Source organism: Burkholderia sp. Bp9015 (assembly GCF_003853505.1).
Classification (GTDB): domain Bacteria; phylum Pseudomonadota; class Gammaproteobacteria; order Burkholderiales; family Burkholderiaceae; genus Burkholderia.
The window spans coordinates 1-56,566 of record NZ_QTPZ01000012.1 but is presented as its reverse complement, the minus strand read 5'-3'; the positions used below and the strand labels follow the sequence as shown (position 1 = coordinate 56,566).

The 56,566-nt window shown below is 68.8% G+C and carries 53 protein-coding genes and 1 pseudogene (1 of these 54 cut by a window edge); 32 read left to right on the top strand and 22 right to left on the bottom strand.

What is annotated here, in order from left to right; translation table 11 throughout:
* The 4 genes in view from DIE12_RS14975 to DIE12_RS14960 are tightly spaced (at most 2 nt apart) and all read left to right on the top strand, a layout consistent with a single transcriptional unit that may run on beyond the window.
* Positions 1-768, top strand: partial view of an ABC transporter permease subunit gene (locus tag DIE12_RS14975; protein WP_044848856.1) — the 3' portion only. The gene continues 150 nt to the left of window position 1, outside the view; the window shows 768 of its 918 coding nt (coding positions 151-918); its start codon lies off the left edge, out of view; its stop codon occupies positions 766-768.
* A gap of 2 nt (positions 769-770) precedes the next feature.
* Positions 771-1,769 (top strand): ABC transporter ATP-binding protein, encoded by a 999-nt coding sequence (locus DIE12_RS14970; RefSeq protein ID WP_044848857.1) that lies wholly within the window; start codon positions 771-773, stop codon positions 1,767-1,769.
* Positions 1,766-2,782: a peptide ABC transporter ATP-binding protein gene (locus DIE12_RS14965; protein WP_044848858.1), complete on the top strand. Its 1,017-nt coding sequence runs from the start codon at positions 1,766-1,768 to the stop codon at positions 2,780-2,782. Before DIE12_RS14970 ends, DIE12_RS14965 begins: the two co-directional genes overlap by 4 nt.
* Positions 2,775-3,920: a TraB/GumN family protein gene (locus tag DIE12_RS14960; RefSeq protein ID WP_124486659.1), complete on the top strand. Its 1,146-nt coding sequence runs from the start codon at positions 2,775-2,777 to the stop codon at positions 3,918-3,920. Before DIE12_RS14965 ends, DIE12_RS14960 begins: the two co-directional genes overlap by 8 nt.
* Before the next feature lie 570 nt (positions 3,921-4,490).
* Here DIE12_RS14960 and pxpA read toward each other — a convergent pair.
* From pxpA to pxpB, 3 genes are read right to left on the bottom strand one after another with little or no spacing between them, the layout of a single operon-like run.
* On the bottom strand, positions 4,491-5,255 hold the full coding sequence (gene pxpA / locus DIE12_RS14955; RefSeq protein ID WP_124486658.1) for a 5-oxoprolinase subunit PxpA: 765 nt from the start codon (positions 5,253-5,255) through the stop codon (positions 4,491-4,493).
* A gap of 54 nt (positions 5,256-5,309) precedes the next feature.
* Complete coding sequence (locus DIE12_RS14950) at positions 5,310-6,377, bottom strand: biotin-dependent carboxyltransferase family protein (protein ID WP_124520540.1); 1,068 nt, start codon at positions 6,375-6,377, stop codon at positions 5,310-5,312.
* Positions 6,374-7,030, bottom strand: coding sequence for a 5-oxoprolinase subunit PxpB (gene pxpB / locus DIE12_RS14945; RefSeq protein WP_044847862.1), 657 nt, complete (start codon positions 7,028-7,030; stop codon positions 6,374-6,376). Before pxpB ends, DIE12_RS14950 begins: the two co-directional genes overlap by 4 nt.
* Before the next feature lie 148 nt (positions 7,031-7,178).
* On the opposite strand from pxpB, the gene DIE12_RS14940 reads away from it, so the two are divergent.
* Positions 7,179-7,691 (top strand): winged helix DNA-binding protein, encoded by a 513-nt coding sequence (locus DIE12_RS14940; protein ID WP_059448486.1) that lies wholly within the window; start codon positions 7,179-7,181, stop codon positions 7,689-7,691.
* 71 nt (positions 7,692-7,762) lie between these two features.
* Here DIE12_RS14940 and DIE12_RS14935 read toward each other — a convergent pair whose 3' ends face one another.
* A complete protein-coding gene (locus DIE12_RS14935) occupies positions 7,763-8,368 on the bottom strand; it encodes a 5-formyltetrahydrofolate cyclo-ligase (protein ID WP_124520539.1) in 606 nt (201 codons plus the stop codon).
* A gap of 8 nt (positions 8,369-8,376) precedes the next feature.
* On the opposite strand from DIE12_RS14935, the gene DIE12_RS14930 reads away from it, so the two are divergent.
* From DIE12_RS14930 to DIE12_RS14915, 4 genes are read left to right on the top strand one after another with little or no spacing between them, the layout of a single operon-like run.
* Positions 8,377-10,329, top strand: coding sequence for a lytic transglycosylase domain-containing protein (locus tag DIE12_RS14930; protein WP_124520989.1), 1,953 nt, complete (start codon positions 8,377-8,379; stop codon positions 10,327-10,329).
* A gap of 57 nt (positions 10,330-10,386) precedes the next feature.
* Complete coding sequence (locus DIE12_RS14925; protein ID WP_124520538.1) at positions 10,387-11,349, top strand: complex I NDUFA9 subunit family protein; 963 nt, start codon at positions 10,387-10,389, stop codon at positions 11,347-11,349.
* A gap of 54 nt (positions 11,350-11,403) precedes the next feature.
* Positions 11,404-12,051 carry a glutathione S-transferase family protein gene (locus DIE12_RS14920; protein WP_124486655.1) on the top strand — a complete coding sequence of 216 codons (648 nt, stop codon included), beginning with the start codon at positions 11,404-11,406 and terminating at the stop codon, positions 12,049-12,051.
* Positions 12,048-13,289 carry a multifunctional CCA addition/repair protein gene (locus DIE12_RS14915; RefSeq protein ID WP_124486654.1) on the top strand — a complete coding sequence of 414 codons (1,242 nt, stop codon included), beginning with the start codon at positions 12,048-12,050 and terminating at the stop codon, positions 13,287-13,289. Before DIE12_RS14920 ends, DIE12_RS14915 begins: the two co-directional genes overlap by 4 nt.
* Before the next feature lie 90 nt (positions 13,290-13,379).
* Here the strand turns inward: DIE12_RS14915 and DIE12_RS14910 are convergent, their stop codons facing one another.
* Positions 13,380-14,192, bottom strand: coding sequence for a helix-turn-helix domain-containing protein (locus DIE12_RS14910; RefSeq protein ID WP_124520986.1), 813 nt, complete (start codon positions 14,190-14,192; stop codon positions 13,380-13,382).
* A 432-nt stretch (positions 14,193-14,624) separates the two neighbouring features.
* Between DIE12_RS14910 and DIE12_RS14900 the strand changes: the two genes are divergently transcribed.
* Positions 14,625-16,475, top strand: coding sequence for a M24 family metallopeptidase (locus DIE12_RS14900; protein WP_124520535.1), 1,851 nt, complete (start codon positions 14,625-14,627; stop codon positions 16,473-16,475).
* A gap of 198 nt (positions 16,476-16,673) precedes the next feature.
* Here DIE12_RS14900 and DIE12_RS14895 read toward each other — a convergent pair whose 3' ends face one another.
* From DIE12_RS14895 to flgA, 3 genes are all read right to left on the bottom strand, one after another.
* Entirely contained in the window at positions 16,674-17,114 is a 441-nt protein-coding gene (locus DIE12_RS14895) for a flagella synthesis protein FlgN (RefSeq protein ID WP_039317824.1), read from the bottom strand.
* 85 nt (positions 17,115-17,199) lie between these two features.
* Positions 17,200-17,532: a flagellar biosynthesis anti-sigma factor FlgM gene (gene flgM, locus DIE12_RS14890; protein WP_124520534.1), complete on the bottom strand. Its 333-nt coding sequence runs from the start codon at positions 17,530-17,532 to the stop codon at positions 17,200-17,202.
* Between the two features lie 119 nt (positions 17,533-17,651).
* Positions 17,652-19,022: a flagellar basal body P-ring formation chaperone FlgA gene (gene flgA, locus DIE12_RS14885; RefSeq protein WP_124551296.1), complete on the bottom strand. Its 1,371-nt coding sequence runs from the start codon at positions 19,020-19,022 to the stop codon at positions 17,652-17,654.
* Between the two features lie 205 nt (positions 19,023-19,227).
* Here flgA and DIE12_RS14880 point away from each other — a divergent pair, with 205 nt between their 5' ends.
* The 13 genes from DIE12_RS14880 (at position 19,228) to DIE12_RS14820 (ending at position 32,740) form a co-directional block, all read left to right on the top strand.
* Positions 19,228-19,716 (top strand): flagellar basal body rod protein FlgB, encoded by a 489-nt coding sequence (locus DIE12_RS14880; protein ID WP_124520532.1) that lies wholly within the window; start codon positions 19,228-19,230, stop codon positions 19,714-19,716.
* A 37-nt stretch (positions 19,717-19,753) separates the two neighbouring features.
* Positions 19,754-20,179 (top strand): flagellar basal body rod protein FlgC, encoded by a 426-nt coding sequence (gene flgC / locus DIE12_RS14875; RefSeq protein WP_044847874.1) that lies wholly within the window; start codon positions 19,754-19,756, stop codon positions 20,177-20,179.
* A gap of 67 nt (positions 20,180-20,246) precedes the next feature.
* Complete coding sequence (locus tag DIE12_RS14870) at positions 20,247-20,993, top strand: flagellar hook assembly protein FlgD (RefSeq protein WP_044847875.1); 747 nt, start codon at positions 20,247-20,249, stop codon at positions 20,991-20,993.
* A gap of 28 nt (positions 20,994-21,021) precedes the next feature.
* Positions 21,022-22,263 carry a flagellar hook protein FlgE gene (gene flgE / locus DIE12_RS14865; protein WP_044847876.1) on the top strand — a complete coding sequence of 414 codons (1,242 nt, stop codon included), beginning with the start codon at positions 21,022-21,024 and terminating at the stop codon, positions 22,261-22,263.
* A gap of 20 nt (positions 22,264-22,283) precedes the next feature.
* Complete coding sequence (gene flgF / locus DIE12_RS14860; RefSeq protein WP_044847877.1) at positions 22,284-23,042, top strand: flagellar basal-body rod protein FlgF; 759 nt, start codon at positions 22,284-22,286, stop codon at positions 23,040-23,042.
* Between the two features lie 35 nt (positions 23,043-23,077).
* Entirely contained in the window at positions 23,078-23,866 is a 789-nt protein-coding gene (gene flgG, locus DIE12_RS14855) for a flagellar basal-body rod protein FlgG (protein ID WP_014895799.1), read from the top strand.
* A gap of 21 nt (positions 23,867-23,887) precedes the next feature.
* A complete protein-coding gene (gene flgH, locus DIE12_RS14850) occupies positions 23,888-24,577 on the top strand; it encodes a flagellar basal body L-ring protein FlgH (RefSeq protein WP_044847878.1) in 690 nt (229 codons plus the stop codon).
* Between the two features lie 5 nt (positions 24,578-24,582).
* The gene (locus DIE12_RS14845) at positions 24,583-25,761 is read left to right on the top strand and encodes a flagellar basal body P-ring protein FlgI (RefSeq protein WP_124520531.1); all 1,179 of its coding nucleotides are present in this window, start codon (positions 24,583-24,585) and stop codon (positions 25,759-25,761) included.
* Entirely contained in the window at positions 25,762-26,760 is a 999-nt protein-coding gene (gene flgJ, locus DIE12_RS14840; RefSeq protein WP_044847879.1) for a flagellar assembly peptidoglycan hydrolase FlgJ, read from the top strand. It abuts the gene before it with no gap.
* A gap of 233 nt (positions 26,761-26,993) precedes the next feature.
* A complete protein-coding gene (locus DIE12_RS14835; RefSeq protein WP_124520530.1) occupies positions 26,994-27,749 on the top strand; it encodes a flagellar brake protein in 756 nt (251 codons plus the stop codon).
* A 192-nt stretch (positions 27,750-27,941) separates the two neighbouring features.
* The gene (gene flgK, locus DIE12_RS14830) at positions 27,942-29,924 is read left to right on the top strand and encodes a flagellar hook-associated protein FlgK (RefSeq protein ID WP_124520529.1); all 1,983 of its coding nucleotides are present in this window, start codon (positions 27,942-27,944) and stop codon (positions 29,922-29,924) included.
* 23 nt (positions 29,925-29,947) lie between these two features.
* Complete coding sequence (flgL, locus tag DIE12_RS14825; protein WP_124520528.1) at positions 29,948-31,186, top strand: flagellar hook-associated protein FlgL; 1,239 nt, start codon at positions 29,948-29,950, stop codon at positions 31,184-31,186.
* Between the two features lie 246 nt (positions 31,187-31,432).
* Positions 31,433-32,740, top strand: coding sequence for a solute carrier family 23 protein (locus DIE12_RS14820; protein WP_124486643.1), 1,308 nt, complete (start codon positions 31,433-31,435; stop codon positions 32,738-32,740).
* Positions 32,741-32,782: 42 nt separating this feature from the next.
* Here DIE12_RS14820 and DIE12_RS14815 read toward each other — a convergent pair whose 3' ends face one another.
* The 6 genes from DIE12_RS14815 to DIE12_RS14790 form a co-directional block, all read right to left on the bottom strand.
* A complete protein-coding gene (locus tag DIE12_RS14815) occupies positions 32,783-33,370 on the bottom strand; it encodes a hypothetical protein (protein WP_124520527.1) in 588 nt (195 codons plus the stop codon).
* 73 nt (positions 33,371-33,443) lie between these two features.
* The gene (locus DIE12_RS14810; protein ID WP_124520526.1) at positions 33,444-33,950 is read right to left on the bottom strand and encodes a spore coat U domain-containing protein; all 507 of its coding nucleotides are present in this window, start codon (positions 33,948-33,950) and stop codon (positions 33,444-33,446) included.
* On the bottom strand, positions 33,947-36,250 hold the full coding sequence (locus DIE12_RS14805; RefSeq protein WP_260426207.1) for a fimbria/pilus outer membrane usher protein: 2,304 nt from the start codon (positions 36,248-36,250) through the stop codon (positions 33,947-33,949). Before DIE12_RS14805 ends, DIE12_RS14810 begins: the two co-directional genes overlap by 4 nt.
* A gap of 25 nt (positions 36,251-36,275) precedes the next feature.
* Positions 36,276-37,028 carry a molecular chaperone gene (locus DIE12_RS14800; RefSeq protein WP_124520525.1) on the bottom strand — a complete coding sequence of 251 codons (753 nt, stop codon included), beginning with the start codon at positions 37,026-37,028 and terminating at the stop codon, positions 36,276-36,278.
* A 97-nt stretch (positions 37,029-37,125) separates the two neighbouring features.
* The gene (locus DIE12_RS14795; protein ID WP_124520524.1) at positions 37,126-37,632 is read right to left on the bottom strand and encodes a spore coat U domain-containing protein; all 507 of its coding nucleotides are present in this window, start codon (positions 37,630-37,632) and stop codon (positions 37,126-37,128) included.
* A gap of 888 nt (positions 37,633-38,520) precedes the next feature.
* Entirely contained in the window at positions 38,521-39,405 is an 885-nt protein-coding gene (locus tag DIE12_RS14790) for a transcriptional regulator GcvA (protein ID WP_124520523.1), read from the bottom strand.
* 96 nt (positions 39,406-39,501) lie between these two features.
* Between DIE12_RS14790 and DIE12_RS14785 the strand changes: the two genes are divergently transcribed.
* The 9 genes from DIE12_RS14785 (at position 39,502) to DIE12_RS14745 (ending at position 47,485) form a co-directional block, all read left to right on the top strand.
* On the top strand, positions 39,502-40,113 hold the full coding sequence (locus DIE12_RS14785; protein WP_124520522.1) for a chromate transporter: 612 nt from the start codon (positions 39,502-39,504) through the stop codon (positions 40,111-40,113).
* Positions 40,113-40,640, top strand: a complete 528-nt coding sequence (locus DIE12_RS14780; RefSeq protein ID WP_124520521.1) for a chromate transporter — start codon at positions 40,113-40,115, stop codon at positions 40,638-40,640. Before DIE12_RS14785 ends, DIE12_RS14780 begins: the two co-directional genes overlap by 1 nt.
* 58 nt (positions 40,641-40,698) lie before the next feature.
* A complete protein-coding gene (locus DIE12_RS14775) occupies positions 40,699-41,499 on the top strand; it encodes a YoaK family protein (RefSeq protein ID WP_124520520.1) in 801 nt (266 codons plus the stop codon).
* 360 nt (positions 41,500-41,859) lie between these two features.
* Entirely contained in the window at positions 41,860-42,981 is a 1,122-nt protein-coding gene (locus DIE12_RS14770; protein WP_044847888.1) for a porin, read from the top strand.
* Between the two features lie 375 nt (positions 42,982-43,356).
* Positions 43,357-43,581 (top strand): hypothetical protein, encoded by a 225-nt coding sequence (locus tag DIE12_RS14765; protein ID WP_014895816.1) that lies wholly within the window; start codon positions 43,357-43,359, stop codon positions 43,579-43,581.
* 244 nt (positions 43,582-43,825) lie between these two features.
* A complete protein-coding gene (gene gor, locus DIE12_RS14760) occupies positions 43,826-45,181 on the top strand; it encodes a glutathione-disulfide reductase (RefSeq protein ID WP_124520519.1) in 1,356 nt (451 codons plus the stop codon).
* 451 nt (positions 45,182-45,632) lie between these two features.
* The gene (locus DIE12_RS14755) at positions 45,633-46,304 is read left to right on the top strand and encodes a CsgG/HfaB family protein (protein ID WP_185500359.1); all 672 of its coding nucleotides are present in this window, start codon (positions 45,633-45,635) and stop codon (positions 46,302-46,304) included.
* Positions 46,305-46,359: 55 nt separating this feature from the next.
* A complete protein-coding gene (locus tag DIE12_RS14750; protein ID WP_124520518.1) occupies positions 46,360-46,800 on the top strand; it encodes a DUF4810 domain-containing protein in 441 nt (146 codons plus the stop codon).
* A gap of 10 nt (positions 46,801-46,810) precedes the next feature.
* A complete protein-coding gene (locus DIE12_RS14745; RefSeq protein ID WP_044847891.1) occupies positions 46,811-47,485 on the top strand; it encodes a DUF799 domain-containing protein in 675 nt (224 codons plus the stop codon).
* 148 nt (positions 47,486-47,633) lie between these two features.
* Here the strand turns inward: DIE12_RS14745 and DIE12_RS14740 are convergent, their stop codons facing one another.
* From DIE12_RS14740 to DIE12_RS14705, 8 genes and pseudogenes are all read right to left on the bottom strand, one after another.
* Positions 47,634-48,935: an FAD-binding oxidoreductase gene (locus DIE12_RS14740; protein ID WP_124520517.1), complete on the bottom strand. Its 1,302-nt coding sequence runs from the start codon at positions 48,933-48,935 to the stop codon at positions 47,634-47,636.
* Between the two features lie 25 nt (positions 48,936-48,960).
* Complete coding sequence (locus DIE12_RS14735) at positions 48,961-50,265, bottom strand: FAD-binding oxidoreductase (RefSeq protein ID WP_124520516.1); 1,305 nt, start codon at positions 50,263-50,265, stop codon at positions 48,961-48,963.
* Positions 50,266-50,377: 112 nt separating this feature from the next.
* Positions 50,378-51,952, bottom strand: coding sequence for a DUF3138 family protein (locus tag DIE12_RS14730; RefSeq protein WP_124520515.1), 1,575 nt, complete (start codon positions 51,950-51,952; stop codon positions 50,378-50,380).
* A gap of 102 nt (positions 51,953-52,054) precedes the next feature.
* On the bottom strand, positions 52,055-52,894 hold the full coding sequence (locus DIE12_RS14725) for an ABC transporter permease subunit (protein WP_044847895.1): 840 nt from the start codon (positions 52,892-52,894) through the stop codon (positions 52,055-52,057).
* Positions 52,891-53,877, bottom strand: a complete 987-nt coding sequence (locus tag DIE12_RS14720; RefSeq protein ID WP_124520605.1) for an ABC transporter permease subunit — start codon at positions 53,875-53,877, stop codon at positions 52,891-52,893. The genes DIE12_RS14725 and DIE12_RS14720 overlap by 4 nt, the downstream gene beginning before the upstream one ends.
* A 10-nt stretch (positions 53,878-53,887) precedes the next feature.
* Complete coding sequence (locus tag DIE12_RS14715) at positions 53,888-55,042, bottom strand: ABC transporter ATP-binding protein (protein ID WP_124486635.1); 1,155 nt, start codon at positions 55,040-55,042, stop codon at positions 53,888-53,890.
* 188 nt (positions 55,043-55,230) lie between these two features.
* On the bottom strand, positions 55,231-56,346 hold the full coding sequence (locus tag DIE12_RS14710; protein WP_124486634.1) for a polyamine ABC transporter substrate-binding protein: 1,116 nt from the start codon (positions 56,344-56,346) through the stop codon (positions 55,231-55,233).
* 62 nt (positions 56,347-56,408) lie between these two features.
* A pseudogene (locus DIE12_RS14705) lies at positions 56,409-56,566 on the bottom strand (aspartate aminotransferase family protein); the annotation flags it as partial.

Here is a 56,566-nt window from a genome sequence, read left to right as displayed (position 1 = left end):
TTCGCGCCGCTGATCGCGCCGCACAGCCCGGTCGAGCAATACCGCGACTACGTGAAGATCCCGCCCGCATGGCTCGCGGGCGGCAACTGGCAGTTCATCCTCGGCACCGACGAAGCGGGCCGCGACATCCTTTCGCGCCTGATGTTCGGCGCGCGCATGTCGTTCTGGATCGGCTTCGTGTCGGTCGTGCTCGCGCTGATCCCCGGCATCGTGCTCGGGCTGATCGCCGCGTTCTTCCAGAAGTGGGCCGACACGCCCGTGATGCGCATCATGGACGTGCTGCTCGCGCTGCCGTCGCTGCTGCTCGCGGTCGCGGTCGTCGCGATCATCGGCCCGGGCCTCACCAACACGATGTTCGCGATCGCGATCGTCGCGCTGCCGGCCTACGTGCGCCTCACGCGCGCATCCGCGCTCGGCGAACTGCAGAAGGAGTACGTGACGGCATCGCGCGTGGCCGGTGCCGGCACGCTGCGCCTGATGTTCTCGCAGGTGCTGCCGAACTGCACGGCGCCGCTGATCGTGCAGGCGACGCTCGGCTTCTCGTCGGCCATCCTCGACGCGGCCGCGCTCGGCTTCCTCGGCCTCGGCGTGCAGCCGCCGACCGCCGAGTGGGGCGCGATGCTCGCGTCCGCGCGCGACTACATCGACAACGCGTGGTGGATCGTGACGATGCCCGGCCTGTCGATCCTGATTTCGGTGCTCGCGATCAACCTGCTCGGCGACGGGCTGCGCGACGCGCTCGATCCCAAACTGAAGCGGATGGCGTGACCATGAGCCAAGATCTACTGACTATCCGCAATCTCGCGGTGAACTTCAACGGCCTGCCCGCGGTCGACCGGATCAACCTGTCGATCGCGCCGGGCGAGGTGGTGGGCGTCGTCGGCGAATCGGGCTCTGGCAAGAGCGTGACGATGATGGCGCTGATGGGCCTGATCGATGCGCCGGGCAAGGTGACGGCCGACGAGGTCACGTTCAACGGTGTGGACCTGCTGAAGGCGTCGCCGAAGGCGCGCCGCAAGATCGTCGGCAAGGACATCGCGATGGTGTTCCAGGATGCGCTGACGAGCCTGAACCCGAGCTACACGGTCGGCTACCAGATCAAGGAGGTGCTGAAGCTGCACGAAGGCCTGCGCGGCGACGCGCTGCACCGGCGCGCGCTCGAGCTGCTCGACCAGGTCGGCATTCCGGATGCGAAGAACCGCATCACGGCGTTCCCGCACCAGATGTCGGGCGGCATGAACCAGCGCGTGATGATCGCGATGGCGGTCGCGTGCAACCCGAAGCTGCTGATCGCCGACGAGCCGACCACCGCGCTCGACGTGACGATCCAGGCGCAGATCATGGACCTGCTCGTGAAGCTGCAGAAGGAGCGCGGGATGGCGCTCGTGCTGATCTCGCACGACCTGGCCGTCGTGTCGGAGGTCGCGCAGCGCGTCGCCGTGATGTATGCGGGCGAGGTCATCGAGACCAATCGCGTGCCGGACATCTTCCGTGCGCCGCATCATCCGTATACCGAAGCGCTGCTCGCGGCGATTCCCGAGCACAATCAGGGGGCGCGTCGCCTTGCCGCATTGCCGGGCATGGTGCCGGGCCGCGATGATCGCCCGTCCGGGTGCCTGTTCGCGCCGCGCTGCAAGTACGTCGTCGACGATTGCCGCAAGGCGCGTCCGGCGCTCGATACGCTGGTGCCGGCCAACGATGCGATGCGCGCGCGCTGCATCAAGCCGCTCAATGTTTCCAACCTCGACCTGACGGGAGGCGCACGATGAATGCAGTCCACGAAACGCGTGCCACGCCGCACGACGAGGAAGCGGTGCTGGTCGCCGACCGGCTCGCGAAGCACTACACGGTCAAGCGCGGGATGTTCGGGCAGGGCACCGTGAAGGCGCTGAACGGCGTGTCGTTCACGCTCAAGCGCGGCAAGACGCTCGCCGTCGTCGGCGAGTCGGGCTGCGGGAAATCGACGCTCGCGCGCCAGCTCACGATGATCGAGACGCCCACCTCGGGCCACCTGACGATCGACGGCAAGGACGTGGCCGGCGCGAGCCGCGAGACGGTCGCCGACCTGCGCCGCCGCGTACAGATGGTGTTCCAGAACCCGTTCGCGTCGCTGAACCCGCGCAAGACCGTCGAGCAGACGCTCTCCGAGCCGCTCGAGATCAACGCGAACCTGACGGCCGCCGAACGCGCGCAGCGCGTCGCGCAGATCATGCGCACGGTCGGCCTGCGGCCCGAGCACGCGAAGCGTTATCCGCACATGTTCTCGGGCGGCCAGCGCCAGCGGGTCGCGATCGCGCGCGCGATGATCCTCGATCCGCGGATCGTGGTCGCCGACGAACCGGTGTCCGCGCTCGACGTGTCGATCCAGGCGCAGATCCTGAACCTGTTCATGGACCTGCAGGAGCAGTTCAAGACGAGCTACGTGTTCATCTCGCACAACCTGTCGGTGGTCGAGCACGTCGCCGACGACGTGATGGTGATGTACTTCGGCAGCGTCGCCGAGCTCGGCGACAAGGCGACGATCTACGCGCATCCGCGCCATCCGTACACGCGCGCGCTGATGTCGGCGACGCCGGCGATCTTCGAGGAAGACCGCCGCGTGCAGATCAAGCTGCAGGGCGAGCTGCCGTCGCCGCTCAATCCGCCGTCGGGCTGCGCGTTTCACCAGCGCTGCCCGTACGCGGTCGAGCGCTGCCGCGTCGAGGAACCGCAGCTGCGCGACGTCGACGGACGCCGCGTGGCCTGCCATCGCGCCGAGGAGGTAGGGGAGGTGAATGCCTGATGGTTTGGCGGCGCGCGCGCCTGGCGTGCGCCGTTCGGGGGGCGGCCGCGCGCGCGTGATGCGCGCGTGCCGCAACGCACGGCGCTGGAGCGTGCGCACGGTCACGGGCGCGGCGCTGGCCGGCGCGTGCGTGGCGGCCAGCGTGCTGGTCCCGGTCGACGCCGCGCGTGCCGAAAGGCGCGCGCCGGCGAGTTCGCCGATCCATCCGTCGCAGGTTCCGCCGCCCGGCATGAACCTGCCGGGCTTCCACGTGCCGTCCGTGTCGAACGGCACGGTCGCGCGCGGCACGGTGCGCGTGCAGCCCGCGCGCATGCCGTTCTATGTCGCGACCCGGGGCAGGGTCACGCTGTACGTGCTCGGCACGCTGCACACGGGCGACCCGTCCGACTATCCGCCCGCGCAGCCGTTCCGGCCGCGCATCCTCGCGGCGCTCGCCGCGTCGCCGACGCTCGCGCTCGAGCTGTCGCCGGACGATCTCCTCGAATCGCAGGACGACGTGTCGAAGTACGGCGTGTGCCGCTACCCGTGCCTGCAGCGCCTGCTGCCCGAGCCGCAGTGGCAGCGCCTCGCGGCGCGCCTGCGCGGCAACCCGGCCGCGCTCGCGGAGATCCGCCGGATGCGGCCGTGGCTCGCGGCGCTGGTCGTCGAAACCTACGACTCGCTGGCGGCCGGCCTGCAGACCGAGTACGGCACCGAGGCGCAGCTGCAGAACGTGTTCCTGAAGAAGAAGGGCGGCCGCGTGATCGGGCTCGAGACGCTCGCCGAGCAGATGCGCGCGTTCACCGGACTGACGCTCGCCGAGCAGCGCGAGATGCTCGCGCAGGACATGGTGCAGACCCCGGCGCAGAACGCCGACGACATCAAGGCGCTGCACCGGCTGTGGCGAATTGGCGACGCCGACGCGATCTCGGCGTGGGCGGTCGCGAAGAGCGAGCGGCTGGCCCGTTCGAAGGCGCTGTCGGCGTCGATCGACAACAAGATCCTGTACGAGCGCAACCGGCGCTTCGTTGCACGGATGACGGCAATCGCCGCGCCGAACCGGCCGGTATTCGTGGCCATCGGCGCGCTGCATCTGGGCGGCCCGCGCGGCGTGCTCGAATTGTTGCGCCAGCAAGGGTATCAGGTCGACGCGAACTGATCGCGCCGCGCACCGCGCGCCGATCCTCCCCTGTTTGATCGACGAGATGCACGCGCTGCGAGGCGCCCGCGCGGCCACGCGGCTCGATAAGGAAAACCCTCGAATCTTCAGGAAATAGCGTTTAAAACGATTGACATCCGGTTCTGCCAATCTCTATTCTTCATCCCACAAGTTGAAAAAATGAAAAGAATAGATAAGTTCTACGGGGTAGCAGAAAACAAAGCGCGGGGTTAGCGTAGCCGGCACGTATGTAACGTGCCGGCCGCGGAGTGTCTGCATGCACGGCGGGGCCAAACATCGTCGGCACAACAAATGCATGCGACAGACTTGCGGCATAAGCAACGTTCCGTCGTCCGACCGGGGGAAGCAGCAAGCGGGCGGCGGCGGACGTTTTTTGATCCGGAGCATGTTTCCGGTCACCGTCGACAGACGGTTTCGGGGGGCGAATCGACAGACGGCGAAGTCCGCGGCGATTGCGCCAACAGAAAAGCGCCACGAGGGCGCTTTTTTCTTTTGTGGCGGCGGTTTTCGACCTGCGACGGCTGAGCGCTTCGACGACGCGTCACGTCATCATGCGTCTTCGCCGGCCTGCAGCGCGCCGGGCGCGACGACATCGACACCCGCCGCTTCGAGCGCCGCGCGGATCCGCTTCGCGAACGCGAGCGCATGCGGGCCGTCGCCGTGCAGGCAGACCGTTTGCGCGTTGAGCGGCACCCACTCGCCGCTCACTGCCCGCACCTGCCGCTCGCGCACCATGTCGAGCGTGCGCGCGAGCACCGCTTCTTCATCGTCGATCAGCGCGCCGGGCTGGTTGCGCGGCACGAGCGAGCCGTCCGCGCGGTAGCCGCGGTCGGCGAATACTTCCTCCACCGCGGCGAGCCCCGCGTGGCGCGCGGCCGCGACGAACACGCTGTTCGCGAGCCCGAACACGGCCAGCGACGGATCGAAGTCGTGGATCGCGGACACCACCGCGTCGGCGATCAGCGGGTCGCGCGCGGCCTGGTTGTACAGCGCGCCGTGCGGCTTAACGTGCGCGATGCGGCCGCCCTCGGCCTGCGCGATCGCCGACAGCGCGCCGAGCTGGTACAGCACGCCCGCGTAGATGTCGCCGGCCGGCAGCTGCATTTCCTTGCGGCCGAAATTCTCCGGGTCGTGAAAGCTCGGGTGCGCGCCGATCGACACGCCTTTCTGCACGGCCCAGCGCACGCAGTCGCGCATCGCATTGGCGCCGCCTGCATGCCAGCCGCACGCGATGTTCGCCGACGTGACGAGGTCGAGCAGCGCCTCGTCCGATCCGCATCCTTCACCGAGATCGGCATTCAGATCGATTTCCATGATGTTCCTCGTCCACGGGTGCGTGGCGCGTCCTTCGTCCTGCTTCCGTCATTGTCACGCTGCGCGCGATTGCGCGCGGCGGCGCGTTTCCTCGCGCATCTCGATCGCGACGTCGATCTGGCGCAGATAGGCACGTTCTGCGACCAGGGCGGCGCGCGCGGCGTCGGGTGTCGTGCGCACGAAGCGGATCGGCAGGTTGAGCCGAGCCTGTGCGAGTTTCCAGAGATCCGCGCGGATCACCGTGCCGATCTTCGGATAGCCGCCGGTGGTCTGCGCATCGTGCATCAGCACGATCGGCTGGCCGTTCGGCGGCACCTGGATCGTGCCGGGCAGCACCGCGTGCGACAGCAGCTCGACCGGCCGCTCGCGCACCAGTTCGGCGCCGGCGAGACGATAGCCCATCCGGTTGCTGTTCGCGGTGACGAGCCATTCCTCGTCCCAGAACGCCTGCTGAGAATCGGCCGCGAACGACGCGTAGTCGGGGCCCGGCAGCACGCGCACGGGCATCGCCCACGGCGCATGCGCGGGCCGGTGGCGGCGCGGCGGTTCGTCGACGCGCACGAACGCGCACCACGCGGGCGCCTTCACGCCGAATTCGGGCGCGTCGGCCGCGAGGCAGCCGGCGCCGGCCGGCGGCACGCCGACCGGCAGCCGGTCGCCGTCGCGCAGCGCGCGGCCGCCGAGGCCGCCGAAGCGCGACGCGAGATCGGTGCTGCGCGAGCCGAGCATCGGCAGCACGTCGATGCCGCCCGCGATGCACAGGTAGCCGCGCATGCCGCGTTTCGCGGCCGGCAGCACGAGCGTCTGCCCGGCGTCGACCGGCAGGCTCCACCAGGAATACACGGGCCGGCCGTCGAGCGTTGCGCCGAATTCGGTGCCGGTGATCGCGATGCGCGTCGCGCGCGTGAAGCGGAACGCGGCCGGCCCGATCGTGATTTCGACGGCCGCCGCGTCGGGGCGGTTGCCGACCAGCCGGTTGCCGACCTCGAGCGCGAGGCCGTCGAGCGCGCCGCCCTGCGCGACGCCGAGATGGCGTGTGCCGCGGCGGCCGAGATCCTGCACGGTCGACAGCGGGCCGGCGCGGACGACCTCGATCGTGCCCGGTGCGGTGTTCTGGCTCATGTCGCGTCGACTCCGGCAATGGTGAAGCGCACGCGGTCGCCGGGCAGCAGCAGCGTCGGCTGCGGCCGCGCCGGGTCGAACAGCACGTGCGACGTGCGGCCGATCAGTTGCCAGCCGCCGGGCGACGTGGCCGGATAGATGCCCGTCTGCGCGCCGCCGATGCCGACCGAGCCGGCCGGCACCTCGAGGCGCGGGGCCGCGCGGCGCGGCGTGTGCAGCGACGCATCGAGGCCGCCGAGATACGCGAAGCCCGGCTGGAAGCCGACGAAGAACACGACGTAGGCGCCGGCCGCGTGGCGCGCGACGACTTCGTCGGCCGACAGCCCGGTGTGCGCGGCGACGGCCGCGAGGTCGGGACCGGCGGCACCGCCGTATTCGACCGGGATGTCGATTTCCCGGCCGTCCGCGTGCTCGACGTCGGCGGTTTCCCACGCGTCGCGCAGCGCCGGCGTGAGCGAGTCGGCCGTCGTGGCGAGCGCGTCGAACACGATCGTCAGGTTGTTCATGCCCGGCACGACGTCGATCACGTCGGGCCACGCGCGCGCGACCTCGGCGACGGCCCAGACGCGGCGCTGGCAATCGAGCGTGGCGGGCGGCGGCACCTCGCAGACGAGGGCGGCATCGCCGAGCGGATAAATGCGGGGTTGCGTCATCGGACTGGCACGGTTCGGACGGCAATGTTAGCGCACATTGTCAATAAAATATCGACAACTTCCCAATAAGCGTTTTCGCCTAGCCCGTATGTCCGGGCTTCTGGCGTACACTCGGCACACCCTGTCATCCGGCTTGCTCCGCCTTTCCATGAAGCGTCCTGCGACCAAGATCGTGTCATCCGAACACCTCGTTTCCGATTCGAGCGCGGAGCTGTCGGAACTCGAATACGGGCTCATCATGGCCGGCAACGCATTCAACCGCTGGATGGTGCGCTGCATGTCGGCCGCGGGCGCGAAGGACATGACGGCGGTCGAGGTGTCGCTGCTGCATCACGTGAGCCACCGCGAACGCAAGAAGAAGCTCGCCGACATCTGCTTCGTGCTCAATATCGAGGATACGCACGTCGCGACCTATGCGCTGAAAAAACTGATCGCGCGCGGCTATGTGAAGAGCGAGAAGAGCGGCAAGGAGGTGTTCTTCTTCGCGACCGAGGCGGGCCGCGAGCTGTGCCTGAAGTATCGGGAGGTGCGCGAGCACTGCCTGATCGAGACGCTCAAGGACAGCGGCCTCACCAACGAGCAGATCGGCGACGCGGCGCAGTTGCTGCGCCACGCATCGGGCCTCTACGACACGGCCGCGCGCGCGGCGGCGTCGCTGTAAACGATTGCGGACGGGAGGGTGAGCGCGGTGACGCGCGGCATGCCGCTCACGCAGCAGCGCGCGCCGCGTCATCAGGCGGCCGGGTACAGCGCGCCGTCGGTCACGATCCAGCGCATCGCGAGATCGTGCGCCTCGGCCGGCAACGCATCGACGCGGCACGCTTCATACGCGATGCCGACCGTCACCGGCAGCGTGTCGCCGGGCCACACCGCGAGCGTGCGGTCGTAGTAGCCGCCGCCGTAGCCGAGCCGGTAGCGCTGCAGATCGAATCCCACGCACGGAATCAGCAGCAGGTCGGGCACGACGACGACGCCCGACGCCGGTTCCGGAATCCGGTGATGGCCTTCGCGCATCGGCGTATCCGCATCCCACGCATGGAACGCGAGCGGCGTGTGACGCTCGCCGATCACCGGCAGCGCGGCGCGGCGGCCCGTGCCGGCCGCGGCCCACGCGAGCACCGCGTCGCGCGCGTCGAATTCGCCCGGCAGCGGCCAGTAGAAGCCGACCGTCGCGGGCGCGAGGCGCTCGAGCAACCGCCGCAGCCGCGTGTCGAGCGCGGCGTTCGCGGCGGGCTGCGACGCGGCGTCGCGACGCGCGCCGGACAGCGTTTTGCGCAGTGCAACCTTCGGGTTCGGCACAGGGTTGCATGCTATGCTTTCGCTCACTTCGTGCTCCATTCATAACGATGTCGAACAGCCTTTTCCGAGTATATCGCGCGGTCGCGCTCACGCTTTCGGCCGCCGCGCTCGTCGCGGGCACGGCCGCGTGCGCCGCACCGGGCGACGACACGCTCGCCGGGGACGACCAGATCTTCGTGCAGCTGCGCGAAGCCGCGCGCCGCAACGACGCCGCGAAGGCCGCGCAGCTCGCGTCGATGATCCCGAACTATCCGGTCCCGTCCTACGTCGAGTATTTCCAGATCAAGCCGCAGCTGTTCGATTCGACCGGCCGCGCACGCGTCGACGCACCGGACGCGCCGGTGCAGTCGTTCCTGCAGCGCTACGACGGCCAGGCGATCGCCGACCGCCTGCGCAACGACTACCTGCTCGTGCTCGGCGCGCGTCACGACTGGCGCAACTTCGACGACCAGTACAAGCGCTTCGTGCTCGACGACGACACGCAGGTCAAGTGCTACGCGCTCGAATCGCGCGCGGCGCGCGGCGAGAACGTCGCCGAGGCGGCGCGTGCGTTGCTCGTCGAGCCGAAATACTACGGCGACGCCTGTGTCGACCTGATTACGGCGCTCACCGTCAACCAGCAGTTCACCAGCGACGACGTGTGGCAGCAGGCGCGCCTCGCGTACGAGCAGAACTACACGACGCTCGGCGGCAAGATCGTCGACGCGCTCGGCGCGCGCCCGGTCGGTTTCGACCAGGCGACCAGCGCGCCGCCGCTGTACCTCGCGCGCGGCGTCGGCCCCGACGCGGCATCGCACCAGCTCGCGCTGATCGCGCTCGGCCGCATGGCGCGCAACGATCCGGACGCGGCGGCCGGGATGCTGACGTCGATCGCCGGCTCGCTGACGAAGCAGGAGCAGGCGATCGCGTGGGGCGCGATCGGCTACCAGGGCGCGATCAAGCGCTCGGCGCTCGCGTCGGTCTGGTATGCGAAATCCGCGAACGCGCCGCTGTCGAACCCGGGCTACGAATGGCGCACGCGCGCCGCGCTGCTCGCCGGCAACTGGCCGATGGTGCGCTGGTCGATCGAACAGATGCCGCCGTCGCTGCGCGACGATCCGGCATGGATCTACTGGCATGCGCGCGCGCTCAAGCAGAGCGGCGACACGCTGCAGGCGAACCAGGAATTCGAGCAGGTCGCGGGCCAGTACAACTTCTACAGGCAGCTCGCCGGCGAAGAGCTCGGCCAGCGCACGTCGATCCCGCCGCGCACGAAGGTGAGCGATGGCGACATCGACGCGATGAGCAAGATCCCGGGCTTCGCGCTCGCGCAACGCTTCTACGGGCTGAACCTGCGTCTCGAAGGCAACCGCGAATGGAACTGGCCGCTGCGCGGGATGACCGATCGCCAGCTGCTCGCGGCCGCCGAATACGGCAAGCGCATCGACCTGCTCGACCGCACCGTCAACACGGCCGACCGCACGAAGGCCGAGCACGACTTCACGCTGCGCTACCCGTCGCCGTACCGTGACATCGTCGAGCGCTACGCGCAGTCGTCGGGCCTCGACATCGAATGGGCATACGGGCTGATCCGCCAGGAGTCGCGCTTCATCACGAACGCGCGTTCGTCGGTCGGCGCGGGCGGCCTGATGCAGCTGATGCCGGCCACCGCGCAGCTCGTCGCGAAGAAGCTCGGGATGGGCACGATCACGCGTGCGCAGATGCACGACATCAATACCAACATCCAGCTCGGCACCTGGTATCTGGCGGACATCTACAACAACTTCGACAGCTCGCCGGTGCTGGCAACCGCCGGCTACAACGCGGGCCCGGGCCGGCCGCGCCAGTGGCGCCAGGTGTTGACGCAGCCGGTCGAAGGCGCGATCTTCGCGGAGACGATTCCGTTCAACGAGACGCGCGACTACGTGAAGAACGTGCTGTCGAACACCGTCTACTACGCGGCGCTCTTCGAGGGCAAACCGCAGTCGTTGAAGAAACGCCTAGGCATGATCTCGCCCTGATCCGCAATCTTCACACTGCCGCGCGAGACGCGGCAGTGTTCTTTTGAGGACCCGAACATGGATCGCCAGACCGTCGCGCTGCTGGGCGGCACCGGCTTCATCGGCAGCCGGCTCGTCAACGCGCTGATCGACGCCGGCAAGCAGGTGCGGATCGGCACGCGGCGGCGCGAGCACGCACGCCACCTGCAGATGCTGCCGGTCGAGATCGTCGAGCTCGACGCGCTCGATACGCGCACGCTCGCCCGGTTCGTCGCCGGCGCGCATGCGGCCGTCAATCTCGTCGGCGTGCTGCACGGCGGCCGTGGCACGCCGTACGGGCCCGGGTTCGAGCGCGCGCACGTCGCGCTGCCGGCCGCGCTGGCCGCCGCGTGCGTCGAAGTCGGCGTGCGGCGCGTGCTGCACATGAGCGCGCTCGGCGCCGATTCGCACGGCCCGAGCATGTACCAGCGCTCGAAGGGCGACGGCGAGGCCGCGCTGCATGCGGTCGCGGCGACCGATTCGCTCACGCTGACGATCTTCCGCCCGTCGGTCGTCTTCGGCCCCGGCGACGCATTCCTGAACACATTCGCGAACCTGCAGCGCACGCTGCCGGTGCTGCCGCTCGCGATGCCCGATGCGCGCTTCCAGCCGGTGTTCGTCGGCGACGTCGTGCGCGCGTTCGTCAACACGCTCGATCTCGCGGCCGCGCACGGCAAGACCTACGAACTCGGCGGCCCGACCGTCTATACGCTCGAGCAGCTGGTGCGCTATTGCGGCACGCTGGTCGGCCGGCAGGCACGCATCGTGCGGCTGCCCGACGCGCTCGCGCGGCTGCAGGCGAGCGTGTTCGAATGCCTGCCCGGCGAGCCGGTGATCACGCGCGACAATCTCGCGTCGATGTCGGTGCCGAACGTGCTGTCCGGGCCGCTCGCACCGGAACTCGGGATCTCGCCCGCGAGTCTCGAGAGTATCGCGCCCGCGTATCTCGGCCATGCCGCGCGGCGCTCCCGCTTCGACTGGTTCCGCTCGCGCCGCCGCTAGGCGCCGCGGACCGTCGCTTCCGTCATTCACTTTCGCGCTTTCCGGAACACCGCCATGAAACTCGTCATTGGAGACAAGAACTACTCGTCGTGGTCGATGCGGCCGTGGCTGCTGCTCGCGCATTTCGGCATCCCGTTCGACGAGATCGTGATCGAGCTGCGCCGCGACGACACGGCCGCGCGCATCCGCGAGTATTCGCCGACCGGCAAGGTGCCGTGCCTGATCGACGACCACGGCGTCGCGATCTGGGATTCGCTCGCGATCGCCGAGACGCTCGCCGAGCGCTATCCGCAGTTCCCGATGTGGCCCGCTGATCCGCTCGATCGCGCGCATGCGCGCTGCATCTCGGCCGAGATGCATTCGGGCTTCGCCGCGCTGCGCACGCAGATGGGAATGAGCGTGCGCGCGTCGATGCCGGGGCGCGGCGCGACGCCCGAGGCGCTCGCCGACGTCGCGCGCATCGACGCGCTGTGGAGCGCGTGCATCGAGGCCTCGGGCGGCCCGTTCCTGTTCGGCGAATTCGGCATCGCCGATGCGATGTATGCGCCCGTCGTGATGCGCTTCAACACGTATGCGCCGGCGCTGTCGCCGGAAGCGGCCGGGTATGCGGCGCGCGTGACGGCACTGCCGGCGGTGCAGCGCTGGATCGATGGCGCGCGCCGCGAAACCAACGTGATCGCCGAATACGAACCGACGCCATGAACATCTACGCAGTAGGCGGAGCGATCCGCGACGAATTGCTCGGCGTGCCGGTGCAGGACCGCGACTACGTGGTGGTGGGCGCGACGCCCGAGCAGATGGCCGCGCAGGGCTTCCGGCCGGTCGGCAAGGATTTCCCCGTGTTCCTGCATCCGGGCACGCAGGAGGAATACGCGCTCGCGCGCACCGAGCGCAAGACGGCGGCCGGCTATCACGGCTTCCAGTTCTACTATGCGCCGGACGTGACGCTCGAAGAGGACCTCGCGCGGCGTGACCTGACGATCAACGCGATGGCGCGCGAAGTGAGCCCGGAGGGCGCGCTGGTCGGCCCGGTGATCGATCCGTTCGACGGGCAGGCCGACCTGCGCGCACGCGTGTTCCGGCATGTCGGCGACGCGTTCGTCGAGGATCCGGTGCGGATCCTGCGGATCGCGCGCTTTGCCGCGCGCTTCGCCGATTTCACGGTCGCGGACGACACGCTCGCGCTGATGCGGCGGATGGTCGACGCGGGCGAAGCGGATGCGCTGGTGCCCGAGCGCGTGTGGCAGGAGATCGCGCGCGGGCTGATGGAGGCGAAACCGTCGCGGATGTTCGCGGTGCTGCGCGAGTGCGGCGCGCTCGCGCGCATCCTGCCCGAGGTCGACGCGCTGTGGGGCGTGCCGCAGCGCGCCGACTATCACCCGGAAGTCGACACCGGCGTGCACGTGATGATGGTCGTCGACTACGCGGCGAAGCAGGGCTATTCGCTGCCGGTGCGCTTCGCGGCGCTCACGCACGATCTCGGCAAGGCGACGACGCCCGCCGACGTGCTGCCGCGCCATGTCGGCCACGAAGGCCGCAGCGTCGACCTCATCAAGCCGCTGTGCGAGCGGCTGCGCGTGCCGAACGATTGCCGCGATCTCGCGCTGGTGGTCGCGCGCGAGCACGGCAACCTGCATCGCGTGATGGAAATGGGCGCGGCCGCGCTGGTGCGTTTCTTCGAGCGCAGCGACGCGCTGCGCAAGCCGGCGCGCTTCGCGGAGATGCTGCAGGCGTGCGAAGCGGATGCGCGCGGCCGGCTCGGGCTCGACACGCAGCCGTATCCGCAGGCCGAGCGGCTGCGCGTGGCGCTGGTGGCGGCGCGCAGCGTCGACGCGGGCGCGATCGCGCGCGGCGTCGGCAACGATGCGATGCAGATCAAGGACGCCGTGCATCGCGCGCGGGTCGAGGCCGTCAAGCAGGCGCTGGCGATCGCGGAATAGGCGGGGGAATCGGGTTGCGAATCAGGCCGTGAATCGATTCCGCAAATCGTGCGGACCGTGCCGAGCGGTGCGCCGCCCGGCCGCCAGCCGTCATTTCTTCATGCGCTTGGCGGTGCGGCGCGCCGGCGTGGCGGCAGCCGGACGTTTGCCGGTGGCCGCGCGGGACTTCCCGGCAGCCGTGTTGGCCGCGGCGCCGGCCGGCTTGTCGGCGGGCTGCGCGGCGTCCGCGTCGCGCTCCCGCTTCGGTGACGGTTCGCGGCGGCTCACGCGCGGCTCGCCCGGCGTCGCGCCGGCATCGCGCGCGAGCAGCCTGATTTTCATCGCGGCGGACCCCAACTCGGCGCAGTTGTCGTCGAAGAGGGGCAGCGTGCCGACCGCGATCAGCTCCGCGGGCCCGTCGCCGACGTTCGCGACGCGATGGCGCTTCCTCGCGTCGAAGTGCAGCGAATCACCGGGCGACAGCGGGTAATCCTTCTTGCCGATCGTGTAGCAGAGCCGGCCGGTCAGCACGTACACGAACTCGTCGCCGCCGTGCGCGACCCATTCCGACCGGTAGCCCTCCATCATCCGGACCTTGAGCGCGTTGATCTGGCTGCCGTCGAAGGTGGTGGACAGCCGTTCGTACCACTGCGACGCGGCGTCGACCGCGTACGGTTCGCGGCGGCCCGCGTGCGAGTCGGGCTGCGCCTGGCGCGGCTGGTCGATCAGCGTGCTGAGCGGTACGTCGAGCGCTTTCGCGACGTTGACCAGCGATGACAGCGAGATACCGGTCAGATGGCGCTCGACCTGCGACAGGAACCCGACCGACAGGTTCGCTTCGGTCGCGACTTCCAGCAGCGTTTTCTTCGCTTCCCGGCGCAGGCGGCGAATGCGCTGGCCGATACGCATGATGTCTGAATCCATGGATCTCTTTCGTGGCAACGAGTCGGGAGGCGAGCGAGAGGGCGGTGCAGTCGCCGGACGTTGCCGTTCCGCGAATCGCACGAAGCACGGCCGTCGGGACGACGATGCGGGCGCATTGTACCGTGCAGTCGCGCCGGTCCGCCGCCACGCCGCGCACGGCGGTGCCGCCGTCGCGCACCTCACGCATCGGCAATTTTAGCCCTACGAAAATTTTAGCTTGACCTCAATTTCACCGTGCTCTAGATTCTGTCGCACGCATCAAACAAAGTTAAGTGAGACAAAAATTTCCCCGAAAGCCTGCCGCTGGAACGGCGCCACGGCCCGGCTGCCCGCCGGGCCGCGCGTCGTCCGCGCGGGCAGCGTGCCGCGCGAGGCGTGCGCCATGCCGCGTGACGCCGCCGGCCGCCGACAACAATCCATAACGGGTATCCGATGATCGATCGACTGAAATACAGCTTCTCCGGCCTTCCCCCGTACGACGCGTCCGTCGCCGACACGCAGGCCGGCCTGTCGCGCCTGCTCGACGCCACCCGGCTCGACGCGGTCGTGGTCACGTCGCAGGACGAATACATCACCGAATACCTGCCGCGCCGCAACAACCCCCGCTACGCGCTGTCGGGTTTCGACGGCTCGGCCGGCTGCGGCATCTTCCTGAGCGCGGCGACCGCCGAGGCGCTCGGCGTGCCGCCGTTCGTGCTGTTCGTCGACGGCCGCTATCACCTGCAGGCCGAACAGCAGTGCGACCCGGCGCGCGTGCGCATCGAGAAGCTCGGCATGAACGTGACGATCTGGCAGGCGCTGGCCGACTGGCTGCTCGCGCACGCGAGCCGGCTCGCGCGGGTCGGCTACGACGCGCTGCGGATCAGCGTCGCGCAGCGCGACCGGCTGGTCGAGCAGACGCAGGCGGCATCGCTCGACTGGACGAGCCTCGTCGAGCGCGAGATCGACCGCGCGATCGCGCTGCCGGGCTGGGTGGTCGAGCGGCCGATCTTCGAGCTGCCGGACGCGATGACCGGCGCGAGCGTCGCGCAGAACCTCGACGCGCTGAACCGGCGGCTCGCCGCGCACACCGGCGCTGCGCCCGGCACGACCGCGTTCTTCACGTGCGCGTCGGACGACCTCGCGTACCTGCTGAACAGCCGCGGCTATCACATCCCGAATGCGTCGTCGCACCTGGGCTTCCTGTTCGCTATCGGCGAGCAGGTCGCGTTGTTCCTGCCGGAGGGCTGCGACCGCTGCCCGGTCGAACTGGCGTCGTATCCGGCGCTGCACGTGATCCGGCGCGACTTCGCCGAACTCGAGCGCTTCCTCGCGCGGTTCGCGGTCGAGCACGTGTGTTACGGCTTCGAGTCGGTCAACTGCGCGCTCGTCGAGTCGGTGCGCCGCGTGTGGCCGCACGCGCGGCACGCCGACTTCAACCCGGTCGAGGCGCTGCGCGCCGGCAAGACGCCGGCGGTGCTCGACCGGTTCCGCGACGCGTTCGCGCGCAGTTCGGCGGCGATCGCCGAAACGATGCGCTGGGCGAAGGCCGGCGAGCCGGGGCAGCGCCATACCGAGTACGACCTGGCCCGCACGATCAACGACGCGTACGGCGCCCGCTCGGCGGTCGCGCTGACCTTCCCGTCGATCGCGGCGAACGGCGCGAACAGCGCGTTCGCGCACTACACGGCGGCGAGCGCCGACGTCGAGCTGACCGAAGGCGAACTCGTGCTGCTCGACAGCGGCGCGTATTACGACGCCGGTTTCGCGACGGACTGCACGCGCGTCGTGCTGCGCCGCACGCGGCCGGAGACGGTCGCGCAGCCGTGGCAGCGCGAGATCTACACGGTCGCGCTGAAGGCCTGCATCAAGGGGCTCGTCACGCGTTTCCCGAAGACGGCGACGGGCGACGACGTCGACGCGGCGGTGCGCCAGGTGTGCCGCGACCACGGCTACGATTTCGGTCACGGCACCGGGCACGGCGTCGGGATCCACGTGCACGAGGGCGGCGTGCGGTTCGCGCCGGGCGCGCGGTACGGGCTGGTGCCGAACGCGGTGATTTCGGTCGAGCCGGGCATTTACGTGGCGGGCAAGGGCGGGGTGCGGATCGAGAACATCGTGATCGTGCGCGCGGACGACGACGCATCGGACACCGTCGCGTTCGAGAACATCGTCACGGTCGGCTACGACTGGGACCTGATCGACGTCGAACTGCTGAACGACGACGAGCGCGCGTACCTGCGCGACTACGAACGGCTTTGCGTGGAACGCGGCACGCAGGTCACTGCGTGTCCGCTGCTGTAAGGCGGGGAAGGGGCGCGCGGCCGCAGGCGGGCCGCGCGATGCACGCGCGGCGCGTCGATGCGCCGGCGTGATCGGCCCGTCGGGAATCCGTACGTCAGAGAATCGGTACGTCAGAGAATCGGTGCGTCAGGGAATCGGTGCGTCAGGGAATCGGTGCGTCAGGGAATCCGTACGTCAGAGAATCAGTACGTCGGAGAATCAGCGCATCAGCGCCGATACCCGCCCGTCGGGCCCGTAGACGCCGGCCGGCGCGGGCGCCGAGCGCAGCACCGCGAGCGCGCGCTCGTTGTAGTCCATCCGGATCCGGATCAGCATCCCGTTGGTCGCATTGGCCTGGCGCGCGCGTTCGGCGGCCTGCAGCAGCAACTGCCAGCGGCCCGCGAGGCGTGCGTCGCGTTCGGCGGCCTGGTCCATCCCTTTCTTGCCGGCCGGAAAGCCGAGCGCGGACAGCTGCGTGTCGCGCGTGCGCTCGAGCTGCGCGAGCCGGTCGATCAGCGCGCTCTTCTTCTCGACGATGCCGGGCAGCATTTCAAGCGGCTCCGGCGTCGTCAGCGCCTTTTCCTCGTAGGCGAGCAGGGACGCGAACGCTTCGACCGTCGCGTGTTCGTCGTTGACCGTGGCCAGCAGCTCTTCTCTCATCGCGTCATGCTCGTCGCGCCGGCACGCGGGGCCGCATGCCGGCAAACCAGGGGACCGGTCAGGGCGTGACGGGCCCCGGGCCGGCTCAGTTGCCCTGCGAGCGCTGCTGTTGCAGCAGGTCGCGGGCGGTATTCAATACGCCGTCGGCGATCTTGTTCACGTCGATCGTCAACGTGCCGTTGTTCAGCGCGTCCTTGATCGACTGGACGAGGGCCGTGTCGATGTCGGCGCTGCCGGAGGCCGACAGCGAACGCAGCTGGCCGGACAGACCCGACAGGTTCACGCTCGCGTCGCCGCCGGTCGATCCTGCGTCGGCCGCCTGCGCGGACGACGACGAAGCCGCGCCGGATTGCGCGCGGGCCGCGCCGTTGCCGGTCGACGCGAGTGGGCTCGGGTTCGGAGTGGAATCGATCTTCACGATGGGGTTTCCTGGACGGTATGACCCAGATAACGGCCGGGTCGGCCCGAACTTTAGCATCGTGAGCCCGAAATTCTCCGAATAAACAATTCTTTACAATCTTGCGGTGCGATCCGGCCCTACAGCGGAATTTCGACGGTTCCGGCATCCTTGACGATCGCCGTGACGATTTGCCCCGCGGCCATCCGGACCCGCACCGACTGCCCCGGCGCCGCATTCGCGAGCGCGCTGCCCTCGGCCGAGATCGTGAAGCCGGGCCCGGCCGCGACGACCCGTACCGTCTGCCCGGCCGACACCGACGCGGCGCTCTTCAGCATGTCCTGGCGCAGCGGCAGCCCGGCCGAGATCCGCGCCAGCGCGGTCGCGCCGACCGACTGCGCGGGATCGGTGATCACCGCGAGCGGCAGCACAGTCAGGTCGCCTTCGCGCGCGACGAGGTCGGCCGCGGTGAGCGGCTCGCCGGGCGCGATCTGGCGCGCGGCGACGTAATAGGTGGCCTGCACGGCAACCTTCGCCTGCAGGTAGACGGTCCACGGCCGCTCGCCCGCGCAGCGCACGCCGACCGTTGTGCGGCCCCACAGGCGCGCGCCGGTCGGCAGGAACGGCTCGAGCGTCGTGCACGCGGCGAGCCCGCGCGGAAACGCGGCCGCGACGGTCGCGGTCGTCTTGCCCGGCAGGCCCGCGACCTGCTGCTGCAGGAATGCGAGCGCCGTGCGCCGGATCGTGTCGGGGTCCTGCTGGCCGGGCGGTGTCGCCGGCTGGGGCGCGGCGGCTACCTGGGGCGGGTTGGCGGCAGCCGCCGGTGCGCGCGCGGCCGGCGCGGCTGAAGCGGCGCGGGCCGCGGCGAGGCGCGCGGCGATGGCCGGTCGCGCGGAATTCGATGCCGGGTCGGCCGCGCCGGCGACGACGGTCGCGACGGCGCCCGGATCGGCGGCGCGCAGGGCACCATAACCTGCGTTCGAGGCGTTCGAGGCGTTCGAGGCGTTCGAGGCGTTCGAGGCGTTCGAGGCGTTCGCGGTGGTCGTGGCGTTCGTGCGCGCGGCGGCGTAGGCGGGGCGCGGCGTCGGCACGGCAGCCGGCGGCGGGACATTCATCACGACCATCGAGCCAGCCGGCTGCGCCGCGTAGCGGGCCGCGGCCGCGCCGGTCACGCCGGCAGCACCACCCGCGCCACCTGCGCCACCCGCACCGACTGCACCGACTGCACCGACTGCACCGACTGCACCGACTGCACCGACTGCACCGACCGTCGTGGCCACACCTGTACCCGTACCCGAAGCCGTCCCCGAATTCCCGCCGAACTGACCGCCGCTCGCCGCGTTCGCCTGCGCGAGCGCGGTCTCGGCCGTTTCGCCGCGGCCGGGAATCACGATCATCCCGTCGTCCGCGTGCGCGGCCGGCACCGCGAGCCACAGCGCCGCGGCGAGCGCGAACGCACGCGGCCAGCGCGTGCCGCGTCCGTGGTTGCCGCGAAGTGCGCTGCCTGTCATCGCCGTGTCCTCGAAGCCGTTGATCCGATTCGCATTCTAGGGAGCCGGGCCGCCGCGCAAACGATGAATAGAGGGGGCCTTTGCCGCGTTATTCGTCCGATTGCCGGTTGCGCCCGCCGCCTACCATCGCTGTCATGGAAAAAAGCCCCTTGGGTCGCCATCCGGCGCAACGGGCGTGCAGCGCTTCATACGGAGAGACGCACACATGCTGGACAAACTCGATGCCGAATTCGCGTTCGGCCGACAGGCGCTCGACGTGCGCGCCTATCGGCAGGAATTGCTGTCGTCGAACATCGCGAACGCCGACACGCCCGGCTACCAGGCCCGCGACGCCGATTTCGCGTCGACCCTCGCGCGCTCGCTGAAGCAGGCCGGCGGCGGCCTCGCGCCGAGCAACGCCGCGCAGCTGCCGATGGCGCAGCCGGCCGGCGTGGCGAGCGGGATGACGATGGTGTCGACGGCACCCGGCCACATGGCCGGCACCGCGAAGCTGATGCCGGCCGGCGGCCCGGCCGACGACTACGGCCGCGCGCAGTACCGGATGCCGCTGCAGCCGTCGCTCGACGGCAACACGGTCGATCTCGACGTCGAGCGCGTGCAGTTCGCGAACAACGCGCTGCACTACGAAACCGGGATGACCGTGATGACCCAGCAGATCAAGGCGATGATCGCCGCGATCTCGACGAACTCGTAAGCGCAACCGAACCCGAGCACAAGCACCAGGAGCCTCCATGCCCTCGTTGATGAACATCTTCGGCGTCGCCGGTTCGGCGCTGTCCGCGCAATCGCAGCGCCTGAACGTCACCGCGTCGAACCTCGCGAACGCCGACAGCGCGACCGGCCCCGACGGCAAGCCGTACAAGGCCAAGCAGGTCGTGTTCGCGACCGACCCGATGGGCGGCGCGCGCACCGCGTCCGGCCAGGGCGTGGGCGGCGTGCGCGTGACGAAGGTCGTCGACGATCCGTCGCCGATGAAGTCGACCTACGACCCGGCGAACCCGGCCGCCGACGCGAACGGCTACGTGCAGATGCCGAACGTCGATCCGGTGCAGGAGATGGTGAACATGATCTCGGCGTCGCGCTCGTACCAGGCCAACGTCGAGACGCTGAACACCGCGAAGACGCTGATGCTCAAGACGCTGACGATCGGCACGTAAGCCGCGCGCCGAGCGACCTTCCACACCCGGGCCCAGACCCGACCGTTTCGACACAAGGCTATCCAGGATGACTTCCTCCAGCACGACGATCGGCAGCAGCGGCACCAACGTGTCGACCCTGCCGACCGACACGATGAACACCAACAACGTGTCGACGACCGGCACCTCGGCGAGCGACCTGCAGGCGACGTTCCTGAAGCTGCTCGTCACGCAGCTGCAGAACCAGGATCCGACGAGCCCGGTCGACAGCTCGCAGATGACGTCGCAGCTCGCGCAGATCAACACGGTGAGCGGCATCGCGCAGCTGAATACGTCGCTCACGTCGCTGTCGACGCAACTCGCGGCCGGCCAGCAGACGCAGGCCGCGCTGCTGATCGGCACGAACGTGCTCGCGCCGGGCAACAGCGTCGCGGTGAAGAGCGGCGCGGCATCGCCGTTCGGCGTGTCGCTCACGAGCGACGTGTCGAACCTGACGATCACCGTGAAGAACAGCGCGGGCGTCGTCGTGAACACGATCAACGCGGGCCAGCAGTCGGCCGGCACGGTGCCGTTCAACTGGACGCCGACGGATACGGCCGGCAACGCGCTGCCGGACGGCAAGTACACCGTGAGCGCGCAGTACACGGGCAGCGACGGCAAGACGTACGCGCCGACCGTGCTCGCGGCCGCGCAGGTACAGAGCGTGATCAAGCAGGCCGACGGCACGGCGGGGCTCGTGCTGTCGAACGGCACGACGGTGGGCTTGACCCAGGTCGCGTCGATTTTCCCGAACACCGCGTCGTCGTCGTCCGGCGGCACGACCACCAGCAACTGATCCAGCTTTCTCGAAAACGGAGACCGAAATGGGTTATCAACAGGGTCTGAGCGGCCTCGCCGGCGCATCGAACGCGCTCGACGTGATCGGCAACAACATCGCGAACGCGAACACGGTCGGCTTCAAGTCGAGCACCGCGCAGTTCTCCGACATGTACGCGAACTCGCTCGCGACGTCGGTCAACACGCAGATCGGGATCGGCACGACGCTCGCGTCGGTGCAGCAGCAGTTCGGCCAGGGCACGATCAACACGACGAACTCGTCGCTCGACGTCGCGATCAACGGCAACGGCTTCTTCCAGATGTCGAACAACGGCGTGACGACGTACTCGCGCGACGGCACGTTCCAGCGCGACAAGAACGGCTTCATCGTCAACTCGGCGGGCGCGAACCTGATGGGCTACGCGGCCGGCAAGAACGGCGTGCTGAACACCGCGCAGACCGTGGCGCTGCAGGCGCCGACGACCAACATCGCGCCGACCCCGACGACCAAGATCACCGGCCAGTTCAACCTGAACTCGCAGGACACGGTGCCGGCCAAGACGCCGTTCGACCCGACCGACACCACGACGTACAACTATTCGACGTCGATCCAGGTGTACGACTCGCTCGGCGGCTCGCAGGCGGTCAACATGTATTTCGTGAAGTCGGCGGCCGGCTCGTGGGAAGCCTACGCGGGCGTGCAGGGCGGCACCGCGACCGACCTCGGCACGGTCACGTTCGACACGTCGGGCGCGATCCAGAGCACGACGCTGCCGGGTTCCGCCACGCCGACCGCATCGCTCGGCCAGTTCCAGTTCACCGTACCGACCACCGACGGCTCGGCGACGCCGCAGAACCTCACGCTCGACCTGACCGGCACCACGCAGTACGGCGGCAAGGACGGCGTGAACAACCTCGCGCAGGACGGCTACGCGAGCGGCACGCTGACGACCTTCTCGATCGGCTCGGACGGCAAGCTGACCGGCAACTACTCGAACGGCCAGACGGCGGTGCTCGGCCAGATCGCGATCGCGAACTTCAACAACCCGAACGGGCTGACCAGCCTCGGCGGCAACCAGTACGCCGAGACGGCCGCGTCGGGCGTGCCGCAGATCTCCGCGCCGGGCAGCACGAACCACGGCACGCTGCAGGGCAGCGCGCTGGAGAACTCGAACGTCGACCTGACGTCGCAGCTCGTCAACCTGATCACCGCGCAGCGCAACTACCAGGCGAACGCGCAGACGATCAAGACGCAGCAGACCGTCGACCAGACGCTCATCAACCTGTAACGCGCGGATAACCGGCAGCCATGGACCGACTGATCTACACGGCGATGACGGGCGCGTCGCAGTCGCTCGACCAGCAGGCGATCGTCGCGAACAACCTCGCGAACGCGTCGACGACGGGTTTTCGCGCGCAGCTCGCGACCTACCGCGCGGTGCCGATGAATTTCGGCGACGGCAGCAACATCGACCCGACGACGACGCGCACCTACGTGCTCGCGTCGACGCCCGGCGCGGATTACGCGCCGGGTCCGATCACGCGCACCGGCAACCCGCTCGACGTCGCCGTGCAGGGCGCCGGCTGGCTGTCGGTGCAGACCGCCGACGGCAGCGAGGCGTACACGCGCGCCGGCAACCTGCACGTCGATGAAAACGGCCAGCTCGTCAACGCGAGCAACCTGCCGGTGCTCGGCAACGGCGGCCCGATCTCGGTGCCGCCGAACGCGGAAGTGACGATCGGCAAGGACGGCACGGTGTCCGCGCTGATGCCGGGCGACCCGCCGACGGCGGTCGCGATCGTCGACCAGATGAAGCTCGTGAACCCCGACCCGGCCACGCTCGCGCGCGGCAACGACGGGCTGTTCCGCACCGCCGACGGCAATCCGGCCGACGCCGACCCGACCGTGGTCGTCACGCCGAATTCGCTCGAAGGCAGCAACGTGAACCCGGTGACCGCGATGGTCGCGATGATCGACAACGCACGGGCGTTCCAGCTGCAGTCGAAGCTGATCCAGACGGCCGACCAGAACGAGCAGTCGGCGAACCAGCTGCTCAACTTCAGCTGAGCGGCCCGGCCCTCGCACCCAGGAGAAGATTCAACATGAACCGTTCGCTCTACATTGCCGCCACCGGCATGAATGCGCAGCAGGCGCAGATGGACGTGATCTCGAACAACCTCGCGAACACCAGCACGAACGGCTTCAAGGCGTCGCGCGCGGTGTTCGAGGATCTGCTGTACCAGACCATCCGCCAACCGGGCGCGAACTCGACGCAGCAGACCGAGCTGCCGTCGGGCCTGCAGCTCGGCACCGGCGTGCAGCAGGTCGCAACCGAGCGCCTGTACACGCAGGGCGGCCTCACGCAGACCGGCAACTCGAAGGACGTCGCGATCAACGGCGCGGGCTTCTTCCAGGTGCTGATGCCGGACGGCACGAACGCGTATACGCGCGACGGCTCGTTCCAGACCAACGCACAGGGCCAGCTCGTCACGTCGAGCGGCTACCAGATCCTGCCGGCGATCACGGTGCCGCAGAACGCGCAGTCGCTGACGATCGGCAAGGACGGCGTCGTGTCGGTCACGCAGCCGGGCTCGAGCAACGCGGTGCAGATCGGCTCGCTGCAGATCGCGACCTTCATCAACCCGGCCGGCCTCGAGGCGAAGGGCGAGAACCTGTTCGCCGAGACCACGTCGTCGGGCGCGCCGAACGTGTCGCAGCCGGGCCTGAACGGCGCGGGCGTGCTCAACCAGGGCTATGTCGAGGCGTCGAACGTGAACGTCGTGCAGGAGCTCGTCAACATGATCCAGACGCAGCGTGCCTACGAGATCAACAGCAAGGCCGTGACGACGTCCGACCAGATGCTGCAGACCGTCACGCAGATGAAGAGCTAACCGGAACGTCCCGTCGTCGCCATGAAGCAGGTTCGCCTCCTCCCGTCAGCCCCCGTCCGCGCCGCGTGCGCGGTCGCGGTGGCCGCGCTCGCCGGTTGCGCGCAGATTCCGCGCGACCCGATCATCCAGCAGCCGATGACGGCGCAGCCGCCGATGCCGATGTCGATGCAGGCGCCCGGCTCGATCTACAACCCCGGCTATGCGGGGCGGCCGCTGTTCGAGGATCAGCGGCCGCGCAACGTCGGCGACATCCTGACGATCATGATCGCGGAGAACATCAACGCGACCAAGTCGTCGGGCGCGAACACGAACCGCCAGGGCAACACCGACTTCAACGTGCCGACGGCCGGCTTCCTCGGCGGGCTGTTCGCGAAGGCGAACCTGTCGGCGGCCGGCACCAACAAGTTCGCGGCCACCGGCGGCGCGAGCGCGGCGAACACGTTCAACGGCACGATCACGGTGACCGTCACCAACGTGCTGCCGAACGGCAACCTCGTGGTCAGCGGCGAGAAGCAGATGCTGATCAACCAGGGCAACGAATTCGTGCGCTTCTCGGGGGTCGTCAACCCGAACACGATCTCGGGCGCGAACTCCGTCTATTCGACGCAGGTCGCCGACGCGAAGATCGAATACTCGTCGAAGGGCTACATCAACGAAGCCGAGACGATGGGCTGGCTGCAGCGCTTCTTCCTCAACATCGCACCGTGGTGATGACGATGCAGCAGCCTCTTTTCCACCGCCTGTCGTCCCGTGCGCGTGCCGTCGCGCGGATCGCCGCCGCGTTCGTGCTGGCGGTGTGCGCGCTCGGCGCGGCACCCGCGCACGCGGAGCGCCTGAAGGACCTCGCGCAGATCCAGGGCGTGCGCGACAACCCGCTGATCGGCTATGGCCTCGTCGTCGGCCTCGACGGCACCGGCGACCAGACGATGCAGACGCCGTTCACGACGCAGACGCTCGCGAACATGCTCGCGAACCTCGGCATCTCGATCAACAACGGCTCGGCCAACGGCGGGCCGTCGTCGCTGAACAACATGCAGCTGAAGAACGTCGCGGCCGTGATGGTGACCGCGACGCTGCCGCCGTTCGCGCGGCCGGGCGAGGCGCTCGACGTGACCGTGTCGTCGCTCGGCAACGCGAAGAGCCTGCGCGGCGGCACGCTGCTGCTCACGCCGCTGAAGGGCGCGGACGGGCAGGTGTACGCGCTCGCGCAGGGCAACATGGCGGTCGGCGGCGCGGGCGCGAGTGCGAACGGCAGCCGCGTGCAGGTGAACCAGCTCGCGGCCGGCCGGATCGTCGGCGGCGCGATCGTCGAGCGCGCGGTGCCGAACGCGATCGCGCAGATGAACGGCGTGCTGCAGCTGCAGCTGAACGACATGGACTACGGCACCGCGCAGCGGATCGTGTCCGCGGTCAATTCGAGCTTCGGCCCGGGCACCGCGACGGCGCTCGACGGCCGCACGATCCAGCTCGCCGCGCCGGCGGATTCCGCGCAGCAGGTCGCGTTCATGGCGCGCCTGCAGAACCTCGACGTGAGCCCGGACAAGGCCGCCGCGAAGGTGATCCTGAACGCGCGCACCGGCTCGATCGTGATGAACCAGATGGTCACGCTGCAAAGCTGCGCGGTCGCGCACGGCAACCTGTCGGTGGTCGTCAACACGCAGCCGGTGGTGTCGCAGCCGGGGCCGTTCTCGAACGGGCAGACGGTGGTCGCGCAGCAGTCGCAGATCCAGCTGAAGCAGGACAACGGCGCGCTCAAGATGGTGACGGCCGGCGCGAACCTGGCCGACGTCGTGAAGGCGCTGAACACGCTCGGCGCGACGCCGGCGGACCTGATGTCGATCCTGCAGGCGATGAAGGCGGCCGGCGCGCTGCGCGCAGACCTGGAGGTGATCTGAATGGCGGCGAATCTTCCGAACGCGAACGACCTGACGCAGCGCTTCGCCCTCGACGTGCAGGGCTTCGACGCGCTGCGCGCGCAGGCGAAGCAGTCGCCGCAGGCCGGTGCGAAGGCGGTCGCGGGCCAGTTCGACGCGATGTTCACGCAGATGATGCTCAAGAGCATGCGCGATGCGTCGCCCGACGGCGGGCTGCTCGATTCGCACACGTCGAAGATGTACACGTCGATGCTCGACCAGCAGCTCGCGCAGCAGATGTCGAAGCGCGGGATCGGCGTGGCCGACGCGCTGATGAAGCAGCTGCTGCGCAACGCGGGGCAGGGCACGGGCAGCGACACGGCGGCCGACGCGGGCGCGGCCGGGCTCGCTGCGGCGGGCCTGGGTGCGGCCGGCTCGGGCACGTCGGGCAACGAAGGCAGCCTCGCCGCGATGAACGCGATGGCGCGGGCCTACGCGAACGCGGCGAACAACGGCGGGCTCGCCGGCTCGCGCGGCTACACGGCCGGCAGCGCGCTGACGCCGCCGCTGAAGGGCGCGAGCGGCGTGCAGGACGCCGACGCGTTCGTCGACCGGCTCGCCGGCCCGGCGCAGGCGGCGAGCGCGACCACCGGCATCCCGGCGCGCTTCATCGTCGGCCAGGCCGCGCTCGAATCGGGCTGGGGCAAGCGCGAGATCCGCGCGAGCGACGGCTCGACGAGCTACAACGTGTTCGGCATCAAGGCGAACAAGGGCTGGACGGGCCGCACGGTGTCGGCGCTGACGACCGAATACGTGAACGGCACGCCGCGCCGCGTCGTCGCGAAATTCCGCGCGTACGACTCGTACGAGCACGCGATGACCGACTATGCGAACCTGCTGAAGAACAACCCGCGCTATGCGGGCGTGCTCAGCGCGAGCCGCAGCGTCGAGGGTTTCGCGCACGGAATGCAGAAGGCCGGTTACGCGACGGACCCGAATTACGCGAAGAAGCTGATCTCGATCATGCAGCAGATCGGCTGACGGGGCCGGGCCGCAATGGCCCCGCCTGCCGCCGTTTTTACAATCTTACGAACCGTGCCCGGTATCCCGCCGCGCGCGGTTTTCAACGTTTGCGCGAAAAATACCGGCGTTTCGATCTAAACTTTCGGTGAGCACTGCCGCTAAGTGTGAGAGACCTGTAACCGGGCCATGTTCTGGCCCGGTTTTACTGCGCACCGGTCGCCCGGGCGCCCTGAAAAGAAAACCGGCTAGCCATGAATATCGAAACGTCGACCGATCCGAGCCTGGATGCGGGCCATTCCGGGCCCGACTACGCCCGCCGCAATCCGCTGGAGATCGGCGTGCAGCTGCGCAACCTCGTGAACCGGGGCGACTTCCTGACCGTCCAGTACCCGGGCGGCCAGCTCGTCACGCGCCTGCTCGAGGTCGACGTCGGCGCGCGCACGTTCGCGTTCGACTGGGGCGCGCTGTCCGAGCAGAACGCCGGCATCCTCGGCGCGTCGCATTGCACCTTCGCGGCCGCGCCGGAAGGCGTGCGCGTCGAATTCACCACGAACACGCCGCGCGAGACGCGCTACGAGGGGCTGCCCGCGTTCGTCGCCGATTTCCCCGACGTGCTGATGTGCATCCAGCGCCGCGAGTATTTCCGCGTCGATGCACCGATCGTCGATCCGTTCCTGTGCCGCGGCCGGTTGCCGGACGGCGAGGGCTTCATGTTCGAGGTGCATAACCTGTCGCTCGGCGGCGTCGGCCTGCGGACCGCCGACGAGCGCGTCGAGACGCTCGATGTCGGCACGCTGCTGCCGGGCGTGGAGCTCGAGCTGAACGGCCACGGCAAGCTGTCGCTCGACCTGCAGCTCGTGTCGCAGCGTTCGACCCAGATGCCGAACGGCTCGCGCCGCTACCAGCTCGGCTTTCGCTTCATGTCGCTGCCGGGCAGCGCGGAGAACACGCTGCAGCGCCTGATCACGCAGCTCGAGATGAAGCGCCGCTCGCTCGCGCGGGCCTGACGCATCCGCTCGCGGCCCGGTTCGGGGCCGCTCTCGCACCGGCGCCGGCAGCGTGCGCCGGGCCGCTCGCCGGACGACGCGCATGCGCGCGTCGCGCGCGCATTTTTCCCTCAATTTTTCCGATCCGCGGCCGTTATACCGGGAGTCACGCAACCCGGCGGCCGCAGCGCGGCCGGCTCATCAGGATCGCGCATGTCCAACTCACTCATGAACCTCGGTGTCAGCGGCCTCAATGCCGCGCTCTGGGGCCTCACGACGACCGGCCAGAACATCAGCAACGCCGCGACGCCCGGCTATTCGGTCGAGCGCCCGGTCTATGCCGAGGCGAGCGGTCAGTACACGGCGAGCGGCTACATGCCGCAGGGCGTGAATACCGTCACCGTGCAGCGGCAGTACAGCCAGTATCTGAGCGACCAGCTGAACAGCGCGCAGTCGCAGGGCGGCTCGCTGTCGACGTGGTATTCGCTCGTCGCGCAGCTGAACAATTACGTCGGCAGCCCGACGGCCGGCATCTCGACCGGGATCACGGGCTATTTCACCGGGCTGCAGAACGTCGCGAACAACGCGTCCGATCCGTCGGTACGGCAGACCGCGGTCAGCAACGCGCAGATCCTCGCGAACCAGCTCAACGCGGCCGGCCAGCAGTACGACGCGCTGCGCCAGAGCGTGAATACGCAGCTCACCGACACCGTGTCGCAGATCAACACGTACACCAAGCAGATCGCGCAGCTGAACCGGCAGATCTCCGCAGCGAGCAGCCAGGGGCAGCCGCCGAACCAGCTGATGGACCAGCGCGACCTCGCGGTGTCGAACCTGTCGAGCCTCGCCGGCGTGCAGGTGGTGCGCAACGACAGCGGCTACAGCGTGTTCCTCGCGGGCGGCCAGCCGCTCGTTCTTGCCGACAAGAGCTACCAGCTCGCGACCGTCACGTCGTCGTCCGATCCGAGCGAGCTGACCGTCGTGTCGCAGGGGATCGCCGGCGCGAACCCGCCGGGGCCGAACCAGGCGCTGCCCGATGCGTCGCTGTCGGGCGGCACGCTCGGCGGCCTGCTCGCGTTCCGCAGCCAGACGCTCGACCCCGCGCAGGCGCAGCTCGGCGCGCTCGCGACCAGCTTCGCCGCGCAGGTCAACGGGCAGAACGCGCTCGGCGTCGACCTGGCGGGCAATCCGGGCGGCAACCTGTTCACGGTGGCGAACCCGACCGTCTATTCGAACCAGGGCAATACCGGCAACGCGGCGCTGTCCGTCTCGTTCGCCAACGCGTCGCAGCCTACGACGAGCGACTACACGCTGTCGTTTGACGGCACGAACTACACGCTGACCGACCGCGCGAGCGGGTCGGTGGTCGACCAGAAGGCGGGGCCGATGCCGGTCTCGCTCGGCGGGCTGAACTTCTCGTCCTCGTCCGGCGCGATGAATGCCGGCGACCAGTTCACCGTGCTGCCGACGCGCGGCGCGCTGACGGGCTTCGGCCTCGCGACGACGAGCGGCTCGGCGATCGCGGCCGCGTCGCCGGCCGTCACGTCGGCGTCGAGCACCAACATCGGCACCGCCAAGATCGCGCTGAGCGGGGTGACCTCCGGCTATCAGGTGCCGTCGACCAAGCTGACCTACGACGCGGCGACGCAGTCGCTGTCGGGCTTCCCGGCCGGTACCACGGTGACGATCCCGGGCACGCCGCCGACGTCGGTGACGATCAGCAATCCGACCGACCCCGTGCCGTACGACCCGTCGACCGGCGCGGCGATGACGATGTCGGGCACGGCCGCCGGTGCGCTGAACGGCGTGACCGTCACGCTGTCGGGCACGCCGTCGGACGGCGATTCGTTCACGATCGGGCCGTACGCGGGCGGCACGAGCGACGGCAGCAACGCGCTCGCGCTGTCGCGGCTCGTCAACGCGAAGACCCTCGGCGGCGGCACGACGACGCTTACGGGCGCCTACGCGAACTATGTGAACAACATCGGCAATGCGGCGAGCCAGCTCAAGTCGTCGAGTACCGCACAGACGGCGCTGGTCGGCCAGATCACGTCCGCGCAGCAGTCGGTGTCGGGCGTGAACCAGAACGAGGAAGCCGCGAACCTGATGCAGTACCAGCAGCTCTACCAGGCGAACGCGAAGGTGATCCAGACGGCGGCTTCGCTGTTCCAGACCGTGCTGGGCCTGTTCAGCTGAGCGGATTCGAGAGGATAGAAACGATGCGGATTTCCACGACCCAGTTCTACCAGCTGAACGTCGGCCAGATGAACGATCAGCAGGCCCAGCTCGCGCAGCTCTACCAGCAGATCTCGAGCGGCGTGAGCCTGTCGACGCCGGCCGACAACCCGTTGGGCGCGGCGCAGGCCGTGCAGCTGTCGATGACGTCGGCCACGCTGTCGCAATACGCGGCGAACCAGAGCACGGCGCTCGCGTCGCTGCAGGCCGAGGACCAGGCGCTGCAGAGCGTCGGCAACGTACTCGGCAGCGTCCAGTCGTTGATCGTGCGCGCCGGCGACGGCTCGCTCGCCGACAATAACCGCGCAGCGCTCGCGGCGCAGCTCGAGGGCTACCGCGACCAGCTGGTGTCGCTCGCGAACTCGACCGACGGCGCGGGCAACTACCTGTTCGCCGGCTACCAGAATTCGACGGCGCCGTTCACGAAGGACGCCGCCGGCAGCATCAGCTATGTCGGCGATACGGGCACGCGCACCGTGCAGATCGACGATTCGCGCAGCGTGCCGCAGGGCGACTCGGGCCTCTCGGTGTTCATGTCGGTGCAGGCGCTGGGCAACTCGCCCGTCCAGGCGGCCGGCGCGGCCAACACCGGCACGGCCACCATCGGCAACGTCACGGTGACGGATCCGTCGGCTGCGACCAACGGCCATCAGTTCACGATCACCTTCGGCGGCACGGCGGCCGCGCCGACCTACACGGTGACCGACAACTCGATTTCACCCCCGACTCCCGGGCCCGCGCAGGCCTATACGTCGGGCACCGCGATCGCGCTCGGCAACGGGATGAAGGTCGCCGTGTCGGGCACGCCGTCGCCCACCGACACCTTTTCGGTCACGCCCGCGCCGCAGGCGAGCGGGGTCGACGTGTTCTCGACGCTCGATTCGATGATCACGGCGTTGAAGACGCCCGTCGCCGGCAATCCGACGGCGACCGCCGCGCTGTCGAACACGCTGAGCACGGCCGCGACGAAGATCGGCAACTCGATGCGCAACGTCACGACCGTGCTGGCTTCGGTCGGCGGCCGCGAGCAGGAGGTCAAGGCGATGCAGACCGTCAACCAGACCGCGGCGCTGCAGACGACCAGCAACCTGTCGGACCTGACGAGCGCCAACATGGTCACGACCATCAGCCAGTACCTGCAGGTGCAGAACGCGCTGAGCGGCGCGCAGAAGGCTTACGCGCAGCTGCAGAACATGTCGCTGTTCCAGTACATCAATCCGTAATCCGCGTCGCGTCCGCTGCGATGTGAGCGCCCGCTCACATCGCGCGGTGCGCCGGCCGGCCGCCGCCGATGCGGTCGCGCCGCGCCGATTCCCGCGCCGATTCCCGCGCCGATGCCCGCCCGGCAGGCACGCCCGCCGCCCCGGCGGTTCGCGCTTGCCAGCCCCATTTCCGCTCCGTAAACTCGCGCCAGATTCCAGACCGGCGCACCGTCCCGCAGCCGGCGTACGACAGGAGCCCTTTTCCCCATGTCCGATTCCTACTTCCCGCGCTGGCGGGTGCAACCGACCGGCGCGGTCTCGCGCGTGGTCGGCCCCGACGAACGCCTCGCGTGGCCGCAGATGGTCGCGATGGGCGTGCAGCACGTCGTCGCGATGTTCGGCTCGACCGTGCTCGCACCGCTGCTGATGGGCTTCGATCCGAACCTGTGCATCTTCATGTCGGGTATCGGCACGCTGCTGTTCTTCGTGCTGGTCGGCGGCCGCGTGCCGAGCTACCTCGGCTCGAGCTTCGCGTTCATCGGCCTCGTGATCGCGGTGACGGGCTACGGCGGCAGCGGCCCGAACCCGAACATCCCGGTCGCGCTCGGCGGGATCGTCGCGTGCGGCGTCGTGTACGTCGCGCTCGGCGCGCTGGTGCAGGCCATCGGCACGCGCTGGATCGAGACGCTGATGCCGCCCGTCGTCACCGGCGCGGTGGTCGCGGTGATCGGGCTGAACCTCGCGCCGATCGCGGTCAAGGGCGTGTCGGCATCGACCTTCGACTCGGTGATGGCGCTCGTCACGGTGCTGTGCGTCGGCGGCGTCGCGGTGTTCGCGCGCGGGATGATGCAGCGCCTGCTGATCCTCGTCGGGCTGGTGATCGCCTACGTGATCTATGCGATCGCGACCAACGGGATGGGCCTCGGCAAGCCGGTCGATTTCGCGATCGTCGCGCAGGCCGCGTGGTTCGGCGTGCCGAGCTTCCGCGCGCCGGTGTTCGATCCGCACGCGATGCTGATGCTCGCGCCGGTCGCGGTGATCCTGGTCGCGGAGAACCTCGGCCACATCAAGGCCGTCAGCGCGATGACGGGCACCAACCTCGACCGCTACGTCGGTCGCGCGTTCATCGGCGACGGGCTCGCGACGATCGTGTCGGGCAGCGTCGGCGGCACCGGCGTGACCACCTATGCGGAGAACATCGGCGTGATGGCCGTCACGCGGATCTATTCGACGCTCGTGTTCGCGGTCGCCGCGCTGATCGCGATCGGGCTGGGCTTCTCGCCGAAGTTCGGCGCGGTGATCCAGACGATTCCGGGCCCGGTGCTCGGCGGCGTGTCGATCGTCGTGTTCGGGCTGATCGCGGTGACGGGCGCGCGGATCTGGGTCGTCAACAAGGTCGACTTCTCCGACAACCGCAACCTGATCGTCGCGGCCGTCACGCTGGTGCTCGGCGCCGGCGACTTCTCGCTGAAGATCGGCGGCTTCGGGCTCGGCGGGATCGGCACCGCGACGTTCGGCGCGATCATCCTGTACGCGATCCTGCGCAAGGAAAAGGAGCCGGGGCCGGTGGTGTGAGCCGCGGCGGGAGCAGGGCCGCGGGCGCCGGCGTCGCGGGCGTCACGGGTTCGGCTGCACCGAAAACGTGAGCGGCCAGGCAAAGGTTCCGTCCTTTGCCTTCGGCGCGAACACGAAACGGTAGGTCAGCGTGAACGTCGTCTTCAGCGCCGTATAGGGCACGGCGATCGTGCCGCCCGTGCCCGGCAGCACGACCTTGCCGCCGAAGCCGGTGATCTCGATCGAACTGAACTGCGACTGGCTGGCGGCGGCGACCTGCACGAGCACCGTGTAGCCGGCCCGGTCGTTGGTCTGGATCGCGAGCGTCGTCCCGGACGGGTTGCTGGTGTTCGGCACGGCCAGGTTGCCGATGCTCGTGTCCTTGTTCGCGATCACGAGCTTCGCCGGATTGGTCGCGTTGAGCCGCGCATACGCCTGGACCGTCGTGCCGACCTGCACCGACCGGCTGGCCTGCTTCGCATCGGCATGGCCGGGCGCGGCGCCGAGCAGCGCGATCGACAGCGCCGCCATCGCGGCGAGCCGGGCGCCCGCGCGGCCGCCGGCCCGCCGAAGCGCGAGCGGCCGCGTGCGGGTCCGTGCGCATCGGGCGCGCCGCGATGCGGCGGCGCTCGCTGTCTCGGTTCGATTCATGTCTGCCCCCCATTGTCCGGGTCCGTGATGGCGATCGACGGCGGCATGCGCACCGCATGCGCCGCCGGCGCGCCTAGTAGTTGAACAGGATCGTGATGTTGTGGTCCGCGTAGCTGCCCGGCACGGCGTTCTGGCCACCGCGGATCAGCCCGTACACGGTGGCGTTGAAGGTGCCGCCGCCCGTGATCTTGCCCCACGAAATCGCCGACGTGCCGCTCGTGCCGTCGCCCCAGATCGACGTATGCGCGCTGTCGAGATACAGGTTGTAGCCGAGCGTCTGCGTATTGCCGGTCCGCGTCATCAGGCGGTTCGCGAAGGTGCCGCCGCCCGGGCTCGCGGTGACCGTCGGCGTGGCGTTGCCGCTGCCGGTGCAGTTCACCGAGATCGTGACGGCGGACGTGGCCGCGTTGATCGTGTCGTACGTGCCGAATGCCATCGACGACGGCGCATTCATCGTGCAGGTCGTTGCCGCGCGCGCGGGCAGCGCGGCCAGCACGACGGCACCGGCCGCGAGCGCCGCGGCTGCCGCGCGAAAGCGTGCGAGCCGGACCGGCCGCCCGTCATGCTTGCGATGTCTCATGGTGTGACTCCCTTGCAAAGATGGGTGCCCAGGTCCGGCAGCGGGTCGTCGCCGGCGGGAAAGCGCACGGTCACGTCGCACTGCCGGTCGTGCCACGCCGCATGCAGGCGGTTCTGCGCCGACAGTCCGGTCACGTAGACGACGCCGTCGCGGCCGACGGGAAACACGTCCTTCTGCCCGTCGATCGTGACGGTCGCGCCGGCCGGCAGGTGCGCGCCGTTTTCGAGATCGAGCGTCAGCACCGCGCCGCGCGAGCGCGTAATCGGGAACACGAGCGCCATGCCGCTGCGGAAGTAGGGCACCGCGTCGAGCTTCAGCGTGCCGATCGTCGCGTCGAACGGCAGGTCGACCTGCTCGATCGAGATTGGGTTGCTTTCGTACGCGCGCAGCCGCGGCAGCAGCGCGACGCCGCTGGCGTCGGTACGCGCGACGAGCTGGTTGTCCGCGAGGATGCCGACGTTGGCGAAGCCCGGCACCTTGACCAGTGCGAAGCTGTCCGTGACCTGTCGCGACAGGCGCGCGGTGCCGTCGACGAACGCGATGCCGCCCGCGGCGTTGGCGCGCACGCCGGCGCGGCCGCGATACGCAGCCGCCTCGACGCTGTAGGTGCCGGTGCGCGTCTGCAGCGTCGCGCTCGCGTCCTGCGTGTCGTTGCCGGCCTGCAGCGCATAGCCGAATCCTTCGCCGGCCGGCAGGCTGCGCTGCAGTTGCGCGAGCATTTCGGTGCCGCCCTGCTGGTGCGTCAGCGTGACGGATGCGCTCGTCCGGTTGTCGACCGGGATCGTCCACGCGACGCCGACGATCGTCGTGCCCGAGCCGCTCAGCGGCTTGCTGACGCTGACGTTGGCGAAGCCGAAGCGACCCAGTTGCGCGCTGTAGCTGAGCGACAGCAACTGGGTCTTGTAGCCGTCGCGATTGTCGAGGAACACGTGCGCGAGCCCGAGCGAGCCGAAGCGGCCCATCCCGATGCCGAGGTTGACGCTCGTCAGCAGCTTCGGCGCGAGCGTGCCCGGCTCGAGCCCGATCTGTGCGAAATGCGGCGTCGCCCATTGCGCGTGCGCGCCGATCTCGACGAGGCCGGCCTGGCTCTCGGCGCCGATCGTCGCCAGTGCGCCCGGGCCGTCGGCGCTGCGGCTCGCCGCCGCGGACGCGTTGACGACGCCGAGCGGCCCGGCCAGCACCACGCCGCCGATGCCGAGGTTCTGCCGGGCCCCTTCGGCTTCCGCGTGGATCTCGCCGGTGAACCGGTCGGTCAGGCCGACCCGGTGCGTCGCACTGGCGAACCAGCGCCCGTAGTCGTTGCTCGCGAGGCCGAAATCCCGCCGCTCCTTGCCGACCTCGTACGAATAATCCTGCATGCCCTGCTTCAGCAGATTCGCGCTTGCATAGAACGACTGGGTGATCACCTGCTCGCGGCCCATGACGTCGCGCACCACCACCCGCACGTCGCCCTGGCCGGTCACCACCGGCACGTTGTTGATCGCGAACGGGCCGGGCGCCACCTCGCGCGTCGAAGTCAGCGCGTTGTTGACGTAGACGTCGACGGTCGACGGCAGCACGGCCTGCCCGCTCACGCCCTGCAGCGGAATCGTGACGAGTCCGGGCTGCGTCGCGAAATTGGTCGCGTACTGGATGCCGCCGAAGCGGATCGCGCGGCCCCACATGCCCGGACGGCTGATCGCGTCGCCGATGCGCAGGCTGGCGAGGTGGCCGGGCCGATCGGTCGTCCACGTGGTTTCGAGGCGGGTCAGGCGCCGGGTCGGGCCCGATTCGTCAGCGAGGAACGTGCCGACGCCGACGCCGAAGCGGTTGAAGAAGCCGAGCTCGAACAGCCCCGAGCCGTGCGTCTGGCCGGCGGCCTGCTCGGCGAGCAGATCGTAGTTGAAGAAGCCGCCGATGCCCGGCTCGACCGCGCTCGCGCGGTGCCGGTCGGTCTCGTCGAAGGTCGCGCCGACGAACGCTTGCGCGGGGACGCTGATCGCCATCGTCAGGTTCCGCTCGTCGACGGTGTACGTGAGCCCCGCGATCGCGTTCAGCGGGTAGAACGGCGTGTCGCTGCCGGCCAGCGGCGCGGCGTCCGGCAGCCTGAGCCGCCAGCGCTTCAGGTCGTCGGCCGACACGTAGAACGCGCCGTCGGCCGCCTTGATCAGCAACGCGGTCTCGTCGAGCCCCTGGCGGTTGATGTCGACCTGATACAGCAGCTCGGCCGGGCCGGCCGCCGCGCCATGCGACGCTTGCGCGGCCGGTGCCCTCGGGGCCGCTACAAGCCGCTCTTCCGCGAGTGTGGTCTGCGCGCTCATGAGCATCGCGATCAGCAGCGCCGCGTCAGCGCGCGTTCGGCGCGACCGTGGAGTCGATATCGCCCGCATCGGAGTAGCCGACCAGGTGCATTCCGGAAGCAGCGGCCGGCGCGGCTCCGGCGCCGGGCTTGAACATCAGTTCGCGGGACTGGCCCGGCAGGACGTACGCGAATTCCGCATGCGTGGCGACGGGGCGATCGCTGCCCGGCGCGAACAGCGCGAGGTTCGCCACCTGCGCATGCGCGGTGCCGTCGTTGGTCACGCGCAGCGCGAGCATGCCCGTGCCGCCCGGTCGCGGCTCCGCGCTCCAGCGCAGCCGCGGGGCGGTGTCGGCGGCCGGCTTGACGAAGATCGGAAGGCTCATCTCCAGCGCGATCTGCACGCCGGCGAAGCCCGGTTTCGGCGCCGGCGGAATCTCCTGCAGATAGAGCCGGTAGCTGGTTTCCCGGTCCGCGCCCGGCGCGTGCCGCAGGCCGATGCGCACGACCTGCGAACTGCCGGGCGCGATCGTGAAAATGGGCGGCGCCGCAATCAGGTCGCCGGTCGACGCATAGACGTCGTCGCCCGCGTTCTGCGACCACGCCGCAGTGCGCAGCTGGACGACGACGGACTGGTCGGGCGACTCGTTCCTCACCGTGAGCGCGACGCTCCGTTGCGCGGCGGAGAGCTCGACGCGAACGGGAGACACGGTGAAGTCGGTGGCCTGGCTGTCGACGCATGCGGCGGCGAGCGTCACGGCCGCGATCCAGGTCGCGAGTTTGCACACGTTCGGTTTCATCACAGATCCACCTCCAGGGGATGCGCTTCGGCGCGTTGACGTATCCCGCCCGGGAGGGGCGCGCGCATCCGCGATGCGGCGCACCCTCCGCGCGGCACTAAAACGTCACGGTGACCGTCACCGTATCGGCGTAGCTGCCGGGCACCGCGTTGGGCTGGTCGGGCACCTTGCCGTAGACGGTCTTGCTGATCGCCTGGCCACTTGCCATCCCCTGGCCGGTGCCGTTGACGGTATCGGTCGGCGGCGTGTTGCCCCAGACGACCGTGCGGTTCGAATCCTGGTACAGCGAGTAGTTGAGCTGATTCGAGCCGCTCGTCATGATGCGGTTGGTCACCGTGGCACCGGACGTCGTGCCCGCATTCAGGCCGATGTTGAAGTTCGTGCCGTTCGTGCAGCGGACCGTGATCGTCGATTGCGCGGCTTGATCGCCGGTGCCCGGCGTATAGGCGGGGAAGGTCAACGCGCCGGCCGAGTCGATCAGGCAGGTTGCGTTGACGGTGGCCGATACGCCGAACGTCGCGCTGGCCTGTGCGGCCGATGCGGTGACGGCCGCGCAGGCGAGCGATGCGGCAAGTGCCGCCTTGGTCAGTAAGGACTGCGTCATGATGAATTTCTCCCTTCAAGGCTGGAAAGCGCGGCCGGTGCGGCGAGCGGGTCGTTCGGGACGGAAGCTCGATGGTCCGGATGCGCGACAGGTCTTCTCTGCGTCTGAATCGGATCGCTGGCTGGGCGGGCACCTCCTTCGTGTCGTGTGATGCGGAGTCGGACCGGCGCGCTCTCCCGGCACCCTGGCGGCGCTGCGGCGCACGGGACGTCAGGCGCGGCTGTCGCCGCCCGCATGCACGTCGGCGTGCGGGCGAGCGCGGGCGGCAATGCCCGCGCGAACGGCAGGGCTCGTCCTGGCGCGCATGCGCCTGGCAGCGGGTTCCCGGGGATTCGCCTATCGGATCGGAGCGCCGTGACGTCGGGTGACGGGGCGGGCCGTGTTCGCGCATCGGACGGGCACGGCGCGAAGTCGCGCCGCCGGCATCAGTGGATGCGTGACAGGAGCGGTGATGATGGACAGCAGCCGTGTGACGGCCGATATGAGTTTGGACATGATTTCCCCGACCCGCTTGATGATTGTTTGTCGCCTGCATCGAGCCCTTGGCCCGTGCAGTGTCGTTGTGTGCACGGTTGCCTCAGCAAACAGCGGGCCAGCACGCGGACTGCCGCGCCAACGGGGGCTGAGCGGTCGCGGCATGGCGCCGGTGCAACGCGGCGGAGGCGGAAGTGTTTCAGCCGTGAAACGCGAGGCGGCGGGCTGGTCGGCCGCTCGCCATGGCTGGTACGCGGTGGCTGGAGTGAAGGGGGAAATACAGCGGCCGCGCGACGGGGATTCCGCTGGGGAATCGCACGCGTCGCGTGCGGTTCGGTTTCATTTCCGCAACGTGCGCGGAGGCGGGGGGCGGCGGATCGCGGCCGTTTCGATCAGGGGGCGGGGGGCGACGCGTCAGGCGTTCACATTCGACTGGGCTGCGAGCCACGCGCAGAACTGCGCGACCAGCGGATCGTCGGCCGGCGTGCCCGGCGCGATCCACCAGTAGCTGCGTGTCGCGATGCGCGGCCCGTCGAGCGGCATCACCAGACGCCCGCTCGCGAGCTCGTCGTCGATCAGCGGCAGCGGGCCGAGCGCGACGCCCAGCCCGTCGACGGCTGCCTGCAGCGCCAGGTAGAAGTGGTCGAACGACTGCCGCTTGCGCCCCTTCATCGTCACGCCGGCCGCCGCGAACCAGTCGCGCCAGCCTTCCGGCCGCGTGTCCGAATGCAGCAGCACGTGCCGCGCGAGATCGTCCGCGCGGGTGATCGGCGCGCGCTTGAGCAGCGCGGGGCTGCAGACCGGAATCACGCTTTCGTCGAGGAAGTGGCCGCTCGTGCAGTTCGGCCAGTGGCCGGGGCCGCGGCGGATCGCGACGTCGAAACCGTCGAGCGCATCGAGCGGCGCGTTCGACGTGGACAGCTTCAGCTCGACGTTCGGCACGTCGCGCTGGAACCGCGACAGGCGCGGCAGCAGCCATTTCATCGCGAACGTCGGCAGCGCATTGATGCGCAGCACGCGCGCGGCCCCGGTGTTGCGCAGCTGCTCGGTGGCGAGCGCGATGCTGTCGAACGCGGCGCGGACGGTATCCAGATAGCGGCGGCCTTCGTCGGTGAGCTTCACGCGCTTGCCGTAGCGGTGGAACACCGGCTTGCCGAGCCACGCCTCGAACCCGGCGATCTGCCGGCTGATGGCACCATGAGTCACATGCAGCTCGTCGCCGGCGGCGCTGAAGCTTTCATGTCGTGCCGCTGCTTCAAAGGCCCGAAGCGCGGAAAAGGGCGGGAGATCGCGTGCCATGCTTGTGATTCTAGATCACAAGGACGCGCCGATAAAATCGTTTTGCCGGCGTGCCGCACGGCGGTAACCTCGGGGCATCGTTTGATGAGGAGCCCCATGCAATCCGTTTCTCCGTCGCCTGCCGCGCCTCCACGCCGTGTCGGCCTCGCCGAGCTGTTCACCGGCTTCCTGTCGCTCGGCCTGATGTCGTTCGGCGGCGCGCTGCCGTTCGCGAGGCGCACGATCGTCGACGACCGCAAATGGCTCACCGCCGACGAATTCACCGATCTGCTCGGGCTGTGCCAGTTCCTGCCGGGCGGCAACGTGATCAACCTGTCGGTCGCCGTCGGCATGCGCTTTCGCGGCGTCGCGGGCGCGTTCGCCGGCATTCTCGGGCTGATCGCGGGCCCGACGCTCGTGGTCGTCGGGCTCGGTGTGCTGTATGCGAAGACGCAGGGCGATCCGCGCGTGCAGCACCTGTTCGGCGGGCTCGCCGCCGCGGCCGCCGGCCTGCTCGTCGCGATGGCCGTGAAGGTCGCGAAGCCGCTGCTGCACGCGCCGCGCACCGCGGCCGGCATCGCGGCCCTCGCATTCGCCGCGATCGCGGTGCTGCGCATCCCGCTCCTGAGCGCGATGCTGGTGCTGACGCCCGTGAGCATCTGGCTCGCGTCGCGGCGCCGCGAGACGCCGGCACCGCAGCGCGCCGCCGTGCGCGACGGAGGCCGGTGATGAACGACACGCTGATCGCGATCGCGACGATCTTCAGCCAGCTGTCGCTGCTCGCATTCGGCGGCGGCAACACGATCCTGCCGGAGATGCAGCGGCAGGTCGTCGACGTGCACCACTGGATGAGCGCGCACGCGTTCACCGCGCTGTTCGCGCTCGCGCAGGCCGCGCCGGGGCCGAACATGATGATCGTGCCGCTGGTCGGCTGGCATGTGGCCGGCTGGGCCGGGCTGCTGGTCGCATCGATCGCGAAGTTCGGGCCGTCGTCGATCGTCACGGTGCTCGCGCTGCACGCGTGGGAGCGCTTTCGCGACCGGCCGTGGCGCCGCTACGTGCAACAGGGGCTGATGCCGGTCACGGCCGGGCTCGTCGCGGCCAGCGCGGTGCTGATCTCGGAAGCGTCGAACCGCTCCGCGATCCAGTGGGGCATCACCGCCGCATGCGCGGTGCTCGCGTGGCGCACGCGCATCCATCCGCTGTGGCTGCTCGCGGCCGGCGCGCTGATCGGGCTCACCGGCATCGGCCAGTGAGCGGCGCACAACCGGCCTCCCGTGCGCGATACTGGCGCGACTCTTCACGGGAGGCCTGATGGATCTCGACGGCGCCAGCCGCAATCTCACCGTCGCCGCGCTGCTCACGCTGTCCGGCGGCTATCTCGACGCGTACACGTACGTCGGTCACGGCCACGTGTTCGCGAACACGATGACCGGCAACGTCGCGCTGCTCGGCATCAACGTATCGGCCGGCGAATGGGCGGCCGCGCTGCATCACGTGCCGCCGCTCGGCGGTTTCGTGGTCGCGGTGTTCGTCGCGCACCTGCTCGGTCTCGCCGCGCAGCGCGGCTGGATGCGGCACACCGCGTTCGCGAGCCTGATCGTCGAGATCGCGTTTCTCGGCGTCGCCGCGAGCGGGCTCGTCGGCGCGTCGAGCGCGTGGCTGATTCCCGGGATCTCGTTCGTCGCGACGCTGCAGACGCTGTCGTTTACTCATCTCGAGGAACTGTCGTACACGTCGGTGATGACGACCGGCAACCTGCGGCGCGCCGCGCAGAAGCTGTTCGTCGGGCTGATTCCCCGCTACGACGCGGGCGCGCTGCACGATTCGGCGCTGCTCGCGACGATCAGCTTCTGCTTCCTGGCCGGCGCGGTGGTCGGCGGCCTCGTGACGCGGCTCGTGCCGGACGTCGCGCTGTGGGGCGCCGTGTTGCTGCTCGCCGGTGCGTTCGCGGAGATCGTGCGGCGGGCGCGGCGGCGCGCGGGCGGTGGGCGTGACAGTGGCGATGGGGCGGCCGGCAACGGGGGCGCCGAAGTTCGCGGCAGCAACGGCAGCAACGGCAGCAACGGCAGCAACGGCAGCAACCCCGACGGCGGGACGCCGCGGCCGGCCTGACGCGCGCAGGGCCGCCGCCATGCGGCCCGCCGGTCCGCCGCGCGACCGAATCACCGGCTCATCGCGCCACCCTCCGCCACGCTGCCCCAGCGCAAACCGGTTGCTCCGGCCGCGCCTTACAGCGCCAGCCTTCGTCCCGCCATCGCCGCGACCCGCATCCGTCGCGCGACAGGCAAGCCCGGCGCGGGAAACGTTGTTCCAGGGCGACAATCGCGCGCGACCGCGCGTTTCAATTTCTTTCGGCGTGCGCACTGGTCTTATGATTCAGCCCACATCGCGCGCGCCATGAGCGTCCGCGATCGCCACCCGGCTGCGCACGCGGCCGGCCATGAATGGAGACACCTACAAAAAGGAAAGCTCATGAAGCAGACCACCCGGCTCGCAGCCATCGCAGGGGGCGCGGTGCTGGCCTTCGCCAGCCAGTACGCAGCAGCACAAAGCTCGGTCACGCTGTGGGGCGTCGCCGACGTCAGCGTTCGCTACCTGACCAACGCGAACGCCAAGAACGACGGCCTGCTGTCGATGTCCAACGGCGCGATCACCAACAGCCGCTTCGGCATCTACGGCACGGAAGACCTCGGCAGCGGCCTGAAGGCCGTGTTCAAGCTCGAAAGCGGCGTGAACCTGCAGAACGGCGCATTCGCCGACAGCGGCCGCCTGTTCAACCGTGCGGCATACGTCGGCCTGGACAGCCCGTACGGCACGGTGACCCTCGGCCGCCAGAAGACGCCGCTGTTCGACCTGCTGTCGGACACCTACGATCCGCTGACGGTCGGCAACTACCTCGAAAATGCATGGCTGCCGGTCGCACTCGGCGGCGGCCTGTATGCGGACAACCAGATCAAGTACACGGGCACGTTCGCGGGCCTGACCGCGAAGGCGATGTACTCGACGGGCACCAACTACGAATCGACCGGCGCCGGCGGCTTCTCGGGCCAGATCCCGGGCTCGCTCGGCAAGGGCAACGCATGGGGCGTGTCGCTGTCGTACGTGACGGGCCCGCTCAGCATCGCGGCCGGCGCGCAGCAGAACAGCGACAACTCCGCACGCAAGCAGACGATCTACCACGCGAACGTCGTGTATGCGTTCAGCAAGGCGAAGATCTATGCGGGCTACCTGCGCTCGAAGGACGACACCGGTTTCGTCGACAGCCTGCTCGCGCAGCAGTCGATTCCGGTCGCGAAGGGCACGGGCCGGATCGACGACGGTCCGTTCGCGGGCGTGAGCTGGCAGGTCAGCACGCCGCTGACGCTGACGGGCGCGTTCTACTACGACCACATGCGCAACGCGATGACCGCCAACGGCACGCTCGCGAGCGGAAACCGCTACGCGATCGTCGGCATCGCCGAATACGCGCTCAGCAAGCGCACGGAAGTCTACGGCACGGTCGACTTCAACAAGACGAACGGCGCGGCGAACGTCGAGCTGCCGGGTCGCAGCAACCAGACCGGCATCGCGATCGGCCTGCGCAATATCTTCTGACGAAAATCGTCAACGCGTGCGCCGGCCCCGGTTCGGCGCGCATCGAAGAGGCTCCAGGAAGGAGCCTCTTTTTTTTCGCCACGCGCCTTCCTGCGCGCAGACGACCATTCAGCGATTGCTCCATCGGGAACACGCCGCCCGTAAGGGTTCCGTCGGCATTCCAGAACATACTTTGACAGTGCGCGCGAAGCGATTCCGCTACGCTGCGTGCAGGGTCCGCCGCGTGCCGCAACGCACGCGCGGGCGTCGTTCCGGCGCGCGTTTCGCGTGCGGCCGGCCTGGTGCGTAACTTGTGTATCCGGTGATGACAAACACGGTCCGCCGGTTTTTTTTCGTGGGACGATGCGCTCACGAATTTCTTGAAAGGGGATGACGATGGGTATCCTGAACACCGTGGGTGAAATCGCTGGCGCAGTGGCAGCCGTCGAGGCGGCGGAGAAGGTCGATCCGGATGCGGGCCTGCTGACCAAGGCGGCGGCGGCCGTCGCCGGCTTCAAGGGCGCCGAGGCGATCGAAGGCATGCTCGAGAAGAAGGAAGAGCAGCCGCAGCAGGCAGACGATACGCAGGCGACGGACGGCAGCGACACGTCGCAGGCCTGAGCAAGGCGGCTGGTCCCGCCGCGGGTGCGCCGTTCGCGCATCCGGGCGGACCGGTGCCGCGCGGCCGGCAGGCCGGGCATGTGGTCGATCGGTGACGCATGGCACACCCGGCAGCCGGTTTGACCGGCGAGAGGCAACGTCTCTCGCCGTTTTTTATGGCGCGCGCGTCCTGCGGCGCCACGTTCCGCACGAATTCCCGAATCTTGCTATCGTGCCGTCATCCGAACTGCGATGAGGGCTTGCGATGGATTTCGACTACGACCTGTTCGTCATCGGGGCCGGCTCCGGCGGCGTGAGGCTCGCCCGGATGGCGGCGTCATACGGCGCGCGCGTCGGCATAGCGGAACAGGAGCAGATCGGCGGCACCTGCGTGCTGCGCGGCTGCATCCCGAAGAAGCTGCTCGTCTACGCATCGCACTATCCGCACGAACTCGACGATGCGAAGGGCTTCGGCTGGACCTTCGGCGCCGGCACGCTCGACTGGTCCGCGCTGATCGCCGCGAAGGATCGCGAGATCAACCGGCTCAGCGACATCTACATCGACCTGCTGCGGCAATCCGGCGTCGCGATGCACGCAGGACGCGCGACCCTCGTCGACGCGCATACGGTCGCGATCGGCGAGCGCACCATCCGCGCGCGCCACATCGCGATCGCGACCGGCTCGCGGCCGGCGCTGCCGCACCGTCCCGGCATCGAGCATGCGATCACGTCGCGCGAGGCGCTGTCGCTCCCGGCGTGCCCCAAGCGCATCGCGGTGGTCGGCGGCGGCTATATCGCGGTCGAGTTCGCCGGCATCTTCAACGGCTTCGGCAGCCAGGTCGATCTGTTCTATCGCGGCGAGAAGATCCTGCGCGGCTTCGACGACGACGTGCGCCAGTTCCTCACCGACGAAATGACGAAGCAGGGCGTCGCGATCCACGCGCGCGCGGTGGTCGAGTCGATCGCGCGCGCGGACGACGGCACGCTCTCCGTGCACGTCGGCGACGCGCAGCACGGGCCGTACGACGCGGTGCTCTATGCGACCGGCCGCGTGCCGAACGTCGAAGGGCTCGGCCTCGAGCGCGCGGGCGTCATGCTCGACGCGCGCGGCGCGATCGCGGTCGATGCGTATTCGGCGACGTCGGTGCCTTCGATCCATGCGCTCGGCGACGTCACGTCGCGGCCGCAGCTCACGCCGGTGGCGACGCGCGACGGCGCGCTGCTCGCGCGCACGCTGTTCGGCGGCGCACGCGTCGCGGCCGATCACGATTACGTCCCGTCGGCCGTGTTCAGCCAGCCGGAGGTCGCGACGGTCGGCCTGACCGAGGCCGATGCGCGTCGCGTGCACGGTGACGTCGACATCTACCGCACGTCCTTCAAGGCGCTGCGCCACACGCTGTCGGGCCGCAACGAGCGCACGCTGATGAAGCTGGTGGTCGCGCGCGACAGCCAGCGCGTGATCGGCGCGCACATGGTCGGCCGCGACGCGGGCGAGATCATCCAGGGCATCGCGATCGCGATTCGCGCGGGCGCGACGAAGGCGCAATTCGACGATACGATCGGCATTCACCCCACCGCGGCCGAGGAGTTCGTGACGATGCGGCAGAAGGTGGCCGACTGACCGCCAGCGGCGCGCCGGCTCGCGGGCCGGCGCGGGCGTCCCGCACACGCTCCGCTGGCGTGTGACGCACCACGGATCCGCGGCGATTTGTAAAGATCGTCAATTCTTCTAAAGAAATCCCGTCTCGACAATCAGACTTGGTATGATCGGCCAAAATCATATACGGGGCCGATCATGCGCGATCAACAGCGCAGTAACCAGAATCACGCGGTAGCCGGCGCAAGCGGGGTCGTCGATCCATGCGCCGCGCGTTCGCGTCTCGCCGCAACACGTCCGTTGCGTGCAATTTCCCTTCGCATGCCGCCATCTCCATCGCCGTCCGGGCGATGAAGTCGCGCGCGCGCCGATGCGCGCCCCGGCCGCTTCGATCATCGCATCGACCGCCGGTTTGTCGGCAAGCCGGCGAGCCCGTTCCGGGCAATCTTTTCACGTAAGGAGACCCGCAGTGAACATTCAGACACGACGCACCGTTCTCGTGGCGGCGGCGCTCGTCGCGGCGCTGTCCGGCTGCGCGACCGAGTCGTCGCGCACGCTCGACGTGCCGGCCGTGAGCAGCGCGCAGAAGCCGTACGCGGGCAAGCCCGTCGCGATCGCGGTCGGCAAGTTCGACAACCGCTCGAGCTACATGCGCGGCATCTTCTCGGACGGCATCGACCGCCTCGGCGGACAGGCGAAGACGATCCTCGTCACGCGCCTGCAGCAGAGCCGCCGTTTCAACGTGCTCGATCGCGAGAACCTCGACGAGATCAAGCAGGAAGCCGGCTTCATGAAGAAGGCGCAGGCGGTGAAGGGCGCGAACTACGTCGTGACCGGCGACGTGACGGAGTTCGGCCGCAAGGACGTCGGCGATCACCAGCTGTTCGGTATTCTCGGCCGCGGCAAGACGCAGGTCGCGTATGCGAAGGTCAACCTGAACATCGTCGACACGACGACGTCGGAAGTCGTCGCGTCGAGCCAGGGCGCGGGCGAGTTCAGCCTGTCGAACCGCGAAGTGATCGGCTTCGGCGGCACGGCCGGTTACGACTCGACGCTCAACGGCAAGGTGCTGGACCTCGCGATCCAGGAAGCCGTGAATCATCTCGTCGACCAGGTCGACGCCGGCACGCTGAAGGCACCGCAGTAGGCGCCGTGCGCAGTACGGCGCGACGAATCATTCACCAACCAGAAGAGACAAGACCATGAAACGGGGAATCTGGCTGCCGGCGACGGCGGCCGTCATGCTGCTCGCGGGCTGCGCGGCGCCGACCACGCCGCCGCTCTATCAATGGAACGGCTATCAGCCGCAGGTGTACGAATACTTCAAGGGGCAGAAGTCCCCGCAGGAGCAGATCGACGCGCTCGAAAAGGCGCTGCAGGAGATTCGCGCGAAGGGCAAGACGCCGCCGCCGGGCTTCCATGCGCATCTCGGGATGCTCTACGCGAGCGTCGGCAGCGAACAGCAGGCCGCGCAGGAATTCCAGGCCGAGAAGGCGCTCTTTCCGGAATCCGCGTCGTTCATGGATTTCCTGATGAAGAAGAAAGCCGGCGACGCGAAGGCCGCGAAGGCCGCGAATCCGTCGGCCGCCGGCCAGACGATCGCCGGCCAGAAGAATGCCGATCCGACTCCCGCCAAACAGTGACGTGCCTGCCATGATCAAGACACTTTCATTCAAGCTGCTGTCCGTACTGTCGATCGTCGCGCTGTTGAGCGCGTGCGCGCAGCCCGTCAAACGCCCCGACTACACGGCCTTCAAGAAGAGCCAGCCGCGCTCGATCCTCGTGCTGCCGCCGCTCAACGAGACGACCGATGTCGGCGCGACCTACGGTGTGCTGTCGCAGATGACGCAGCCGCTGGCCGAGTCGGGCTACTACGTGGTGCCGGTCGCGGTGATGGACGAGACGTTCAAGCAGAACGGCCTCACGAACGCCGCGGAAATCCAGGGCACGTCGCCGGCGAAGCTGCGCGAAATCTTCGGCGCGGACGCCGCGCTGTACGCGAAGATCACGCAATACGGATCCGTCTACCAGGTGGTGGACAGCACGACGGTGGTCGCGGCGTCGGCGAAGCTCGTCGACCTGAAGACCGGCGACGTGCTGTGGCAGGGCGAGGGCCGTGCGACCGGCAAGGAAGTCGGCAACAACATGAGCGTCAACGCGTTCGGGGTCGTCGGGATGCTGGTGCAGGCGGCCGTCAAGCAGGTCGCGCATTCGCTGACCGACGAAGCGCACGATGTGGCCGGTTTGACGAGCAGCAGGCTGCTGTCCGCGGGGCCGCCGAACGGGCTGCTGTACGGGCCGCGTTCGCCGAAGTACGGGACCGACTGACCGGCGCGCGGACCTCGGCTTCGGCGCGTCGGGCAGGCAAGGTCGCCTGCATGCCGTGCCGAAGCCGCGAGATTCGATGAAACGGCCGCGCTTGCGCGGCCGTTTTGCGTGGCCGGTACGTCGCGTGCGTCGTGCCGTGCGCCGCCGCTCAATGCATGCCGAACGCGTCGAGCAGCCGGTACCAGCTCATCGCGAGCACCAGCGCCGGCGTGCGCAGCGTCGCGCCGCCGGGGAAGTCGCGATGCCGGATCTTGCCGAACAGGTCGAAGCGGCTCGCCTGGCCGTCGATCGCCTCGGCGATCAGCTTGCCCGCGAGCGCGGTCGTGTTCACGCCGTGCCCCGAGAAACCCTGCGCGAAATACAGCGTCGGCGCGACGCGCCCGAAGTGCGGCGCGCGGTTCATCGTGATGTCGACGAAGCCGCCCCATGCGTAGTCGACCTTCACGTCCGCGAGCTGCGGGAACGTCTTCAGCATGTCCGCGCGCATCGCGTCGGCGAGATTGCGCGGCTCCCGCGTCGAATAGCTGACCTTGCCGCCCCACACGAGCCGCGTGTCGGGCGCCGGCCGGAAATAGTCGAGCACGAAGCGGCTGTCGCAGATCGCCGCGCGCGCGGGCATCAGCACGGCGGCGCGCGCCGCGCCGAGCGGCTCGGTCGCGATCACGTAGGTGCCGACCGGCATGATCTTCTTCGACAGCGCGGGCGCGAGCGTGCCGACGTACGTGTTGCACGCGAGCACCACGAAGCGCGCGCGCACCTGCCCCTGGCCGGTCTCGACGACGTGGCCGCCCGACACGTCGCGCACGCGCGTCACGCAGCTGTCCTCGTGGATCCGCACGCCCGCGTCGGCGGCCGCGCGCGCGAGCCCGAGCGTGTAGTTCAGCGGATGCAGGTGGCCGCTGTCGGGGTCGTACAGGCCGCCGCGATAGCGCGCCGATTGCACGTAGTCGCCGAGTTCGTCCGCTTCGACGAAATGAAAGCGGTCGTAACCGAAGCGCTTCGCGGCCTCGTCGCGCCAGCGTTTCAGCGCATCCGCGTCGCGCTCGGTGTTCGCGGCGGTCAGGTAGCCGGGCACGAGCGCGCAGTCGATGTCGTGCTTCGCGATGCGCGACTTCACGAGCGACAGCGTTTCGAGCCCCATGTCCCAGATCCGCTTCACGTCGCCTTCCGGCATGAAGTTGCCGAACGTGTCGATGTCGCATGCAAAGCCGCCGATCAGCTGGCCGCCGTTGCGCCCGCTCGCCGCCCATCCGACCCGCGATGCCTCGAGTACCGTCACCGAATGGCCGCGCTCGGCGAGGTTGAGCGCGGCGGACAAGCCGGTGAGGCCCGCGCCGATCACGCACACGTCGGCGTCGGTCGCGCCGGCGAGCGGCGCATGGCGGGTCGTATCGTTGGCGGTCGCCGCGTAGTACGACGCGACGTGCGGCTGGTTGGCGAATGTCTGCATGATCAGGAAAACGAATGAAGGGGACTCAGAACAGCTCGCGCACGCGGTGATACAGCATCCCGAGTTCGAGCGCGGGCTGCCGCCATGCGTCGCCGCCGGGAAAGCGCCGGTGGCGCAGCTGCGCGAACAGGTCGAACGCGCGCGTGTCGCCCGCGATCGCGCCAGCGATCGCGCGTCCGGCGATGCCGGTCAGCGCGACGCCGTGCCCGCTGAAGCCCTGGACGTAGAAGAAGTTCGGATCGAGCGCGCCGAAGTCCGGCGCGCGGTTGCGCGTGACGTCGACGAAGCCGCCCCACGCGTGGTCGACGCGCACGTCGGCGAGCTGCGGGAACACGCCGACCATGCGCTGCCGGATCGTGTCGGCGAGCGTGTCGGGCGACGCGCCCGCGGAGTTCGCACGGCCGCCGAACAGCATCCGGTGGTCGGCCGACAGCCGGAAGTAGTCGAGGAAGAAGTTGTTGTCGCACACGGCTTCGCGCTGCGCGATCAGCGCGTCGGCGCGCGCGCGGCCGAGCGGTTCGGTTGCGATGATGTACGACGCGACCGGCGCGATGCGCGCGGCGGTCGCGGCCGGCAGGATGCCGCCGGGGCCCGCGTTGCAGCACGACACGACGAAGCGGCAGCGCACCTCGCCCGACGGCGTGCGCACCACCGGCCGGGCGCCGCGCACGACGTCGAGCGCGGGCGTGTGCGCGTGGAGCGCGACGCCTTCGCGGCGCGCGGCCTCGGCGAGGCCGAGGCAATACTTGAGCGGATGCAGGTGGCCCGACAGCGGATCGTAGACGCCCGCCAGATAGCGCGGCGACGCGATGCGCGCGCGGATTTCGCCGGTATCGAGCCACGACAGCGACGGATGGCCCCAGCGCGAGCGCGCGGCATCCATCCAGGCGCGCAGGTCGTCGATGCGGCGCGGCTTGGTCGCGACCGTCAGGTAGCCGCGCGTGAAGTCGCAGTCGATGCCGTGGCGCGCGATCCGCTCGGCGATCAGCGCGACGCCGTCGAGCGACAGCGACCACGCGGCGCGTGCGCCGGCGGCGCCGAGCTGCTGCTCGATCACCTCGTCTTTCGCGAAACCCGTGATCGCCTGTCCGCCGTTGCGGCCCGATGCGCCCCAGCCGGGCCGATGCGCATCGATCACGGCGACCGACAGCCCGCGCGCACGGCAATCGAGCGCCGTCGACAGGCCCGCGAAGCCCGCGCCGATCACGCACACGTCGACGTCGATCGCTTCCTCGAGCACGGGGTCGTCGGCCACGGGGCGCGTGGCGGTTGCTTCGTAGTACGAGTCGCGCGCGAGCGCGTCGGCGCGGCGGGTGAAAGACTGCGTCATCAAACCGACTCCGTCGAAGACGGCCGGCGCCGGTGCGCGACGCACCGCGATCCGGCCGGGTGAAACGATGCGGGACGCCATGCGCGCGGCAGGGCGTCCCGCGCGGCCCGCATCAGAACGAATAGATGAACTGCGTCGCGAGCAGGTCGTTGGACTTGCCGTACGAACCGTCGTTGCGCAGGAACACCTTGTTGTTCGCCCAGTCGTGCCGGTATTCGACCTTCACGGTGATCTGCTGGGTCGGATAGAACAGCAGGTCGAGTGCGACGTCCTGGCGCACCGCGCCCTTGCACTCGAAGCCCAGGCCGCCGCCGGCCTTCGACTGCGCGAGACAGTCCGCGTCGACGCCGAAGCCGTTGCTCGGATCCATCCCGTTGCCGTTCAGCGCGATACCGCCGCCGCCGCCGCCGTTCTTCGAGTTGGCGAGCAGGTCGTAGCGCAGCGTCACGCCCATGCGGCCGACCACCGGCGCGTTGAACTTGCGGTGCGCGAGCAGCGACAGGCCGTACCACTGCGCGAGCCCGCCGTTGAACGCCGCATGCTGCTGTCGGCCGTAGTCGACTTCGGCGTTGTACTGAATGTCGGCGAGCGTGTAGGTCGCGTCGAGTTCGCCGAAGAAGAACGAACCGTAGGCGCTCGGTGCCGCGCCGCCCGGGCCGTAGTGGACGTTGCCCTGGTCGTCGATCGCGCTCGCCAGCGTCTGCCGCCCGATGTTGAACGAACCGCCGATGTCGAGCGCGCTCGACCACGTGTAGTCCGCGCGCGCGGTGAAGGTCGGCACCTTGTTGCTGGTGGAGATCGGGTCGCCGAGCGCGTTGGTGCCCGTCTGCGTGACCGAACCGTACGTGCGGTACTGCTCGTTGCCGAGGAAGAACTTCCACGCCCAGGCGCCCTTCGTGTAGTTCGCGCCGACACCGACGTAGCTGCCCGGATCCGAGAAATCGTACAGCAGGTTGTGCGTGAGCGTGAGCATCTGGTTCGACTGCTGCACCTCGTAGCCGCCGAAGCTCGGGATCAAGCCGGCGACCAGCGTCGTCTCGGCGGTGATCGGCACGTTGACGACCGCGGTGTTCAGCAGGTTGTCGGTGATCGAGCCGCGCGAGTTCTGCAGCAGCGTGATGCCGTTGCCGCGGTTCGGCATCAGCGTGATCTCCGCCGACGGCGCCATCGGGCCGACGCCGAAGGTCTTCTTGATGTCGAGGTAGAGATCGCCGAACGTGCTGTTGAAGTAGTTGTACGCGTTCTCGTGGTTCGCGAACAGGAACGACGACGTGCCGGCCGCGCGGTTGTAGATGTAGGTCGGGTCGATGTAGCCGGTGACCGACAGGCCCGCGAGCGGCCCGGTGTTGGCCGCGTCCGTCAGCGAGTCGACCTTCAGCTGCTGGTTCGCGATCTGCTGCTTCATTTCACTGACTTCGTCGTTGGTCAGCGTGGCTTGAGCCTTGCCGTAGTCCGGCGAGGACGGGTCTGCGGCCACGATCACCGGCTTAGCCGCGATCGTCGCGCCGGCCTGCGCGACCGGGGTGCCGCCCGGCTTCGCGGCGAGTTGCGCCTGCATGGCCTTCATCTGCTTCTGCAGCGCGGCGACCTGCGCCTGCAGTGCCTTGATTTCGGCGGAGGTCGAGTCGGCCAGCGCGATGCCGGGCAACGCGCCGGCCACCAGCAGGCAGATCAGTTTCTTCTTCATTGCGGATTCTCCTTGTCGTGCGCTTGGTCAATCTGTGATCGGCCCGCGCGCCGCTTCTCGCGGCGCGCGGGTCTTGTTATCGATGAAAAGGGAAGCGGGGCGTCAGGCCGCCGCGAACGCCGCCTTCATGTCGGCCACCCGGCGCCGTTCGCGCGCGATCATCATCTGGTTCACGACGATCACGCCGATCGTCACCGCGGTGATGAACAGCGTCGCCAGTGCGTTCATTTCCGGGTTCAGCCCGAGCCGCACGCGCGAGAACACCACCAGCGGCAGCGTGGTCGAGCCCGGCCCCGACAGGAACGCCGACAGCACCAGGTCGTCGATCGACAGCGTGAACGACAGCAGCCAGCCCGACAGCAGCGCCTGCGAGATCAGCGGCAGCGTCACCACGAAGAACACCTTCAGCGGCGTCGCACCCAGGTCGAGCGCGGCTTCCTCCAGCGACTTGTTCATCTCCTTCACGCGCGACTGCACGATGATCGCCACGTACGACACGCACAGCATCACGTGGCCGATCCAGATCGTCACCATCCCGCGGCCCTTCGGCCAGCCGAACATCTGCTCCAGCGCAACGAACAGCAGCAGCAGCGAGATCCCCTGGATCACCTCCGGAATCACCAGCGGCGCGTTGATCATCCCCGTGTACAGCGTGAAGCCCTTGAAGCGGCCGAAGCGCGCGAGCACGAAGCCCGCCCACGTGCCGATCACGACCGACGCGGTGGCCGTCAGGAGGCCGATCTTCAGCGACAGCCACGCGGCGGTGAGCAGCTCGTCGTCCTGCCACAGCGCCGCGTACCACTTCAGCGAGAAGCCCGACCACACCGTCACCAGCTTCGACTCGTTGAACGAGTACACGACCAGGCTGATGATCGGGATGTACAGGAACAGGAAGCCGAAGGCGAGGACGCCCGTCGACAGCGGTTTGCTCGGCTTGATCATTTCGCTTCCTCCAGTTCCTTGACCTGGTAGTACTGGAACAGCGCCATCGGCACCAGCAACAGCAGCACCATCGCGACCGTCACCGCGGACGCCATCGGCCAGTCCATGTTGTTGAAGAATTCATCCCACATCACGCGGCCGATCATCAGCGTGTCGGCGCCGCCGAGCAGTTCCGGAATCACGTACTCGCCGACTGCCGGGATGAACACCAGCAGGCTGCCGGCGATGATCCCGTTCTTCGACAGCGGCAGCGTGATGCGCGTGAACGCGACCCACGGCTTCGCGCCGAGGTCGTAGGCGGCCTCGAGCAGCGTGAGGTCCATCTTCACGAGGTGCGCGTAGAGCGGCATCACCATGAACGGCAGGTACGAATAGACCATCCCGATGTAGACGCCCGCGTCGCTGTGATAGAGGCGCAGCGGGGTGTGGATGATGCCGAGCGCGATCAGCGTGTGGTTCAGGAGGCCGTCATCCTTCAGGATCCCGATCCATGCGTACACGCGGATCAGGAACGACGTCCAGAACGGCAGCATCACGGCCATCATCAGCACGTTGCGCCGGCCCGGCTCCGAGCGTGCGATGTAGTACGCCATCGGGAATCCGATCAGCAGGCACAGCAGCGTCGACACGGCGGCCATCTTCAGCGAGCTGAGATAGGTCGCGATGTACAGGTCGTCCTGCAGCAGGAACGCGTAGTGCGACAGCTGCAGCGCGAAGTGCACGACGCCGTCCTTGATCTCGACGAGCGACGTGTACGGCGGGATCCCCATCACCTGGTCGGCGAAGCTGATCTTGAACACCAGCACGAACGGCAGCGCGAAGAAGATCACGAGCCACAGGAACGGCACGCCGATCGCGACGCCGCGGCCCGACGGCAGGAAGCGCGACAGCGCGGCGAAGCGGCTGCGGCGCTTCGAAGCCTGTGTCGTTGCGGCGGTACCGGTCGAAACCGGCGCGGACGGAGTGGAGGCGGAAGTTCTCATCATGTCGTCCTCACTGCGTCAGCACGACGCCGCTGGCCGGCGACCACGACACGAACACGTCGTCGTTCCACGCCGGCGCGCTGTCGTGCATCAGGTGCGAACTCGACAGGTTCGACACGACCGTCTTGCCGCTCGGCAAACGCACGTGATACAGCGAGTAGGCGCCCATGTACGCGATGTCGGTCACCACGCCGCGCGCCCAGTTGTGATGCGAGCCCGGCTTCTCGCGCGATACGTGCACGCGCTCCGGCCGCACCGAGATGCCGACCGGCATCCCGAGCGGGCCGGTCACGCCGTGGCTCACGTACATGCGTGCCTCGAGGTCGTCGCTTTCGACGAAGATGTGATCGGGTTCGTCCTCGACCACCCGGCCTTCGAACAGGTTCGTCGAGCCGATGAACTCGGCCGAGAAGCGGCTGTTCGGGTATTCGTACACTTCGCCCGGCGTGCCGATCTGCACGATCTTGCCTTCGCTCATCACCGCGAGGCGGCTCGCCATCGTCATCGCCTCTTCCTGGTCGTGCGTGACCATCACGCAGGTCACGTCGACCTTCTCGATGATGTTCACCAGTTCGAGCTGGGTCTTCTGGCGGATCTTTTTGTCGAGCGCGGACATCGGCTCGTCGAGCAGCAGCAGCTTCGGGCGCTTCACCAGCGAGCGCGCGAGCGCGACGCGCTGCTGCTGGCCGCCGGACAGTTGGTGCGGCTTGCGCTTCGCGTACTTGCTCATCTGCACCAGCGCGAGCGCGTCGGCCACGCGTTCCTTGATCTCGTTTTTCGGCGTGCCTTCCTGCTTCAGCCCGAACGCGACGTTCGACTCGACCGACATGTGCGGGAACAGCGCATACGACTGGAACATCATGTTGACCGGGCGGCGGTACGGCGGCAGCGACGCGAGGTCCTCGCCGTCGACGAAGATCTTGCCGGAGGTCGCCGTCTCGAGCCCGGCGAGCATGCGCAACAGCGTCGACTTGCCGCAGCCGGAGCTGCCGAGCAGCGCGAACAGCTCGTTCTTCGCGATCGTCAGGTTCACGTTGTCGACGGCCGTGCTGTCGCCGAACTTCTTCACGACGTTTTCGATGCGCACGAACGCATCGTTCTTCGTGCGGGCCGCGGCGGCCGGTTGGGTGTGGCGTGCGGCAGCGGAAGAGGGTATCGATTGCATGGGAGTCACCATTCGTTCTTCACGGATTGCAGGCGTGAGCGTTCCCGCGCGAGGCGTACAACGCGACTCGCGGACAACGGCTCGTGCCGGATGGAACAGCGCGCGGTGCGCGCGGGCGGACGAAGCGTCCGCGGATCTCTGGCGGGCAGGCGTTCAGCCGATGCCTGCGCCGCCGTGATGGTTCGTGATCAGTGGCCCGTCTTCAGCTGCGCCCACAGACGGTTCTCGAGGCGCAGGATGTCGGCCGGCATCGGCTTCATCAGCACCATCTTCTTCAGCACGTCCTCGGGCGGATAGACGGTCGGATCCTGCGCGACGGCCGGCGTGACGAACGGGTGCGCGGCCTTGTTCGCGGTCGGGTAGAACACCGTGTTGGTGATCGCCGCATTGACCTTCGGGTCGGACACGTAGTTGATCCACTTCAGCGCGGCCTCGGGGTGCGGTGCATCCTTCGGGATCACCATCACGTCGAACCACAGCAGGCCGCCTTCCTTCGGGTTCGAGAACTTGATGTCGTACGGGCGCTTCGCCTCCGACGAGCGGCGGTGCGCGATGCCGACGTCGCCCGACCAGCCGAGCACGACGCACACGTCGTTGTTCGCGAGGTCGTTGATGTAGCCGGACGAGTTGAACTGGGTGATGTACGGGCGGACTTTCTTCAGGACTTCGAACGCAGCCTGGTAGTCGCCGGGGTTCTTGCTGTTCGGATCCTTGCCCATGTACTGCAGCGTGGCCGCGAACACGTCGACGGCCTGGTCGAGGAACGACACGCCGCAGCTCTTCAGCTTTTCCATGTTGGCCGGGTCGAACACCAGCGCCCAGCTGTCGACGGGCGCCTTGTCGCCGAGCGCCTTCTTCACCGCCTGCGCGTTGTAGCCGATGCCGTCGGTGCCGTAGGCCCAGGGAACGCCGTACTGGTTGCCCGGATCGGCGTCCGAGATCATCTTCATCAGCAGCGGGTCGAGGTTCGCGAGGTTCGGGATCTTCGACTTGTCGAGCTTCTGGTACACGCCGGCCTGGATCTGCTTGGCCATGTAGTTCGAGGTCGGCACGACGATGTCGTAGCCCGAGCTGCCCGCCAGCAGCTTCGCCTGCAGCGTGTCGTCGCTGTCGTAGTTGTCGTACTTGACGTGGATGCCCGTCTGCTTCTGGAAGTTCGGGATCGTGTCGGGTGCGATGTAGTCGGACCAGTTGTAGACGTTCAGCTCGTCGGCATGCGCCGACGGGCTGGCGACCGACGTGAACGCGGCCACCGCGGCAAGGGCCGCGATGGAACAGGCTTGGCGAAGAAAGCAGGCACGCATGGTGGAATTCCCCTGGGTTATGGCGGCGCGCGGCACCCGCCGCACGCCTGTAGGCAAAGTCGTTACGAAAGGCCCAGTTGCTGGGCGGTCGCATCGACGGCCTTCTTCGCCTTCGATACGAGTTCATCGATTTCCTGACGCGAAATCACGAGCGGCGGCGACAGCAGCATCCGGTCGCCGGTCGCGCGCATGATCAGGTTGCCGTTGAAGCAGAAGTCGC

Coding starts and splice junctions, on each gene's coding strand:
- DIE12_RS14895 (WP_039317824.1), bottom strand. CDS start 17,114: ATGAGAGAAGAGCTGCTGGCCACGGTCAACGACGAACACGCGACGGTC.
- DIE12_RS14930 (WP_124520989.1), top strand. CDS start 8,377: ATGTCGAACAGCCTTTTCCGAGTATATCGCGCGGTCGCGCTCACGCTT.
- DIE12_RS14960 (WP_124486659.1), top strand. CDS start 2,775: ATGCCTGATGGTTTGGCGGCGCGCGCGCCTGGCGTGCGCCGTTCGGGG.
- DIE12_RS14940 (WP_059448486.1), top strand. CDS start 7,179: ATGAAGCGTCCTGCGACCAAGATCGTGTCATCCGAACACCTCGTTTCC.
- flgH (WP_044847878.1), top strand. CDS start 23,888: ATGAAGCAGGTTCGCCTCCTCCCGTCAGCCCCCGTCCGCGCCGCGTGC.
- DIE12_RS14740 (WP_124520517.1), bottom strand. CDS start 48,935: ATGCAGACATTCGCCAACCAGCCGCACGTCGCGTCGTACTACGCGGCG.
- DIE12_RS14730 (WP_124520515.1), bottom strand. CDS start 51,952: ATGAAGAAGAAACTGATCTGCCTGCTGGTGGCCGGCGCGTTGCCCGGC.
- DIE12_RS14845 (WP_124520531.1), top strand. CDS start 24,583: ATGCAGCAGCCTCTTTTCCACCGCCTGTCGTCCCGTGCGCGTGCCGTC.
- flgG (WP_014895799.1), top strand. CDS start 23,078: ATGAACCGTTCGCTCTACATTGCCGCCACCGGCATGAATGCGCAGCAG.
- DIE12_RS14770 (WP_044847888.1), top strand. CDS start 41,860: ATGAAGCAGACCACCCGGCTCGCAGCCATCGCAGGGGGCGCGGTGCTG.
- DIE12_RS14785 (WP_124520522.1), top strand. CDS start 39,502: ATGCAATCCGTTTCTCCGTCGCCTGCCGCGCCTCCACGCCGTGTCGGC.
- flgJ (WP_044847879.1), top strand. CDS start 25,762: ATGGCGGCGAATCTTCCGAACGCGAACGACCTGACGCAGCGCTTCGCC.
- DIE12_RS14880 (WP_124520532.1), top strand. CDS start 19,228: ATGCTGGACAAACTCGATGCCGAATTCGCGTTCGGCCGACAGGCGCTC.
- DIE12_RS14795 (WP_124520524.1), bottom strand. CDS start 37,632: ATGACGCAGTCCTTACTGACCAAGGCGGCACTTGCCGCATCGCTCGCC.
- flgL (WP_124520528.1), top strand. CDS start 29,948: ATGCGGATTTCCACGACCCAGTTCTACCAGCTGAACGTCGGCCAGATG.
- DIE12_RS14805 (WP_260426207.1), bottom strand. CDS start 36,250: ATGAGCGCGCAGACCACACTCGCGGAAGAGCGGCTTGTAGCGGCCCCG.
- DIE12_RS14900 (WP_124520535.1), top strand. CDS start 14,625: ATGATCGATCGACTGAAATACAGCTTCTCCGGCCTTCCCCCGTACGAC.
- flgF (WP_044847877.1), top strand. CDS start 22,284: ATGGACCGACTGATCTACACGGCGATGACGGGCGCGTCGCAGTCGCTC.
- DIE12_RS14820 (WP_124486643.1), top strand. CDS start 31,433: ATGTCCGATTCCTACTTCCCGCGCTGGCGGGTGCAACCGACCGGCGCG.
- pxpB (WP_044847862.1), bottom strand. CDS start 7,030: ATGACGCAACCCCGCATTTATCCGCTCGGCGATGCCGCCCTCGTCTGC.
- DIE12_RS14910 (WP_124520986.1), bottom strand. CDS start 14,192: ATGGATTCAGACATCATGCGTATCGGCCAGCGCATTCGCCGCCTGCGC.
- flgC (WP_044847874.1), top strand. CDS start 19,754: ATGCCCTCGTTGATGAACATCTTCGGCGTCGCCGGTTCGGCGCTGTCC.
- DIE12_RS14950 (WP_124520540.1), bottom strand. CDS start 6,377: ATGAGCCAGAACACCGCACCGGGCACGATCGAGGTCGTCCGCGCCGGC.
- flgA (WP_124551296.1), bottom strand. CDS start 19,022: ATGACAGGCAGCGCACTTCGCGGCAACCACGGACGCGGCACGCGCTGG.
- pxpA (WP_124486658.1), bottom strand. CDS start 5,255: ATGGAAATCGATCTGAATGCCGATCTCGGTGAAGGATGCGGATCGGAC.
- DIE12_RS14970 (WP_044848857.1), top strand. CDS start 771: ATGAGCCAAGATCTACTGACTATCCGCAATCTCGCGGTGAACTTCAAC.
- DIE12_RS14870 (WP_044847875.1), top strand. CDS start 20,247: ATGACTTCCTCCAGCACGACGATCGGCAGCAGCGGCACCAACGTGTCG.
- DIE12_RS14920 (WP_124486655.1), top strand. CDS start 11,404: ATGAAACTCGTCATTGGAGACAAGAACTACTCGTCGTGGTCGATGCGG.
- DIE12_RS14745 (WP_044847891.1), top strand. CDS start 46,811: ATGATCAAGACACTTTCATTCAAGCTGCTGTCCGTACTGTCGATCGTC.
- DIE12_RS14835 (WP_124520530.1), top strand. CDS start 26,994: ATGAATATCGAAACGTCGACCGATCCGAGCCTGGATGCGGGCCATTCC.
- DIE12_RS14810 (WP_124520526.1), bottom strand. CDS start 33,950: ATGAGACATCGCAAGCATGACGGGCGGCCGGTCCGGCTCGCACGCTTT.
- gor (WP_124520519.1), top strand. CDS start 43,826: ATGGATTTCGACTACGACCTGTTCGTCATCGGGGCCGGCTCCGGCGGC.
- DIE12_RS14715 (WP_124486635.1), bottom strand. CDS start 55,042: ATGCAATCGATACCCTCTTCCGCTGCCGCACGCCACACCCAACCGGCC.
- DIE12_RS14780 (WP_124520521.1), top strand. CDS start 40,113: ATGAACGACACGCTGATCGCGATCGCGACGATCTTCAGCCAGCTGTCG.
- DIE12_RS14765 (WP_014895816.1), top strand. CDS start 43,357: ATGGGTATCCTGAACACCGTGGGTGAAATCGCTGGCGCAGTGGCAGCC.
- DIE12_RS14735 (WP_124520516.1), bottom strand. CDS start 50,265: ATGACGCAGTCTTTCACCCGCCGCGCCGACGCGCTCGCGCGCGACTCG.
- DIE12_RS14725 (WP_044847895.1), bottom strand. CDS start 52,894: ATGATCAAGCCGAGCAAACCGCTGTCGACGGGCGTCCTCGCCTTCGGC.
- DIE12_RS14800 (WP_124520525.1), bottom strand. CDS start 37,028: ATGAAACCGAACGTGTGCAAACTCGCGACCTGGATCGCGGCCGTGACG.
- DIE12_RS14915 (WP_124486654.1), top strand. CDS start 12,048: ATGAACATCTACGCAGTAGGCGGAGCGATCCGCGACGAATTGCTCGGC.
- DIE12_RS14720 (WP_124520605.1), bottom strand. CDS start 53,877: ATGAGAACTTCCGCCTCCACTCCGTCCGCGCCGGTTTCGACCGGTACC.
- flgE (WP_044847876.1), top strand. CDS start 21,022: ATGGGTTATCAACAGGGTCTGAGCGGCCTCGCCGGCGCATCGAACGCG.
- DIE12_RS14790 (WP_124520523.1), bottom strand. CDS start 39,405: ATGGCACGCGATCTCCCGCCCTTTTCCGCGCTTCGGGCCTTTGAAGCA.
- DIE12_RS14935 (WP_124520539.1), bottom strand. CDS start 8,368: ATGGAGCACGAAGTGAGCGAAAGCATAGCATGCAACCCTGTGCCGAAC.
- DIE12_RS14775 (WP_124520520.1), top strand. CDS start 40,699: ATGGATCTCGACGGCGCCAGCCGCAATCTCACCGTCGCCGCGCTGCTC.
- DIE12_RS14750 (WP_124520518.1), top strand. CDS start 46,360: ATGAAACGGGGAATCTGGCTGCCGGCGACGGCGGCCGTCATGCTGCTC.
- DIE12_RS14815 (WP_124520527.1), bottom strand. CDS start 33,370: ATGAATCGAACCGAGACAGCGAGCGCCGCCGCATCGCGGCGCGCCCGA.
- DIE12_RS14965 (WP_044848858.1), top strand. CDS start 1,766: ATGAATGCAGTCCACGAAACGCGTGCCACGCCGCACGACGAGGAAGCG.
- flgK (WP_124520529.1), top strand. CDS start 27,942: ATGTCCAACTCACTCATGAACCTCGGTGTCAGCGGCCTCAATGCCGCG.
- DIE12_RS14925 (WP_124520538.1), top strand. CDS start 10,387: ATGGATCGCCAGACCGTCGCGCTGCTGGGCGGCACCGGCTTCATCGGC.
- DIE12_RS14710 (WP_124486634.1), bottom strand. CDS start 56,346: ATGCGTGCCTGCTTTCTTCGCCAAGCCTGTTCCATCGCGGCCCTTGCC.